Raw genomic sequence first — 57,671 nt, 5'->3', positions numbered from 1 at the left:
AGCCAAATCAACTAAGACCCAAAAAAGATGAGTCTGGGCAGATAATTGAAGGGAAATTCATTAAATATGAGCATCCCCCAAAAGTTGAATTAAGTATCTTCTTCCTAGATGTCCCTGACGATATTGCCGAACGCATTTACTCCAAACACAAGGTGAACCCCAGTGATAGCGATCGCCAATCAGGATTTTGGTACTGTGTCTGGAAACATAATATCCCGTGTGCGATCGCAGAAGGTGCGAAAAAAGCAGCCAGCCTGTTGAGCCAAGGTCACGCTGCCATTGGGCTACCTGGGATTTCGGCGGGATACCGAACTCCCAAAGATGAGTTTGGCAAGAAAATTGGCAAGTCTTACCTGCATGAGGAGCTAGCGGTTTTTGCTACACCTAATAGAGAAATCAAATTCTGCTTTGACTATGAAACCAAGCCGGAAACAAAGCTCAATATCGAGCGAGATATTTCCGTGACTGGGAGATTGTTGCAAAAATCAGGAGCCAAAGTCAAAGTTGTCAGCTTGCCAGGGCCTTCTAAAGGTGTCGATGATTTTATAGTCGCAAGTGGGCCACTCGCTTACGAGAAATTGAGTCATCAAGCTATGAATTTAAGAGACTGGCAACGCCAGAATCAATACAAGAGTGCTGTTACGATATCACCACCTCAAAAGTTAACACCAGAACAACGTTCTTTACAGCAAAACCAATCTATAGGACAAACCGATGACATCAACCGACAACAACCCAAAACCGACACAGGAATTAGTAGTGTTAACCGAGAAAATAGAGAAATTGTTGAGCAGTCACGAGAAACTGAGTCAGGAATTGAGCGCAAAAATCCTACATTTGGAACAGAGCCAAGCCGAAGAAATGAGGAATTTCTTACAGCAATTAGCCGAGACATTGAACTCCAAGAAGTCGAACAGCTTGGAGACGACATTACAAGAATTAACCTCTTCTTTGGAGGCGGTCAGGGTACAAATCAGCGAACAGAGAGTATCTCAGGAGACACTGACAGAAAAAATTCAGCAATTCTTGACCAGACAACAAGTTATAGAAGTAGTGAGCGAATTGTAAACGCAATTACTAATTTTGTTGAGCAATCGTCTCTTGAGGTTGCACTAGCTGAAACATTGCAACCTCTAATCCAGGAATTTTCACATTATCAGCAGGATTTAACCAATGGAAAAATCACATTAGACAAACTTTCATCAGCCCTAGCTGAACAGGAAAAACACCAACTCTCACAACTTGCTGTAAATGCGATTACTGATTATGTTGAGCAGTCATCTGTTGAGTCTCTTGAGGTTAATTTACCAATACTAATCAAGGAACTCTCTCAATATCAGCTTTCTTTAACCAATGGAGCAACTACATTAGACAAACTGACAACAGCATTAATTCAATCAGAACAACGTCAAATATCACAACTCACCATAAATGCGATAGTTGATTATGTTGACCAATCATCTGTTGAGTCTGCACTGGCTGAAACATTACCAACTGTAATCAAGGAACTATCTTTTTATCCTGCTAATAGTGAATTTACTAAGATTGTCACCAATGTAGTCGCCATAATTGATAAATTGTCGGAGTGCCTTAAACAAAAAACTGCTGGTGCTGTCGAAGAAAAGGAACAAGTTACAACAAATATAAAGTCACTTCTAAGGCAGATGCTCCAGCATCTAGATAAACAACAAATGTCAGATTTATTTATCGAAGTAGGGAAATATGCTCAAGGTGAAAAAGTCAAAGGTGATCAAGTCAACAAGTTATTTTACCCTGTTGGTCAAACTGACTTATCTTTAACTTTTGAACAGAAAATGAATATGGTTCGCCAATTAATTAGAGAGGACAAAGCCCGGATTATGATCTTGCTGGAAATCCCCCAATCCCATGAGAGCAAACAAAGTAGATTTAGACGATAAACACTTCTGAGAGAAAGGGGAAAGGATGTATTCAAAACCTTTTCTCTTTCCCCACAATCCTATTCCCCCTCATCATCCCTTACCCATTCAACTTTTATCAATGCGCCATATAAAGACGCAACTTTCTATCTCTTTATACCTCTAGATTCCGAGTTTTGTTGAGCATTATTTTCAATTTGATGATGCATATCAACAACAGATTGAACTTTATCAAGTGCCTGTAACTGTTGCTCTGAGACGTTAGGCGATAAAACTCCATCTGTGAGAACAGCCTCGCCGTTTTTAGCACGAACGATTATATTCTCACCAAGACGTTCAAAATCAAAATTTGTACTTTTAAAACTCTTGGAACCATCAGGGTTATCTTTGCCCAAGATATTCAGCATTGCTTTAACACTCTGTCCAATTGCTTGACCTTTAACATCATCAACAGCAGCCCGTAGTTCAGTTCGAGTATTGTCAATAGCTGACTTAACACCCATAAGGCTTTGCTCAACAGTGTTTTTAACACCATCTACTTGTGTACGTAATTCTCCTGTTAAGTTACCAACTTGTTGATTGAGTTCATTCCTTACACTCTCAGTCTGATATTTAACTTCATCCTTGAAGCTAGTAATTTGTTCATTAATTTGAGATTTGAGTAAAGCAATTTCGTTTCTGAGCTTGGTAACTTCAGGTGTTAGCGCATCTTTAACCCACTCAAAAACATTCTTGGCAGTTTGTTTTACCTGGTTCTCAACCGTACCCACCCAGTCTTGAAGTACCGTATTTTGAATTTGTGGTAAAGAACGTTCATTCACCTGGGACAATGCTTTTTGGGTATTTTCAATCAACTGCTGTTGTTTCTCCAAAGATTTACCCATTTCGGCAACTTGGTCAATTAACTTTGACAGCGATTCGGGCGTTTGTTGCGTCTCTTTGATACTGTCAACAAGCTTTTGCTGTGCTTGAAGTTTACTTTGTAAAACTTTCACTTGTTTTTGCAAAGCTTCTATACTGTAGATTCGCTCATTACTTACAACTTTATTTGGCTGGGACGGGGGAGCTAAACCTAATTTGTCAGTCAGTACCTCTCCATTTTTAATATGGAATACTTTTTCATTACCAATTTTAATAGAAATTGCCCCTTGAGAATTTTTCGGGTCAGACAGAGCTTTTTTTAAGTTCTCTACTATCGTTGGTGTCAATAAGTTTTTAGAGGGTGATTCTCCCAATGTTCCTTGATAAACTTTGCTAGAGCTAGAGTAAATATGAACATCCTTGCTGGGATCTAATCCTTTTTCTTTAGCTTTCGCATGGATGAGTTTGAGGAGAGATTCTAAAATTTCTAGATAATCTCGCTTGATTTCTTTAGCTTCGCCATCATCAATCATTATTTTCGCCTTTGAGAATTGACTGAATTAACACATCAGGATTAATCGCTACTTCTGGTAAAACTATCCCACCGAGTTTATTAAGAACTTGTCTACCTTCAACTTCAATGTAAGCAAATTCTCCATCAATCATCACTGTTATCGATGATGTATTTTTTTCAACAGGAGATGGGATATAATCTTTCATCACACCATTTAATACAAAAATATTGGCATCATCTGCATCGCCGCTATAGACTTCAATACACTCAGTCAGATAGTTAGCATCAAAAGGCAAGTTATCCCAACTCTCAGCAGTGTTTAAAATCTCGCTTGGATATTTATCTGCTAGGGCTGCTATATCAGGAGGGAGTTTAGCAATTTGTTTTCTATCATAATCAGAGAACGGGTAAAACTTACTTGGTGACATGAATTTTATCCTTCGGATTTTCAGCTTTAATTTGATTCCAGATAATATTTACTTAAATCAGACTTGCATATTCTGATAACTGCTCTTGATTTTCTATTAAAGGTAACAATTTTATCGCGGAGGCTCGGCGAATTTTCATTTCTTCATCTGCGGGAGTTAAGAGAGTAGACTCTTTAGATAAGAACTTTTGAAACTCGTACCAAGCTTTCACACTGTCAGCTTCCGATTGAATTTCATGTTGAGGAATCTTAATTGATTGCAAGATTGGCAAACTTATTTGACTACGAGAACGAAAACCGGGACTAATAATTACTGCTTTCCCCTCTGGTAAAGTGTTAAATTGATTGACATCAAATAATTTTCGGGTACTGTTTTGGTCAGCATTAGAAATGCTTGCACCCCCCTTGCCTCCTGATGAGCGAGAACGTTGCTTGTATTTAATTTCCTCTTCACCTAAAAACTTACTAAATCGTTCGGCGGCGACATCATCTTGGGGGTTAAAGAATGCTTTAGTAGCACAACCACCAAAGATGGCATTAGTTGTGTTTTCACCATAAGATTCAATCAGCATTGAGAGATTTTGTAAACCTAAGATAGAAATTAGTCCATCCTCGCGGTTCTGATTCAGCCAATCAACCAGTGCTGGTAAATATAATGTGGGTAATTCATCAATCCCCAACACCAAAGGACAAGTACGTTTTTTAGCCACATTCCGGCTAACTAATAGATGTAGAATCGAGACTAGCAATGGGGCAATTACATCACGCTTTTCTTTGTTCATCCCGAATACCACCATCTGCCGCCCCTTCAAATCCAAAGGAATATTGGTTTTTCCACAGAACGCTGCTAATGCCGAGGGAACCATGAATCGGCTGAACAATCCGCTAGCTGTACCCACAATACTAGCTGCTGTTTCTGGCGACCCTGCAACAGATACAAACTGTGCGAAAGCCTCTCTAACCATGAAGTTTAGTTCGACGGCTTGCTCAATGCGCTTAACTAGCTTTGGCAATCCCAAGATTGCTTGGCACATCATAATATCTGGGTACTCTGTGCCCTTTGCCAGCATAAAGACGGCTTGGACTAGCTGATCTCCAGCATTGGTAAAGAAGCTGTTACCAGAATCCTTTTGTCCGAGTTGAAAGTTTCGATTTAGCGTGATTGCTAACTGCCGCGCCATTTCGGAGTCTTCGTTGCTGTTAAGAAAATCTATCGGGTTAGCGATCGCTGACTCTGCCGCGCCTGGGGCTAGAATAGTAACTTGATAGTCACGCTTTGCGGCATAACCCGCAAGTATGGGGGCTTGCCCTTTGGCATCGGCCGTTGCTGATTCTTGCTGTGCATACTTGAAATCATATAGAGCTATCGGGAGTCCTTGATCGATGGCAGATCGAATTAGCGGGTTAATCATTGAGAACGATTTGCCGCTCCCTGGCCCACCACAAACTAAAATCCCTCGTTGCGCTTCCGGGAAGTAAAGGGTTGCTGAATCTTCAGGGATACTCGTTTTCCTGATTCCACCAATAACCTCGCTCGTTGTATTCTTGGGAGTGCCAACATATAAAGATACGCGGTTATGCTTTCGCTTCTGAATTTGGTTACACGCCAATTTACGAGCTGCCGTTTTCTCCACCGCACCGCCCCACCGTGCGGTCGCTAACTTGGTTTTACCTCCCTTACTATCGATAATTTTGGCTAATACGATCACAGCACCACAAGCAAGTACCCCTAGTCCGGCGGGGGAAAACAGAGCCGATTCAAGACCTGGGGGAATAAGGGGAATGAATTGATTTGGATTGACTGATGAAGTAGTTTCGGTCATCGCCCAGTCCCCACGATAACCAAATCATTCTCGCTCACGGGCAACCAGGGTACCGGCCCAATGAAGTAAGGGGTACAAGTTTTCTGCTGGAATGGCGGTCGCGCACAGATCCTAAAGAATAAGCCAAAGTCGGCAGTCCCCTTGGATTCATTAACTCCAGTTAGCGCCACTTTGAACCCACTACCATACACTAGACGACCTGTGGGTTCTTTGCCCCCATTAACTGCTGCCAGGATTCCGTAGCCACCCTTGACTTGTTGGGATGAGCCTGATGCCCAACGCTTACCATACAAGCCGCCCTGACTGCCAGCAAAATCCCCCATCTCTAAGTATGAGCATTCAATGCCTGGAGGACAGGCGACCTCTTCAGTGCGGTCGCCTCTGACAACGCTGCCAGAAACAAAGTAATCATTCCCAGCCCTTGTGTCGCCCTTCTCTGCTCTCCCAAGTACAACCGATGCAATCCCCACAACGCCTATATCAGAGCTAATAGGCTGAGGCATTTTATCAAAGGGCACTTGACTTAATTTAGGAATTTGATTGACATAGGCTTGCTGCCATGATTTAAATTTCCCTAATTGAGTTTTGTCCAACCCAGGAATTGAATCAAGCGAATATTTGCTTAGGTCAATCTTATCCAGTGTCAGGTTTGCGACTTGAGGATTTGAGGCTATGGCTTGAGAAATAGTGCTGCTACCCAGTCCAGCACCATTCTTAGAAAATAGATCAGCTAATGGGGGAACTTCTGATAGGCTCAAATTGCCTAATTCAGGCATTGCTTTAACTAATGTTTTTGGCGTTTGCCATTGCATTAATCCAAAGTCTTTGAGGGTGGGTTTGGTGGTTGTGGCTGTAGTGGGCAAAGCCACCGTGCCAATGGACTTTAAGCTCAAGTTCGACATCTTAAAAGCATCATCCGCGTCGCCCAACATCACAACAGAATCTACTTTTTGCCCTGCTGTCCACGAGCGCGAGGGGTCGTACCCAAAAACGGAAATCAGATTTTTAGGTATCTTTAAAAATCCTGGCTGTTGAACGGGTGGCAAAGTATCCCATGTGATTTTCGACCAGTCGGGGGCAGCCGTCTTGTACAAGCCTTGCGAATAATCGATTGTCGGGGTAGTTGTCGGTGTCTGTGCGATTGAGGCGGAAAGCGGAACTACCGAAGCGTTGGCGAAGCCCATCGAAGATATCGCAGTCAGGAAAAAAGTTTTAAATTTCATCAAAGTTGCCCCCATTCAAGTAATTGGTGAAAAGTGGTTTTATCGACCTGAGAAAGCGAAATCGCCTCCTCTCTAGTCTTTCCCCGCCGTAATAATTTAATTGCATCTTGTACCTTATTCCAGGTGGTAGATCCGGGTTTAACTTGACCTTTCCGCCCAGCCTCCGCCAATCCAAAAGCGAGGGCATTAGCATCGTTCCTTTGAATCGCGCCGTTTAGCGTAGTTCCAGGATTGGGGCGTAAAACGGCAACAGACTGAGGCGGGGGGACTACTATGTTTTGTGGTGGTGGCGAGGGCTGCTTGACTACTGGCAGCGCTGATTGCGGTTTTTGAACTGTGAGAGGAATTGGTGATACCTGCCTTCTTATTGGCAAGGGTCGATCCGAATCAGATTTAACTACCAAGCTTGTATAGGCTGGGTTGCCAGTAGCAGGGACTATCTTAAATTGATATTGTTTTTCATTGGTAAGCACTGTAATTTGAGTGCTTCCATTGCTGCTAGAGGTAACAGGAAAATTAATCGGGTCAATCTGGCGAAGAAAGATTACAGTCGCTTTCCCTCCCGCGCATTCAGAATCGCCGCCTGATGACGGACATAAGCCGCCATTTGAGGTAAAAGCGAAGCGACTTGGATCGCCTATCCAAACTTGCTTGATAGTTTCCCCAGTCGGAATCAAATTAATAGTTAATCCATAACCCTTCCACACCTTTAATTCAATAGCGCTTTCTTTTGCATCATTCTCATAAACCGTTCGGATGGGCATTGCCGACACGCTTGAGGCAGTAGCTATTAAGAGGGTTGTAACAATAGCGAATTTATTTAACATTTTTCCATTTTCACCGGGAACTATTAACAGGGAAGATAAGTTATTGTTGGAGCTTTTTTCTAAGAGCAATAATCATTCGGCTTTCCTCTCGAAGCAAAAAATAATCGGTTCTATATCTGTTTCGTGAGATAATTCCACTCGTTTAGATAAAATAATATGTGTTTCTAATTCATCTTCATTTTTCTGTTCCCAGTTAAGAGTTCCCTCATAACGATATTGTTTGATTAACGAATACTTGCACTGGCTTACCAACGTCGATCACAAATACTTCTTCTCTACCGCTTAACTGTTGAGAACGGGCGACATTTGAACTTTTGATATTGTCGAGAATGCTATTAAATGCACCCTCTCCAAAAGCGGCGGATAAATCTTTCTGCTCGTTGGTAGTGGAGCTAACAGAGAAGCCATTAGAGCTACTGCTGACTTGAGTTACAGGGCGATTCTGTACTTCGGCAGCCTTCGCAACTCCCGCAACAATCGCTCCGATGAAATTGTTACCCAGGTTGCTACCTCTGCGGGACTCTGCTTTTAAGAAACCACCATCCTTGGCCATTATCAAAACAGCATTTGGTGGTAGCGGTTTCTCTTGGGTATCATTATTGGAGTTGACCAATACTGAAACGCCGCGTAGTTTGGCGAAACCCGAACCATTCGACTCTGCTAGTTGAACAACCAGATAAGCGCCCACGGGTAGTACGTCCCTACCATCTGAGGCTTTTAAGGGTTTTGTTAGTTTCACTAAGTAATTCTGGTTGCCAGCGTCACCAGTACCCCAAGCGATCGGCGTTTCTAGCCTACCCTCTGCGGTGCTGCCAACAAGTACGCGAAGAGCGTTGTAATTAATGGTAGTGTTCTGGGCGACTTGTGTAGCTCCTCCCGTACCTCCTTCAATTCCATTAGTCTTGATGGGTTTCTCGCTTTCTGATTCATCGACTGAACTCTTGAAACTGCCAACGTTTGCAGCGAGAAGCCATTGCTGAGTGGGGTCTTTGGTGGGGACATTGGTTGCAGCCGTTGGGAACGCCAAAGGAGATTGTCTGCTCGGCTGGGCAATTTTGGGCTGGGGCTGGGGTCGAGGCTGGGGTTGCGATACTCTAGCCTGGGGGAAAGTGAAGGGCGCTGTCGGCTGACTGGCGACTGGGTAAGAACGTTGTCGGCGCTGCACTGGTTGTATCGGAGGGGTAACGGGTGCGATTGAGGCTGGGGCTAAGGTTGCGCTAGGGGTAGGCGTTGGGCTAGGCAAGCGATCGCGAATCTGCTTTAACTCGTTATTTTGGCTAGTCAGGGCAAGCGCTGTTTTATCCTTGCCCGTCTCATTTTCCGGCTCTGCTAGGGGCGTTTGCTCTTCTGTAGGCGGTTGCACAATGCCCTTGGAAAACTTCAGCACATTCATTGAGTTACCGATTAAAGCCCCAATTATCACTACAAAGAGAAGCACTATCAGGGCAATAACACCCATTTTCAAGAGTGGAGATTGCGAGACTGTTCGAGCAGTAACAATTTCCTCTGGGGCGGGATTCTCGGAGGGGTGAATTGAATCATTAGCGTGAGAAGCTTTAGCCCCGTTCATGGCGGCAAAATCTTGCTCTTCTATCTCAATAGTTGCCTCTGGCAAAGCTGATTGGGTGTTCTTTTTCATAAATCTAAATCTTGGATTTTGTAAATTTCCAGCCCCGCTTTACGAACCCTTGAGGCGGTTTCTTGAACATCGGACGCAAATCTAGGCAGGGCAGCCGTATCAATCGCCCTGACAAATACAGTTTTGTTAAAAGCGATGGGCTTACCAACTAAATTGCTGCCTTGGAAAACAACAATCTCTGCAACAATATCTACTTTCCATTGCCCATCCTTAATCCGAGTCGGCTGACTGATTAGGCTGACTTTTAGGATTGATTGCGTAGACCCATTAAAGACATCGGGCGGCGTAAGATTACCTATCTCCTCAAGGAATGGTGCGCGAAAATCTTCTGATAATGCAAAGCCCCAAGCCCATGCACTAGTAGTAATCTTGGCTTTTGATGTCGATACACCAGCGTCTAACTTTAATTGTTTGGTGGGGTCTATCTTGTAATCATCGCTTGACTTTGGTAGAGCATTCCAACTTAAAAGTCCGGTCATTGTCTGCCCGACAAAATACGTAATAGCTTGCGGCGATCGCTCCAAGTTGCCTATAGGAAGAACTCTGATAGATTCGCCGTCATGTAACTCCACAAGGGTGGAAGCTTTCGTTTTAGAAATTGTTGCTATCCGAGCAAAATTGACAATTTCTATGAATAATAAGAGCGTTAATAAAATAGCATTGGCTATTAAGAAAATTGGGGTAAAGTTTAACTCTTTTCTCTCTAATAATTTCATCTTCTTAAACCCACAGAGAATTTAACCCCACTGGTAAACGCTGAGAATACAGCCATTCCGCCACCAGTGCCAATGGCTACCGCGAGTAATGGCGAGAAAATGGCTTGTAGTAGTTGCAATAATAAAGGATTGCTAGAAGGCTTGGAAACTATGGCGCTGGCAATAATACCGACTGTTACCGAGTAGGAAATGAGAACCAATGTTAGCCCTAACCAGCCAGACAGCCAAGCGTAAATAGGCTTGCTTTGAAAAGGCAGCAAAGATAAAACTAGGAAGATTGGGGCGACGAAGGCAATCATCAAGAATGACAGTTGGATGATATACTGGAAAGCGGCTGATAGTCCACTGAGAATTACGTAAACAAAGCCCTGAACTGCGCTATTGATTAGTTCGCCAGTCAGGTCTAAGGGGTTCCAGCTTCCTTCGCCAAAGCCTGCGCCAGTCTTTTCTCTAGCTTGCTGTGCCGATTTTCGTGTATTCTCTATAGCCTTATTGATGCAAGCTTGCTTCTTGCTTAATTCTTCGCCCTCTTTCTTCTCCTGATTATATTTGTCGCACTTAGCTAAGGCTATCTGTGCGGCTAAAACAAAGCTTTGGTCAGCGTTGACATTTCGGATAGCATCTCTCAAATTCACCCCATTTCTAGTAATACTTAGAATGCTTCTATTTAATCCTGTGGATACGTTTTTCAAGGCGATTGTCGTATTAGCAAGAAGGAACCCATTATTACTAAGCATGACAATTACTAGCAAGGGTAAAACCATCTCAGAGACAAAATCATACCCAAATCCTTCTTCGGCATATTTCCGATACCACCCAAAGGAAGCGAAGCCAATCATTACAACAGCTGCAAGAGTAGAAACAGCAACAACAGCCGTATAAATTGGGTTTGTTCCTGATGCCAGTTCAGCCCAATCATTCTCAAAGGATTTATAGATTAGGTCTGCGCCGTTCACAGCACCTTCAACTATTTCTCCGGCGTTTGTAGTCCCTGTATTTTCACCCGCTTGCTGTCCCGTAGTTTGAGCAAAAAGAATAGTTAAGAGCGCTATCATTATTGATTCTTCCAGAATGAATCGTTAGCTGCGGCATATTGGATAATCTGACGGGTAGCAGCACTGGACTCCTGATCTTTCGATGCCGCTTGCTCATCCATGCGGCTAGAAATGTCAGCAAGGTTAATGTTTGTAACTGCCAAAAAACGGGATTGTTTTTGAGCTTCTGAGTGAATGGATTTTGCGATCACAACGCTTTGTAAGTTTTGAGTTGCCATCTTTTTAAGAATGTCTTGGGTGATGACATCATCTTGAGCGGCAGCAGCATTTTCGCTTGATTTGGAGGTAGCATCATTAGTGGTTTCCGCCTCCTGTGATTGAACTTTTTGCCCCTCAGTTCCAAGGACTGACTCTGATTGTCCGCGTGTATATTGTTGATTCCAATCCTTGATGGCATTATTAGCTTGAATGCGTGGGTCTAAGGTTAGTAAATCACCTTGTTGTTTCTCAATGACTTTCTCAATGTTCTTACCAGCTTTTAGGGGATCTGGAATGCCTAAATCACCAACACTAGACTCAATTGCTTGATTTAATTCCGCTTCTAACTTGCCCCAACTTTGAGAAAACTCTTTCTGATAATTACTAATGTAAGTTTGTAAACTACTATAGATTTGTTGAAATTGAGTCAGAAAAGATTGGTTTTGATTTGTTTGGGCGTTAGCTGGTAGGCTAGAAAAGGATATCAAAACCACTGTGCTTGAGATTACGATCAACCACTTGGAATCTTTCATACAAGTTATCCATGTCTACTACGAAAGGTTCTTTGGTACATTCAGATTCGACAATCGCTTGTTTTTTTGATTTATCGAAGGACACGACTGAAACCAATAATGTTTTTGGTAATGTTTCCTTATTTAACAAGCTCGTAAAAAAGGGATCGTCAAAGGGCTTTGCATTAGGTGGAAGAGTAGAAGACTGCGATCTCAAAATCATCACGTAATCCCCAGGGTCAGCCGATTCCGAATTGATTCCAGGTTGTTTTACCCCAGGAAGCAACTTATTTTGAAACTTCACTGCTTGTAAACTAGGGCTGAAGTTAACAGCATCTTCGCCCAATTCTATAGAAACACCGCAGTCATTCTTTGCATTGCTCATACGTTTTTCGTATTGAGCTTGATTGTATTGCCATATTTGAAAGCTGACTATGGATGCAACACCAGCGAATATTCCCAGCAATAACTTATTTTGAATGGCTAATAATAGTACCTTCATAACGGCTTCCCTTGCTTAACGCAATCGACATAATATTTAGAAAATTCTGCCACCCAGGTGAACTTGTCGCTGTGAATTTTCTTGAATTTATCTCGCGTGGCTTGTTCTTCTCTGCTATTAGCGACCAACGCCAGCAGGGGATACGAGGGATAATAGCGACAGCGCACATATTTGTTGTTGTAGTCCAACAGCCACAAAGTGTATAGCTGCTGAATGTTGGGGACAAAGCTTTCGTTTTTATCGATAATTTCTCTAGGTATGCCCAGCAACTCAGAGAAACTATTAGCCGCGCCTGGGACAATACGCCCAATCAATCGCAATGGCATATTCTGTAATATTTGTTCTCCCGCCTCCGATTTGGCGATAGAGATAACGTCCTGTGCCGCCAGAAACACCCGACAGCCTTGCTTTCGAGCCGTGGCGCATTTACGACCCGCAAGCCGCGATAATGCAGAAAATCCCAGTAATACGCTAGCCTCATCCATAAAGAACACGCTATTGGGCGAGGATAGTGACTGCCGGGACGCGGCGATATATGCACTCATCCCGAACACTTCTGCATCTTTTCCTGATTGCAGATTAGTCAGAGCAAAGGTAATCAACTGGCTATCTGCCTGGAAGGTTGAAGGCTTGCAGATAGCGCTACCGATACTACTAGCTTGCCAGTACTGTAACCGCAAGCGGATGTAATTTAACGCTTTTTCTACATTGTCGTCCTGATAGCCTAAATAAATGTACGCAAGCGAAAAGAATTTCTCCATATCTGCCAATGTCGGGGTATTCGCCCACTCTGGGGTGTTTATCCCTGCTTTTCGCGCTAATTCAAATCGCTCCTTGATGTCGGCATCTTCGTAAAAGGCTTTTGTACCCAAAGGGATTACAGATTCTATAGTTTGTGATAGCAACCCATCAAACTTTTGCGTTCCTAAAACTAATTGAAGCACGATTAAATTAATATCATTTCGATGGGCTTTTGTCCTTTCCTCCCACTGCGACTCAGGAATCTTTGATAGGTCTAGCGGTTGTACAATATTGTTTGATTCCTTTGAGATATCGAAGTAAAATCCATTAAAGTAGGGCGTGAAGTCTCCAAAGGTTCCTGAACCATCATCATTTGGCAAGTCAATCATTAATACTGACATTCCCAACGCCAAGCATTGATAAATAATGGAGGCGATGATTACCGATTTCCCACTCCCGGTAGTGCCGATTACCATCATGTTTTTCGGCTTTGACAAATCGATATAGACTGATGATTGACCCTCATCAGCTACTAATTCAAAGCCTTGTTTGTCACCGTTAGCTGTCTGGACTACTGGAGTTAAACCAATCACTTCACTAGCAAAGAAAGTAGCTCGGCGGTTAAAAGGAAATGTTAACTGGGGTCTTTGTCTCAACAGCAAAGTGTCGAGCCAGATTGACCATGTATACTGCATTTCTCTAATCAACTCCGCAGGTTGATTGATATAGCCGGAAATTAACCGACAAGCGTCATCAATTTCTTCTGGAGAGTTGCGATAGACTAAAATAGTAACTGCTACATTTTCCGGGACATCACCCGTGTAAAGCTGCTTCTGAGCATCGACTGACCGCTCCGTATTAATTTGCGCTCCTACGTCAATAGTCTTTTTGCTGGCGATCGCCTCGGCATTTATTGACCGCCTCGTAATCAATTGTTGGGTAAGCCTAATCATTTTTTGATCGGCTGGGCTAATCTCTGTTATTATCTCAACATCATAAATAACCTCGCGTGAGAATACGTCCCATAAAAAGCGTATTTGCTGATAGGTTGAAGCAAACACCTCTGGTTTTTGGGCAAGCGTCATTACGCCGATATACTTCTTTTTGTCAGTACTCTGGTGGGGCAAACATACCCAGCGTCTGTCCGCGTAGGGTATGCCGTTATTCAAAAGTACGGATGTCGCGTGCAATTGGTCGTTATACCACGATGAGTTGGGCGCGGCTTCGTTAATCTCCTCCCTTAATTCGCCTGTATCATAAACCAAGGTATGGGGCACTTTTACAGCCTTCGCACCCATTCTAGAAATTAGGTCGCCCCACAATTGCTTGTCTGATTTGGGCGAGGGAAATAAACCCATTTCCGATAGTATTTGTTGATGCCGCAAAGAGACAATTATCGCTTTTTCAAGAACTTGAATTAAGTTTTGAACAGTGAGTTCGGTCGCTCCTGTTGGGGTGAATTTGCGCTGTAAAAAGTTCGCCAGCTTAACTATCGCTCTATCTACCGCGTCACCTCCTTCGGTACCTCCTGGGCGGACAGTGAAAGTTGTGTAAATACTGAGCTTGATATCCTTGCGCTGATGGTTACGTGTCAGTTCCTGCATTCGGGCAACTTGCCCCCAATCAAGAAACTCACTCTCAAGAGATATAGGGCTAGCTAGCCTCTGGCGATAGTCTTCAATTACTTTGTCTTCGTCGCAAAACGAAGACCAACGAAAGGTGAATTTCTCACCCTCGGAGAACTCTTTACAGCCGTTCTCAAAAGCCTTGACCATCGCCTCTAGTCTCTCTGATGAATTAAACAGTGGGTGAAAGCCAGTGCATTCATATCCGAATACTAATTGCAGCGTGTTGTTAGTGTCGCTTACTTGTTTTTTGCTCAACAAGTAAGCTCCAATTTGATAGTTCCCCTTTTTGAGTTTTACTAAAGTTGCTAAGTCTAAAAAGTCTTCAAAGGGTACTATTTTTTGATTACGAATGCTGCTTTTTACCATAGTTTAGGCATCCCCTTTGAACCCGCCCTTTTTTTGTTTTGGGGCGAAGAATATCTGACATAGCCACGAGTGAAAACTGGAACGCTTGGGAACACTCTTGACCAGAACAAGTAAGGACGTTTGCCAGATAAAACTATCACCGTAGCACTCAACCAAACACCAGCCAGCAGTCCCCAAACTATTCCTGCTCCAAACATAATCGCTATGATGAAGCCCACGCCAAACATAAATAAGGCGACTGCAAACTGAAAGCCAGTAAAAATACCGATTGTTGCATTTTGACCAAGTGACTGATTCACCCGTTTCATGGGCGATTTATTGTACTCGCTCATCACTAACAAGCGGCTGTAACGCCGTTAAATAAGATACTTTGAGCAATCCAAAGCACCAGGATTATGAAAAACACGCCTACGGGTTGTTGAACCATCTGCGTTACTTCCTGTCCTTCACCAATGCCGTTGGCAACCTTAAGCCCAGAAGCCACAAAGTATGCAAACAAAAGCACTGTGATGGTTGCATTGATCACTGCCGGAAGTGCTTTAATGGCAGTACTAGCTGCCGCCGCACCACCGCCACCAATACCTCCAGCGCCGCCGAACATACAAGTCATTGCCACCTGAGCCGAATCGAACAAGCCCCACCCATAAGAGGGCATTGACTGCATGACAATGATTGTCGCCGTACCGGCAGCGTTTATGTGATGCTGATACTTGCGCCCAATCACCGCAAGCGCCTTAGCTAGAACTTGAGTTTGTGTTCTTCCTACAGAATTATTAGATGCCAAGTGAATTTCTCCTTATAAACATAAAAATTACTTTTTCGAGCCTCTTTGATGAAACTCATTCTCTATATCAGCTAAAGTATGCTCTCTAGCTAGTGAGCGAATTTCTTGAAGGGGAGCAATATGATACAAGTAGAGCTTGCTCATGCCATTTAGACCACCTGTTTTTTTGTTGGTGAATTTCTTGAACTCTGGCAAGTACTTTCGAGCGATGTTCAAATATGCTTGTAGTTGTCTTGCAGAAACTTTTGGCTTTAACATCGCCGCAACTTCTGGTCTTGTTAGTTCTTCATTTTGCCAAGTTTTCCCCCCTATCCCCATGATTCTGAGAACTTCTTGCAACTTCTGACTATACATAAAATACCCCGCCTTTTTCGTGGCGGGGGAGTGTCATTTTAAAAAATATTAGCGGTCACAAAAAACTGGTTAAAGATAAGAATTGAGCGCTTTTCCTTCCCGTTCCCACTTTTCATCTAAAAGACGACAAGCTACGCGAACAACATTCTGAGGATTCCGTTTATGTTCTCCTGGCATATTCCAGTTCCGGGTAGTGTATTCACTTTCGTACCCCAAAACCAGGGCAAGCTCTCGATAACTTAATTTCCACTTCTTCTTAAACTCTATTGGGTGCATAGTATTTATTTGATACTTGCATAAAGAACTTATTTAATATTTATAACATAATTAGTTAGTCAATTCTTTATAATTTCCTTGGGAGAGATAAATCAAATTTTATATTTGCTTATCTTAATATTCTTCTAGAAAATATTAGCTATCATCGGGTTTATTCAATTTATCTATAATAGAGATATTCTCTTTTAATCAATTAATTTTATGTCCAACACAGATGCTAATTTTCAGCAGCTATTCCAGCCCACAAGTCAAGTTAATAAAGATAACGAAAATCCCACGCTATTAGTCAATCGCCTAACTCCCACTGATGACCAAATCAAAAACTGGCTACACTCACCACAAATCAAACAGTGGCTTACAAAACTACTAATGGGCATACCGAATAATCTCAAGATAGAAGCGATAAATACCATCATCAAAAATCTTATACAAAATCCAGACAAAGACTCTCGAGTACAATTCGGTAGTTCAACTATTGGAGTCGATGTTTTACGGTGGCAGCTTTGGGCATCCTATAAATTACCTTACGCCAGTGGAATCAAAACTCCTGATTGCCCCTACACTTTGAAGAAACATTTGGATACTCCCGATTAACTTCCCAGATCACATAATCCCGAAGTTTCATTAAATTCCCATACAATACCCGATCTATTCTTACCAAAACTACCATGCTTAACTGCCAACTGAGAATTGCTTCCACTATCTCACAAACACCAATGACAAATAAATAGATAAAAGTACGATTTTAATCCGTACTTCCGTCTCTTGATTTTTAATCAATCATCGTTATATTTTGTCGGGTTAAGTTTTTGCAATGCAACAGGCGATCGCACTCTTGGTGAGCAGGTACGCCATTGCTTGACTGCCATTAACTTAGTAGATGACTAAATATTGTATTGAAGCCAAATTTGATGACCTTAACAGAAACATTTCTTTACATCCCTTTTAGGCTCTAGCCCATGAACAGCTTTCATCGCACAAGGAGATTCTTTAGAGTTCGTAAGCCAATTGGATTTTCGATTTGGGACAATGAGTTAGCTTTAGAGCTACCCTTATAGAAGAACAGAATCTCTCAATTACTCTTTGACTCATGACGAGGCTCTTTCAAGTCGAAAAATTTCCGATTCTGATGTTGCCGGAAATCGAGGCGTATTTAGAAAGTGGACTATTTCGTGGAATCGGCAAGAAAACTGCTCAAACTTTGGTCAATTGCTTTGGAAGTGAGACTTTATCGATATTAGATAACAACCCCGAAAAGCTTTACACTGTTCCCGGACTAACTCAATATCGTATTGATGGTATTACCAAAGCTTGGTCAGAGAGTAAAAAGAATCCGAACTTGGGAGTAATTACCCAACTTTTGGCTGTGGGAACTTCATTGAAGTTAGCTTTGAAAATTTGTGACTATTACGGACACAAAACTGCAAATGTACTTCAGAACAACCCTTACAGATTAATTGATGATATTGATGGCATCGGTTTTAAGACTGCTGATCAGCTAGCAATATCTCTTGGTATCCCACTATACAGCGATACTCGCTATATCTCAGCTTTAATCCATGTTTTAAAATCCGGCTTGCGTGAAGGGAATTGTTTTTTACCCTTTGAGCAATTAGTAAGTATTGCCACTGACCTGCTTTGTTCACCACAGCATACGCCCGATGTTCAATTTTTAAATACAATCATTCAACAGTTACTTGCAAAGGGGACTTTAGTTTTGGGTGATGTTGGTAATAGCGTTTATCTCAAAGCTGCTTATCGGGCTGAACTTTCTGTGACTTTGAAAATTCTTGCTCTCCTTGAGCAACCGACTCACCCCACTGAACATTTAGAACACTGGTTAGCCCAATTCCAAACTACTGACTATCGCCAACTTTCACGTTTAAGTGATGAACAAATCAGCGCCTTGATGATGGCAGCCAAACATCCAATTAGCATTATTACTGGTGGCCCTGGTCGAGGGAAAACTTATGTACTGAAAACCTTGGTTGAATGGTTCATGCATACTGATAAAGCGATTGCACTTGCCGCTCCAACAGGGAAAGCTGCTAACCGGATGAAAGATGCTACAGGCATTGAAGCAACTACCATTCACCGTTTATTACAATGGCATGGAAACAATGCGGTTTTTCTTTATAACGAGGATAATCCTCTAAATCTTGATTGTCTAATCGTTGATGAATTTTCAATGGTTGATATATTTCTGTTCAATTCGCTACTCAAAGCCTTGCCCAAAAAAACCAGAATTGTACTGGTAGGGGACTTTGATCAATTGCCCAGTATTGGCGCAGGAATGGTCTTGCGAGATTTAATTGTTTCTGAACTCGTGCCAACTACAAGATTACGGACGATTTATCGCCAACGGCATGAAAGCCCAATTATTTATGCCGCTAATGATGTCAATTCTGGCATAGTCCCTACACTGCACAATTTTAATCAAGTTTCTGATTGGATGGATGTCGGTGACTGTGCAATGATTCTAAAAGATTCGCCCCAAGCGACCTCCCAAGCCATCGTTGAGTTGGTTAAAGCTATTAGCCAGTCAGGTGTTGATTTAAATCAACAACTAATAATCTTAGCGCCCCAAAAACAAGGAGACTGTGGAGTTCACAATCTCAATCTGCTTCTTGCCCCTATCTTTAATCCAAAACTTGAAAATCAACTACAAGTTATCTCTGGGTCGGTTGTCTACCGTGCGGGCGATCGCGTAATCCAACTGAAAAACCGTTATGAAACTGTCCCGCCTGTAATGAATGGCGAGATCGGTCAGGTTATTGCTGTGGAGCCGGAAAAATTTTTGGTTACAATCTCTTGGGAGGGCGGTGCAGTTGTTAATTATTATCCTGGAGACTTCGAGCAAATTATGCACTCGTTTTGTATCACTTGCCACAAGAGTCAAGGTAGCCAATTTCCTTATGTGATTTTCCCATTGGTCAGGGCTAATTACCGGATGTTAACCCGTCAGCTGCTCTACACGACTATGACTCGCGCAATGGGTACATTCATCGCAGTTGGACAGCATGAAGCATTGAAAACTGCTGTCGCTACTGATAAACCCGCCCAGCGTTTTACTGGACTAACTAATCTCCTCATTTCACCTGTTGAGCAACTTAGTGAAATCTGGCAGAGTTTGAGCAACACCAGAAAAACCACTTGTGCGACAACATCTGCGTCTACTGTTACTGTCGCTTCTAGGCTACAACAACGCCAACTAACTGCAACACCTGGACAGATGACTACTATTGGTAGTCTCGCACTACAAATGTATGAATCCAAGTATGGTTATCGTCCCTCAAAACAGCCCGAACTTGTCGGCAAGTTTCGCTTTAATACTTATCACTATGAGACTACCGCAATTGAGTTGATTGATTCAGCAATTGACGCAGTTCTGCGCCTTTAATAAAACCCATGCTCAACATGGGAACAACGGTCGCATCCAACCAGACTACTCTCAAATAGTTATCAGTTAAAAGTTTTGATAATTGGGTTTAAGTTCCCCACTATACGCCGCCAGGACTGATAACTGTTGACTGTTCACTGATTTAATATCTATGGCTATTCCGGCAGCAGAGTTAAAGATCGGGCAATCGGTGAAGTATCTGATCGGCACTCGAAGCGGTATGAGTGCGGCAATAACCGATATCAGCAAATCATCTCTTAGTCTCAAAAATACTCATATTGTTACTTTGACCTTTGATGATGATTCACTACCAAATCACTTAAAAACACAACAACTAACTGTTTATGACGAATTGCTTGAAGGTTGTGAAATAATCACATTTTAAAAAATTCAAATTGGCAACAGCAACAGCAGAGCGCACATCCGCCGCTACAAGTTGAAATTAATCAAAATACTAACTTACTGGCTGATATAATCCCGTCCGATCGTTAAATTCCCACCCCAACCCTGCTCTATCCTTCCCCTTACACCATGCTACAAAAAGCGGTGGGGGAAGATTAATTCGCTCCTTGCGTACACTTTCTTCACTTACACCAAGTCTCTTGGCTAAACCTTCTTCAGTTAACGGTTGCATTCTAGGAGTATGCACTTTGAATGATGAATTATTGTAGTACGGTTTCTGTCCCCGCTTTTGTTGATTGTTGAGATAGTCTTGAATTTTAATGATCGCCTCAGCCAACTGTGTCATTCGGGCATACATCTTCTCCACTTTTTGTTCTAAATTGGCAAGATTATCAATTGCTGTGGTTTGGTTGCTATTAGATTCATTTGAAAACTCTGACTCGAGCTTATCAAGTCTTTCGCAAATAGCTCTTATCGTTTCATTAGTTGGATTATTGTGACTTTTATTACTCGCAATTAAGTACTTCTCTACACTTGCCTTAATCTTTGAGTCTAGGCGTTCGTCTAAATCGTTACCACCTATTGCATCAACCTTATCTTGGGAATCGCCTAAGTAGAGATCGATAAATTCGAGCAGCGTGGCTGTTGCTGTTGTGCCTTTTGAGTTGCAACAGGCGATAAACTGCCCCCACTTCCTTTCGTCACAGTTGAAAGATGCTAATTTTTTTTTACGCCCTGTATTGCTCATGTTCACGTATCATCTAGGTAAACTTGGACTCTCCACGCTTATTAAATCGTGTAATTCATCATGATGGATTACCTTGATGCTATCATCGCCAAATGTGTCAGCGCATTCCTCAAGCAATGTTTTTATGAAGAAATACTACCCGCTTGTTGTGTGGCGTGGATCTCGATATGAGCGGGTAAGTGCGTTACCACCCAAATCGGGAAAATTGGCTTGCATGAAGATGAAGCGATCGCCTCGCTCCTGTGTTACTTGGCACGCTTATCAAGCGTGCCAAGTAGCAAAGCGTGCCAATGTTAGAAGTTAAAAAAACTTGCTGAAGGTTATCTCCTTCGGGGAGTATAGGAAATATCTAATTTTTCTACAGCCCTACGTTTAGGCTCCTCTCCTCGGCGGTCATACTTGGAAGTTGTCGCTGGCGTTGCATGTCCGGCTAATTTTTGGACAGTGACAATATCAGTGCCACAGTCTAGCAGGTCTGAGCAGAATGTCCGGCGAAAGTCATGGGGAGAAAATGACTCAACCCCAGCAACAGTCGCCCGTTTTCGCACAATCAGCAGTACCGCTTGAGAAGTCATACGTCGCAGCTGTACTTCTCCGCCTTTGCGAATCGGACACAAAAGCGCTCCAGCTTTGCGACCCCGAAGCAACAGCCAATCTTCTACCACAGCAGTTGCAGCAGTTGATAAATACACCGTCCGGTCTTTGCCCCCTTTACCGCCACGCACTTCCAGAGAATTTGTGTTGACACTAAAATCTTTCAAATCCAGGTTGACCACCTCAGAGCGCCGCACACCTGCACCACGCAGTATAGCAATTAGTGCTGCATCCCTAATACCCTGCGATGTAGGGTCTTCAATACAAACTCTCATCAGTGCTGCTATTTCCTCAGAAGAAAGCGCCCTACCTCTGAGTCTTGTTTTGACCTTAACGCTAGGAAAATCCACAGCCTTGGCGTAATCAGTTGCATCCATCAATTCCAATCTATACGCTTCTTTTAGCACTCGTCGCAATGCACACAGCATTTTATTAGTTGTCGCTGGGGCATATCGCTGCACTAAGGCAGTGCGTATGGCCGCAGTGTGCTGGTAGCGCAGCGCTGCCCAGTCGAGAGTATAAGCGTCACACTCCCCATTGGTGAGTAAAGAAGCGATTTTGTTTAATGCCTCTTCCATTGTCCGCTTAGAACCTAACGACAGCACAGACAGGTACACCGCAGCCGGGTGAATTGTCAAAGATGGGGGATTGGTCAGAACTAATGATGTAACTGACTGGCGGGGCATTTGCTTATCAGAACTGCTCTTCTCATAAGTAATTTTCCCACCAATGGCGACACCGCGATCGCCGACTGTAGGTGAATAATAAAGTTCAACAATTTCTGTTAGGTGCTTTACCCCGCTTCAAGCATCCGTCCATAAATCGCTTGCCTGTACGCCGCGCCCACGCTACGTTAGTTATTACTAGAGCGATCGCCACCGGCTCATGGCGGTTACGCCATCGCTCTTAAGGCGGGGCGTAGCTGATTGCGCCCACACTCTCTTAGCATCACTCTCCTAGCGCTAACCCTGGTTTCCCACCTGATTTCTGATCAGGTAAGTCCTTTTGTCAATAGGTTTTGAGACGCGCTAACCCTGGAGAAGTAAGAAGATGAAATATCAGTTTTCAACTAATTCTTTTTCCCTTATTACCATTGACTTGAGAAAACTATCTGAGAGTAAGTAACGACTTCAAGCTGAAACGAGAGTATTTTGGAACAAGTTAATATTAAAAATCCAGATAAGCCTTTCCGTTTATGGATGTAAGCGTTTAATACCTGCCAAAATAAAGGTGATTGCTTCTTCGGTGTGTTCCTCAATTATTTCTGGACTAAAACGATTAATCTCTGGAGTTAGATGCTTCCAGTTTTCATGAACTGTGAAGTAAAACAGGCAAATACTCAAGATATGGGTCAGCGCCAGAAACGGTTTGAGGGAGCGAAAATATCCTTCTGCAATGCCTTGTTCTAAAATTTTGAGCAGATGCTCATGGAGGCTCAAAACGTTACATTCCTTGAAATATACTCCTTGATTTTGACTTGCTTCCTGAAACCACAGCATTTGACGCTGAGGATTTTGAGCTTCATTGGTAATTGCGATGCGGATAATCTGCTTTAGGGCTTCTTCGGGGGATAAACCGTCAAAGTTGAATTGCTCAAGAATGGTTTGAACTTCATCGACTGAGCGTTGTAAGGCTGCTTTATACAAGCTTTCCTTGCTCTCAAAATAGTAATGAAGTGTTGCAGTTGTCACCTTGGCGCGATTAGCGATCGCACTCAGACGCGCACCGTTTAAGCCATGCCGTGAAAATTCGTACTCTGCCGCATCCAAAATTTGTTGCTGTGTTATCTGGGCATCTCGAACTGGGCGAACTGATTTGGTAAGTCGTTTACTGTGTCGAACCACTGCATCAAAATTTAGGGTTTGTGTTTATATGGTATCAGGCGAGCGCCTCAATATTGAAGACATTGAATCTGTGAATTGAGGGCAGGGCAGGAAATTGATAAGCTTACTGATTAATTAGTAAGTTAACTTTCTCAACTATGAAGCAACTGCAAGGCGCACCGTGGCTGTTGGCACATCGTTCCATGCTTAAGCCAAATAAACCAATGAAATTTTCTTTGCTAGGTAATGATTGCGTCCTTTGGCAAAATAATTATGGTGTAACTAATGCTTTACCCAACGCTTGCCCTCACATGGGTGCAATGCTATCAGAGGGATGGTGCATAACAAAACCTAATGGCAGTAGTGTAATCACCTGTCCTTTTCATGGATTGGAATTTGATGCTTCAGGTTGTACAGTCCTGCCTGGAGATAACAAGCCAACTAAATCATTAATGCAGCCACTAAATTTAGTTGTTCTCTAATTTCTTCTTCTCGTTCTCTCAGCTTTTTCCCATTCCACTCTGTGATATTTGTAAATTCTAAAAGTTTTGTTACCTGTAAATGAAAACTTTTAACTGACTTGTTTAAATCAAGAGTTGCACTTATATTTTTTGCCATAAAAGGTAGACGTTAAAACCCTAGAAAGATTACTTAACCGGAATCCTACCTTGTTTTTGACCCTCATAAATTTTTGCACACATCAATCACCACACTTAAAATTTATTGGCAGTCTATGTATTAATACGTCCATCTATGTAACAAATATTTTTAAGTACTGAAGAAAGTTGTTAGCGATCGCTGGTTTTTGATCCTACTTCACCAAATCGCGTTGCTCCCGAAAGAACTTTTCATGGGGAGAGAGGAGCTAGTGTAGGTATTGGACAAAGTTACAGTACGTTAGCCTGGATACCAGAGGCAGATGGGAGTTGGGCATTGCCGTTAAGACATGAACGGATCACCAGCTTTGAAACGCCAACGAGTAGGGCGGCATTTCAACTAAAAACTGTGACTCGTGAGTTAGGAAAAAGACCGCTTGCTGCTTATGACCGAGGTTCTTGTCTTCGCCAAATTTGTCCAAGCAACGGAGAAGATTGACGCAGACCTGTTGTTGCGTTTAGCTTCTAACCGATGCGTATGGGGTACACCTGGTGCTTACAAAGGACGAGGTGCACCGTGTAAACATGGTCATAAGTTTAAGCTCAATGACCCGGAAACTTGGACAGAGGTAACTGAAACTCTCTTATGTTGAAGACCCGAAAGTTGGTCGAGTTAAAGTAATGTGCTGGAGTGGGCATCAGCCACCTTCGCGTAAGCGTTATCCTACTGTCAAAAAACACGCATCTAAAAAACCTAAAACCGAAGAATCACTTAACAAAGCTGACTCAACTGCTGCTTAGTTTCGGCTGATTTTCTCATGATTCAACTTGACTCAGTTTCTCCAGGAAGTTGGGTAACTTTGTCTTGCTGTTCTCTTAATTACTGGTTGAATCTAAATTAGTCCAAACTCCAGTAGTAAATAAGATGCGTTTGCCCTGGGAATTGAAAGCAGTTACCGATTAAAAAATCTCTGCCGGATTAGAACTAATAATAAAAATCCTGTTTTGAGGTTACTATTTGTTGGTATATCTTTTCTTCTGGTAAATATTTGGGTGAACTTTCTGTGGCTCAAAGTTTGCAAAAAAAGACCAGGACATCGATTAATTTATCGTAAACTTTTTGAGCTAAGAGCTAAAACAGATGTTGGCGTTTTTACGCCAGGTTGTTGAACGTAAATACGAAGTTGTTAAAGGTATTTATATTCCATCGAGTTAATGTCATCATTTTAGCATCCAGATTTTTATAAGTATTCCTGATATATAATCTGTCTGCTGGTGAGATGAATTAAGAGAAAAAAGTATTACACAATACAAAATTGTTGATAATTTCCCTTTTAGAAAAAACTTTTTGGTTTACTGACAATAAAATATTCTCATGCCCTCAGTAATTTTTTGCAACACAACCGCAATTTTTGGCGTCAAGGAATTTAATCTGCTGATAAAGCATAGTAAGTTGTGTTAAATTAGCACCAGCTTCCTGTGCTTTAAGTAGTGGGTTGCCAAAGATTGCCTCTACCTCTAGTGGGCGGTGTTCATCGTAGTCAATCTTCATGCTGGTGCGGTACGGCTTCATTTTGTCTGTGTGCTCAAGCAGGTAGTGGATAAAGTCATCGGAGATAGTGCAAGCGCAACTTCTTGCACCCTTTACCACTTCACTCATTAACTGCTTGATTAAAGAGCGAGTGTGAAGATCCGCCATTAGCTCATCCGTCGTGGCATTGAGGACAACAGGGAGTCCACTGTAGGGGATATTCCAAACCAGTTTTTCCCAACGCGCCTGGAGTAAGTTGTCTACCATACGGATGGGAATATCGGCGCGTTCAAAGTCAGTGGCAATCTGACACATCTGTTCAGTAACACCACAGGGTCGATAGTTAGGGGCATATTCGCCGAGTTTAATTTCTTTATAGTCTAGGTGGCGGATATGTCCCGGTCCGACCTTATTAGAGCACAGAAAGCACAGCCCCCCTATGATCTGTTGTTGCGGTCCAACAATCCTGATAACTTCTTCTTCAATACCCAGTCCATTCTGTAGCAACAGAACAACGCCGCCCTCCTTCACTACAGCTGGCAACAAATGTGGCAGCAAGTGGTTTTGCGTCGTCTTCAGTGTTATGGCCACGACATCGCAAAGAGGCATCTCACTCACATCATTGTAGGCGTTAACATGGGGGAGAGTAAAGTCGCCGTCTATTGACTCAACAACTAGACCATGTTTGCTAACATATTCATAATCACTATGCAGCAGGAAGTGAACATCCAGCCCGCCTCGTTGTAGGCAAGCACCATAGTAGCCGCCCAGGGCACCGGTTCCAAGAATAGCGTAACTGCGGTTGGGCATCGAAAATTCCCTAAAATTACGTAGTTTGACAATTTAAGATGGCGTTGTTGCGTGAATAGGGAGAAATGGTAAATTTTACTTATCCCCTTTCTACTCCCAGCTTGACCATGAAAACCAAAGCGAAGTATAAGGTTCGCAACTGGAACGCTTATGATGCAGCGCTTAAGCAGCGAGGCAGTATTAGCTTCTGGGTGAGTGAGGAGGTGGTGGAGCAGTGGCGCAATGAAAAAAAAACCGGACGAAAAGGAGCTTCCAACTATTACAGCGACGTGGCAATCGCAACAATGGGGACGATTCAATCGGTGTTTCATTTACCTGGGCGGCAAGCAGAAGGTTTTTTGGAATCGCTGTTCACGCTCATGGGGGTTGAGCTAGAAGTACCAGATCACTCCACGCTGTCCCGTCGTTTGAGCTTTCTTGTCAGTGGAACTGCCAGTAGTTCCAAAGAATAAGGCTATTCATGTCGTGGTGGATTCGACGGGAGTAAAAGTATATGGTGAAGGCGAGTGGAAAGTTCGCACACATGGAGTTGGTAAACGGCGTACATGGCGCAAGTTGCATTTAGGAGTTGATGAGGGAAGCGGGGAGATTTTGGCTGCTGTAGTCACTACTAATGATGTCGCTGATTGCGAGGTACTACCTGACTTGTTGGAGCAGATTGAGCATCCGATAGCGCAACTATCTGGTGATGGTGGCTATGACACATTCGACTGTTACGATGCGACGCAGGAGCGGGGTGCCACAGCGAGTATTCCTCCGCGCAGTAACGCCAAGATTCAACAACATGGTAACCGTAAAGCACCTCCTCATCCAAGAGATGAGAATCTGCGCTCAATACATCAAGTTGGACGCAAGCAATGGAAGCAACAAAGCGGATATCATCGGCTTCGCTGTCTGAAACAGCTATGTTTCGCCTCAAAATTATTTTCGGAGGCAAGTTAAGACGACGATTTTTTGACAATCAAGCCGTTGAATTATTCTTGCAATGTGCTGCCCTTAATCGCATGATCCAGTTGGGCAAACCCGATAGCTACAAAATTGAAAACTAAATCACAATTTCACTAAGCAAAGGTGTGTCTTTTTTTGTTTCATGCAACAAAGCCATTTAAGATGCGGAATGTGGGTTCCATGCTCAAAACACTTGCTGTCCAAGCATAGTTCAACGATGATATCAGGGGAGGGGGATTCGACGGCGAATGCCCTTTTACCCAATTATAAAAAAGGGACAATATCCCTTTGACCCATATTGTTAGGTCAACTGAGGCTTTTTGGTCGTTTTGCCACATCTCAGTTGAGCAAGTCTGGCTCCTGGTGAACAATCATGTCGTATAACGATTGGAAGCTGAACCAGCCTACGTAATGGGAACCAACCTGAGTGTAAGTCAGACTAGCGGTATCGTGGTCTATGAGCACTAACCTCCCCACTGCCTCAGCCATCACCTGTACTTGACAGGCCCGCTCCATCGAGATCAACCACCATGCTGCCTCATCAACCGAGTGACCAACGCTCAGCAAGCCATGATTGCGTAGGATGACTGCCTTCTTATCTCCTAGTGTAGCAGCAATGCGCTGACCATCCTCAGAGCCTAGCACCACACCAGTGTAGTCAGAGAACAGAGCGTGGTCTTCATAGAACGCACATACATCCTGGGTGATAGGATCGAGAATGCGTCCAAGTGTTGACCAGGTTTTGCCGTAGAGCGAATGGGAATGAGCTGCTGCAACTACATCCGGTCGGGCTTTATGAATTTGGGAGTGGATAGCGAAAGCAGCGACATTCACTGGTTTGTCACCCTTCACAATCTCACCCTTGTGATTGACCAGCAGAAGGTCTGAGACGCAGATGCGACCAAAATGCATCCCGAAAGGATTAATCCAAAATTGGTCAGGAAATTCGGGGTCACGAGCAGTGATGTGACCAGCAACACCTTCATCGAAGCCGTAGCGGGCGAATAAGCGGAACGCCGCAGCTAAGTGTTGTTTGCGATGGAGGCGCTCATCTTCTACACTTTTAAATGTAGGCGGTTGAGAAAGGTCTACTTGAGACATAGCTTTAGCTACACAGGGTATTGGTATCATTGTGAAAACTGAATTCTGATTAGGGCATTCAGTTTTTATACTTCCTGTTTAAGGAACACTATTTTCAGCATTTGATATCATCAAAACAGCGTCTTAACTGTCGTGCTAATTCCTGGACATAAGGTTCAGTAAACATCGAGAAATGATTGCCCGGAACTTCAATTAACTTGATGGGTTGCTCAGAATATTTACCCCAACCTAACAAAGGGTCATCACTTGTGAACTCTGAGTTTTGAAAATCGTGAGTAATTTCATCGGTAGCTCGAAACAGAGTAATTTCGCCGGGATAAACCTGCGGGACATAATCTCGCATAGCTTGAATATGAGCTTTAAAAAGTTTGTAAATACGAAGAAACTGCTGAAGTTCAGCATCGTTAACAATGTTAGCTTTCCTCATCAAGAGCTTGAATTGCTCATCGGGTGGGAACTGCTGGAGTTCATTATAGGAAAGTGGCACATCTATGCCAAAAAAGTTTTTTAGAAATCCAGCTATGCGAATTACTAATTGAGCATCATCTTTTATTATGTGGGTAGCAGTTTTTGGAAATACAGCATCAAACACAGCAAGCAAACATACGTTTTGATCCTGCCTTCGCAGTTGTTGTGCCATCTCAAAGGCAATCATCCCGCCGTAACACCAACCTCCCAAAAGATACGGACCTTCTGGTTGCGTTACGCGAATTTCTTCAATATAATAAGCAGCTGTCTCCTCAACTGAAACAATGTCCGTTTCGTGTTGATTAGGGCTTTGTTCCAGCGCGTAAAATGGTTGTTCTAGATCGAGTTTGCTTGCCATCTTTGGGTAAGCAATAATGCTTCCCCCTGCTGGATGTACGCAGAAGAAAGGAATCCTTGAACCGGAAGACCGAATGGCTACCACAGGCGAACGCGAACCCGAACTAATTTGCTGGCTAAGAATTTTAGCAAGTTGTTTGATTGTCGAACCTTCAAAAAGAGTAGATAGGGGAAGGTTCTGCCCAAACCGCTCGTGAATTTGAGCCATTAAGCGTGCAGCTAAAAGAGAGTGCCCCCCTAATTCAAAGAAGTTGTCTGTAACTCCAATCGGGCTGATGTTCAGGAGATTTTCCCAAATCTGTACTAAAGCCAATTCCCAATGGTTTTGAGGAGCGGCAAAGGATTCGGTGGAGTGGGATCGAATAACATCGTCAGCCGGAAGCAATCGCTTGTCTAGTTTCCCACTCGGCGTTAGCGGTATCGCATCCAACATCACAAAGGCAGAAGGTACCATATATTCCGGCAGATTCTCTTGTAGTTTGCTGCGGAGTCGTGGCACTAAATTGCGGGCAAATTTTCCCTGTAGGGGATTATTTGCATAAACATTCCAAAGTTTTACGCGGGCATTTTCACCAGGGAATTTAACAACTGCCGTTTTATCTCGCTTGAACAGCACATTGTAACTTCCCGAACGGTCAGAACCAATCCAACTAATCTCAACAGTATAGCCTAAATCCTGGCTCAAATCCCAAAAATCTTCCGGGTCTACCTCAGAACTTTTAACGCTTTCCTCCAAAGCTGATCTAAATTCACCCACTATCTGGGAGTTGTTATAACTTGTCAGCCATTCTACCATTTTGATATCTGTTGAAATCCGAGCATTTGGCACGCCAGTCAAGCCTAAAAATTCTGGCTGAGTTTGTTCTATTAACTGACGAACTGAAGACAGCGTTAACATTTGCTCCCGCCAATCCATCCAAGAAATTTTAACTGGGGAATTATCAGTGGCTCCAATATGAAGCGTCACATCATAGCGATATTTGGTGACTTCATTATTAGAGTGGCGACCTCGTTTTGGCTGAATTTGAACATGACTAATTTTCGGTATATGCTGTTTTAAGGCAATAAAGAAGGCTGGGTCAATTACCAGTTCTTTTTCTTGGGTAAGGCGTTTTTGTACTCGTTGTTGTAGCTGAACTTTGGTTAACTCATCGGAAGCTTTGTACAGTTCGACCGAAGCGTGAAGAGGCTCCAAGAGTAAGAAGTTACGCACATCTCCCACGAAAACAAATCCGCCTGGTTCTACCGCATTTACAGATCCTTCTAAGACATGTAAGAGATAGTTGATACTTGGAAAGTATTGAATGACAGAATTGAGAATTACTGTGTTAAGACTATCTGCATCGATTCCCTCAAAGTCGTTGGCATTTTTTTGAAAAAGAGTTACCTGCTCCCGGGCTTGCTTTAGTATAAGCAGCTGCTTCCCGAGATAGTCCAGAGCGGTTTGTGAGAAATCTGTACCCACATATTTTGTACATAGAGGAGCAAGGCGGAACAGGAGCAAACCCACGCCACAACCTATTTCTAAAACACGGGTCGGGTTTTTCTCAAGAATACGCTCAATTGTATAGTTTACCCAATCCTGCATTTCTTTTGGAGGAATAGGGTTACCAGTATAGCTACTATTCCAGCTAACAATATTGAAGGTTGGGTCTTGTGGGACAGAAGGTTGAGTATAAGTTTCATCCCAGACTTTTTCCCATTCAGACAATTGCTCTGTATACAATTCTGTTTGTGGTTGATTTTCTTTAGAGATGACAAGATTTTGTGTCTCTGTCACCACATAAGCTATGAGACGTTTTTCGCTTTGAGGATCATCAATAGCGATGACAACGCATTCTCTGACATCTGAATATTGTGCGATTACTGCCTCAATTTCTCTTAGTTCAACTCTGAAGCCTCGGATTTTTATCTGGTCATCATGACGACCCAAATACTCAAGATTACCATCATTTAGATAACGCACTAAATCACCAGTTTTGTAAATCTTACTTCCTGGCACAAAGGGGTTATCAATAAACCGTTTGTGGGTTAATTCAGAATGATTAAGATAACTCCTAGCTAATCCATCACCACTAATATATAATTCACCAAAGACTCCTACAGGAACTGCCTGCAAATAGGGATCCAATACATAAACCTGTGTATTGTCAATTGGACGACCGATGGGAACGCTACTTGGTTTTTCTGGCAATAAACTTGTGTCGTAGCAAGTGACGTTGGCAGAGACTTCAGATGAACCATAAAGGTTGATTAGTTTTGCCGTTGGCATCAATTCTTGGAAAGCTCGTGCTAAGTCTAGAGAAAGGACTTCTCCACTGGTTATCCAGAGTTTGAGCTTCGACAAATTTTTAGTTAGATTGCCGTAGCTATTTACAAGTACCTGAAGCAATGAAGGGACAAGTATCAGCCGTGTAACTTTGCGATCGCTAAGAGTTTCTATGAAGAGTTGGGTGTCTTTAACAATTGTATCGGGAATAATAACGCTTGGAATTCCCTGAAGTAAGGGAGCAAAAAGCTCCCATACTGAGTCTACAAAACTAATACCACTTTTTTGGCAACAAATCTCCTCAGTTTCAAAAGGATAGGTTTTCCACAACCACTGTAAGCCATTGACTGTGCCTTTATGAGTACCGAGAACGCCCTTGGGAGTTCCAGTTGAACCAGAAGTGTAGATAACATAAGCCAGATGATTAGCTGTAAAAGTGCTGATAGGGTTTTCTTGAGATTCTTGGGCAACTGCGTCTTTGTGGACATTCAAGCAAATAGTTGTAGCTGAAGATTTGGGCAGCTTTTCTAATATCCCCTGTTGGGTTAGTAACACTGAAGCCTGAGAATCAGAGAGCATGAAATCTAGGCGAACACTTGGATAATTGGGGTCAAGGGGAATGTAAGCACCGCCTGCTTTGAGAATAGCCAAAATCCCAATAACCATTTCCACTGATTGCTCTAGACAAATAGCGACAAAGGTTTCTGTTGTAACTCCCAACTTTTGTAAATAATGGGCAAGCTGATTAGCCTTCTGGTTGAGCTGCTTATAGGTCAACTGGTCTGACTGACCAATTAATGCTAAAGCATTAGGTGAGTGCTCAACTTGCTGCTCAAATAATTTATGGAGACACGCATTTTGAGGATAATCCGACCCAGTATCATTCCATCCTATTAACAGTTGCTCTCGCTCTCTTACAGTAAGTATTTGAAATTCAGAGATTTGCAGATTTGGATTAGCAACAATGCTTTCTAGTAGAGTTTGAAAATTTTTGATTAAGCGAGTAATTGTTGCCGAATCAAACAGATCGGTGTTGTACTCCAAAAACCCTGTTAATTCCTGCTCTGATTCGGCAATCGATAAGAACATGTCGAACATTGCCGTGCCGCTATCAACCTCCAAGGTACGCAAGGTTAAACCAGAAACCTTTTGAAGGGGCATTGGAGCATTTTGTAGAACAAACATTACCTGAAACAGAAGATTACGGCTTAGGTTTCGCTCAGGTTGCAATTCTTCTACCAGCTTCTCAAAAGGCAAATCCTGATGTGCATAAGCATCGAGAGTTACCTCACGCACCCGACTCAGAAGTTGACGAAAGCTCGGGTTGCCGCTCAGGTCATTACGCATCACTAGAGTATTGACAAAAAAGCCAAGCATCCCTTCCAACTCGGCTCGGTTACGGTTAGCAATTGAAGAACCTACTAGGATGTCTTCTTGCTCTGTATAGCGGTAAAGTAATGTATTAAAGCCCGCTAGCAAAGTCATAAATAAAGTGGCTTCTTCTTGCTGGCTTAATTTATTAAGTGCCTTTGTTAAAGTTTTGGAGAAAGTAAAGTATTCCTTTGAGCCAGTAAAAGTGGCAATGCCGGGTCGCAGACGATCCGTGGGTAACCGCAGCACAGGTAGGTCACCACTTAGTTGTTGCTTCCAATAATTTAGTTGGGTTTTGAGCAATTCACCTTGCAAGCGATCGTGTTGCCAAACAGCAAAGTCTGCGTACTGAATGGGGAGTTCAGGCAGGGGTGAAGGCTGATCTGTAGAGAATGTAGCATACAGTGTTGCTAACTCCCGCATGAACACGCCACTAGACCATCCATCAGAGACAATATGGTGCATGGTCAAAAGAAAAACGTGCTCTTCTTTGCTTAGACGCAGCAAAGTTGCTCGTACTAGTGGTCCTTGAGCTAAATCGAAGGGCTTTTTAGCTTCCTCAGTTGCTAGTTGCTGAACTTCAGGTTCCCAATGTTTACCTGATAGATGCTCAAGGTTGATTATAGGTAGATCCCAGGTTAATTCGGGTGCAATGACCTGCCTCGGCTGTCCATTTACTGTCACAAAAGTGGTGCGCCAAGCTTCGTGACGTCTCAAAATTTCGTTAAGACTTTGCTTGAAAGCAGTTACATTGAGCCTCTCCTTTAAATGAAGAGCACCAAGAATATTGTAGAAGGGACTTCCATGGTAATACTGGTCAATAAACCACAGTTGCTGCTGGGAAAAAGATAAGGGAACATGGTCTGAGAATGGACGCTTGGAAATAGCCTGCTCTGTAAATTGACCAGCCTTCCATTTTTCCAGAAGGGCTTTTTTGGTAAGTGATAAATGAGAGTATCGTTTGTCCATGTCTAATAGTTTTTTGAGAATTGCTAATTGTGAAATTGTCCTTTATCCGTAAGCTAGTCATTAATGACTATTGACCATCAACCATTGATTTAAATAACTTCAACTTCTCCTTTGGATAATTATTCTATTTTTTTGAGAAGAAGTTCCTCAATCATTTCTGCTAGCTTTGCTACATCAGTTTCAATACCGCTACGTTTTTTGTTTATCTAATAACTATTTCTGTCGCTATCTTTATCTGATCGTTTAACACAGCATCGATATCATCTTCAGTGGTAAGGGGATTAGCAATGACAGACCGCAGCGCCACTAAGGGGATATCTTGTCCATAGCGTGTGGTATTAGTTGTTGTCCGTGAGACAAAAGTGCGACCAGCATGACGCTGATCTTTTTGTAGTTGATGATTGAATCTGTTGAGAAATTCGTTCTCTATTTTAGTCAATTTCCCTTTAGTAGCATTTTCTTTCAAAGAATCAGGGATATAGCGATAGATGAGAATGTTGAGATCCGGTTCTGCCAACAATTCAAATTCAGGCATAGCCGAAATGCAATTTGCTAGATATTGAGTTTTTCGGATTCCTTCATTAATCAAAAACTCATACCCTTTAACACCAATAAGATTTAGCCCGGCATCCAATAACAACACTGTACTTGGACAAGAACCTTCCAAAGCGCGTTTACCTAGATCAACTGACTTTTTACGCACGGCATAGGGTGCCTGTTTTTCTATCACTTCTGCCTTTTTAGGATCGCGCAGAAAAAGCATACCAATACCCATTGGTAGATACATTTGTTTATGTCCATCAATGGTTACTGAATCTGCTTTTTCGAGACCAGCAAGTTTATGCCGATGTTTTTGAGAAAAGATAACTGGTCCACCCCAAGCGGCATCTACGTGAAAATGAACATTAGCTTCTTGGCTAATGTGGGCGATATCTGAAAGTGAATCTACACCGCCAGAGTCTGTAGTACCAGCAACTCCAATGATCGCGATAATATGTTGGTTTTGAGCGCGACACTTTCTTATGGTTTGACGTAGTGCTTGTAAGTCAATCTGGTTCTTGTGGTTCGCTGGTACTTTAATTAAGCCATGTGCACCAATCCCCAATAAGTCTGCAGCTTTTTCAAACGAGTAATGTATTAAGCTAGAGCCAATCACAACTGCTCCGTTGTAACCATAACAATTTAATGCTGCTGCTAAACCTTCATTTGTAACGCCAGTAAAACCATCTTTTGGTCCTAAAGAAGCATTGCGAGCACACCAGAGAGCTGTAATATTGGCGATTGTTCCACCAGAAACTATAATACCTAGTGTACTTTGGGGATTTTGAATATGCTGTGAGTAAAATTCCTCAGGAAAATCATATATTAAGCGATGTATCTTTGCTAAGACTTGACGTTGATAAGGAGTTAAAGCTTTTGCTGTTTCTGTTTTAACTAAATTTTGATTCATCGCCGTCATTAATTTTGCTATTGGTCTCACAAAGTAGGGAAGTGCGGCATTCATGTGACCAATAAATCGCGGTGAAGATGTATGAATCGAATGAGTTACAACTTGCTCATATAACTTATTTACATAAGTTTTATTATTAACAGTTTTTGACGGAAATTTACTATTAGTGAAATTTTCTATCAACTCACTAATTTCTATGTCACTACTGCTGTTAATGGTTCGGAGAAAATTTTTAACTATAGCATTAATATGTTCATCCATTTCTCGTTCGGCTTTAACCGAATCAGTTGAGTTTTCAAACAGTTTCATCACATTTTCTTGAATGCTATTTTGCTCCGCAGAGTTTAGACAATCCAAATAAAGGGAATTAAACATTGGTTTCTTACTTTTCTTTCTAGTGATTGTTTAAGGAAGTGTTTGAAAAACGGATTAAACACTTAAAAGTGAGTAGATTAATGTCGCTGCGATTGAGGCGGCTGGAGCAAAGGTGATATCTTTACCACCTTATTCACCCGATTTGTACCAATTTAGGCTGTCTTGGTCTAAAATCAAACAATTTTTGCAATTACAAACTACCACACATAAGTAAGTCGGTGAGAAAAAATCAAACCATGTAACGAAAAGTAAAATCTTGATATTTGGCTCGTAGTAGCGCAGAGAGCGCATGTATCGCAACTATAAACCAGTGATAATTATTTGCGCCGACTTACTTATGAAGAATTGTAGCCTGCGATCGCGACATCACTTGAATTTGGGATGGTGCGCCTTATCACCGGGCGCAAGCTGTAAAAGAAGCATTGGAAGTGTTACAAATGAACCTGGAACCCTTACCTGGTTATAGCCCTGATTTTATGCCTGTCGAACACCTCTGGCAGTGGTTACGTGAAGATGTTACTTATCATACACATTATCATTCTTCTACAGAACTGATTGAACTCGTTCATTTATTTGAACAAGATATTAATTCCAACCCCTTTGAAATTAGCGTAGGCGTAGCCCGCCGCAAGCATCGCTTCTGGGTGAAAAATCACCTTGACCCTGACGAGGAAAAAATACGGGTTTCAACGTAGACGAGGTTTGAACAGATCCAACTCAATAGCATTTTTCTGCCCTTAAATAGTTTTTGCAACACTATGCTTGTCCGTCACAATCATTTTCAATCCACGAGGAGGTGAGATGATCACACCACGGCGTTCAGACTTGATGGGGTGTTGATCAACCACTTCCAGTTGCAAGCGCGATAAAACAGTTGCTAATACCAACTTCATTTGAAATGGCGCGAATGCAAAACCAATACAGCGACGATTGCTACCCCCAAAGGGTAAATACTCGTAGGGAGAAAACTGGCGTTCCAGAAAGCGCTCTGGCTTAAAGCGGTCCGGCTCTGGATATATGTCTTGCTGACGGTGCGTCAAATAAATGCACGGAGCAAGTCCTGTATCTGCATCAAACTCATAACCCATTAGCTTGAAAGGTGATTTGAGAATTCGAGGAGCTACAATTATCACAACGGGGGAAATCCGCAGCGTTTCCTGGCAAACTGCATTAAGATAAGGAAGTTTAGCGATCGCACTGGGGTCTGGGGAAGGACCTAAGGTATCTAATTCGTGTAAGAGTTTATCCCGTACTTCTGGGGTACGGTAAATCCAATACAATGCCCAGGTCATTGCTCCAGCAGTTGTTTCGTTACCAGCTAGCAGCAAGGTCAGCAATTCATCATGTAATTCTACATCTGTTATGTGCTGACCTGCTTCATCAATAGCAGACATCAGCAAAGACAAGATATCGGTAAGAGTCGGATCAAATTGCTCCCGACGTTGGCTAATCTCACTGTAGATAATTTTGTCAATTTGCTCTTTTTGACGCAGGAAGCGTCCCCACGGGCTCCAATTACCTAAATCTTTTTGCAATCCAGGTAGAAACAACAAACTAGTATTTAAGGGGTTTCCAGAACTTAGTTCTAGGACTGCTGTCCACAGACTTGCCAACTTTTGAAAACGGGGTCCTTCCTTCAAACCAAACACAGTACGCAGCATGACTTGTAAGGAAATGTCCTGCATAAATGAACGAACCTCAAAAGGTTGTCCAATTTTCCATTGCTGAATAACTTCTTCAGTAATATTACAAATTACCTGACCATAAACGCGCATCCGTTCTCCATGAAATGGAGGCATTAATAGCTGGCGATGGCGACGGTGGCGACTACCGTTTAACAATAGCAGTGACTCATTTCCTACTTGGGGTCGTAAAACTGCTAAGTCTTTACCTACCTCAAATAAGTTGGGATCAGCATTCAAAACTTCCTGAATTGCTTGAGGGTTACTAAAGAGTACGACTGGTGTATTATTGAACCGTATGGTGAAAATATCGCCATACTTCTGGTGACAAGCATCTAAAAATTCAAGAGGGCGAACAAGCCACTGTAACCACTGTAATACTCCTGGCATTTGAGGACCATTAGGGAGTTTGCTCAGAGTTTTTCCGTTTTTGTTAAAGTTTTCCGTCATAAGATTAAGCTGGCATCTCAGCGTAGACAGTTAGGCGGTAGCGACACATCAAGACCTCAAACAATCACCAAAATCTGATAAGACTCTATCAGGTATGCAAATGGTTTTAATTATGCCCTATAGCCAACTTGCTTGCAGTTATCAAATCTTCTACATCGTAGTCAAAATACTTTTTAATTTCTGGTTTGTTAGAATCCTTAATCCAAGACAAAAAACGCGAATACTCGGAGTGAAAAAACTCAGATGCTCCATCTATATGTTTTTGTGATATATCTCCTAAATTTAAAAGATTCTTTGGTAAAAAATCAATTGAGTTTATCAAAGACATAATGTGGTTTGCAGCCTCATCTGGAGATAGTAACCCGGCTTCAAATTTTTCGATAGTTGCAGTAGCTTCTTCAAAAAACTCGTCAGCTAATCCTTCAAAACCAGGAGTTAAACCATCTATTCTTTCTTGGCAATTATCTTCTGATAACTCTTTAGCCTTACCTGCGGCAATTTTTAATCTTTTTCTAAGTCCTGCTTTCGCTTGCCGCACAAAACTTCCAATTATCCAAATTCGTCTCCAAGCATCCCAAAGGTTAAAGTTAGCAAAAGAAATGTATGAACAGTTAACTAATTTATCATTATAATCAAAAAGCTTTTGTTGCAAACTCTCAAGTTCAGTAAAATTCTCTGTTGAATAATCATTCTCTAAAATAGCCTTTATAATTTTAGAAGCTAAGGGACTGATAATCGTACAACTGTTTACTAATCCAAAGGAATAAAGAGGGTCGATAAATCCTGCTGCATGAGGGAGTAGATAAAAACGTTCTCCTACACATGAACGTGATGAATATTGCAGGCGATCTGTTGATACCCAATTACGAACAGGTTTAGCATTTTCAAACTGCATACTGATTCCAGGAAATCGTGAAAGGAAATTTTGAAATTCTTGTTCAGGAGATATATCAGTTTTGGGAAAACGCCGAGAATCTAAGTTTAGTCCTACACTACAAATTGGATTATTTGATTTTTCATGATTATTAAATGGAATAACCCACATCCACCCGCCGTCAAATATGTGATGAAGAGTACCTTGATACCAAAGCAGTTTATCTTGACTTTCTCCGCTTGAATGAATACAATCATCATATTTTTTAACACCAGTCATGTGAGTAAAAATACTTCTTGAATGAGTTTTTAACCTGGTTGGATTTTCTCGTAAATTAAATTTTTGACTAATCGGAGAATTATGACCACTGGCATCAACTAAATAATTAGCAGTAAACTGCTCGTTATCCTCTAGTTTAACTAGAACACCTTTTTTGTCTATTGTTATATCTAAAATTTTAGTATTTTCTAAAAGTTTCACTCCATAATTAACAGCAACTTTCGCCATGTATTGGTCTATATCTTGACGATATAAATGACTGCTTGCGGGAACACCAACTTTATTGGTATTTTGTAAAGTCTGTTCTTTTCCTTCCTGATGATATATAAAGTTAAACGAGCGCTTTAATCCACAAGCAGATGGTGAAATATTGTTGCAGATATTATCGAAAGAACTCAAGTGTGCGATTTCAGGAACAAGATATTGATAACTGAGAATACTCATCATTAAATCTGTGTCAGGCGTCATTGCTTCTCCGATCGCAAATCTTGGATGAGATCCCTTGTCGATCATCAAGACTCTAACATTATGTTTTGCTAAAATTGTTGCCAAAATCGAGCCTGCAAGTCCAGAACCCAAAATTAATACATCAAATTGATTAATTCTATTGTAACTCATGACACACATTCTCTCTTAGTTACTAAAGATTTGCATTCTTTTGATATAGCTTTGAATTGCCCTTTCATTCAGCTTCTACCAAGATTTCTTTTTAGGGCATCTTTTTAGCTTGTATGGACGCTTTACGCATCTCTTTTCTAAAGCCTGATTTTTTGTCAGCGATTTTCATTCAATCACATTGGAAGTCCCTAACAAAACCTATAGTTGGGGTTAAAACGAACATTTATTTCATCCTAAAAGAATTGTTCAGATTTGTCAGTTATTAAAAAGTTAGTAGAAAATATAACTTTTATTTGGGTCTTTGAGGACTTCCAATTAAAAAAATCTCCAATCACAGCACTTAAGATGGTGCGTTACGGCGCATGAAGTGAGTACACAATGAAAATTCTACATATCTATGCGCTTAACACACCCTACAGTTGGGTAATTTATTTTTTGGTACTCCCTAACGCTCTTCCATCACTCTCAGAAAACAATAATCGAAGCAGAAAACTGAAACTATAACTAAATCAAGGTTTGAGGCTTTATTTTCTAATATAAATTCAAAAATGTAGCCAAAGCCTGGAAAGTGAAGTCTCGTGAGCCTTACAGCGATTGCTTTCTTCAAGAGTGATGGAAGAGGGCTAATCTGCCACAAAGCTGTAGCGCTGTCCCAATACTGCTTGGTTAAGGATATTTGAGGTGTTAGAAACCCAGTAACTTCTGCGAAATCGGGTTTCTAATTTTCACTTATCCGAGTAGTATTGAGCGCTGTCCCATCGCTCAGTTCAATAGCTACTAAATTAAGTTACTAACTTTATTGAAACTTTTAGTCATTGACAAAGTATAAATTATAATATTGAATGAATTATTAATAACTCAAACTTGGATATTAAACTAATTTTATCTATCTAAGCCGCAAAACCCTTATCCATTTTTGCAAAACTATAGTTAAGTTAAACACTGAGGTGTATCGTGCAAAAGATTCCACTTATTATTTTTGACGAAACCCTCCGAGACGGAGAACAACAAGCTGGGCTTTTCTTCAATTACGAAACGAAACAATCTCTAGCACGTCTCATTGCTCAAAGTGGGGTGCATCGAATAGATATTATGCCTGCTATCAGTGAAACTGAGGAACGGCTAGTGCAGTCACTGGTTAAAGAAGGTTTTGGTAGCATAATCACCCCAGCCACGATGATAGGTAAACAATTCATCGACCAAGCCAAAGCTTGCGGAGTAGAAAGAATTATCCTCTTTAATGCAGTTTCCGACCGATTGTTATTTCTAAGAGATCCAGATATCCGGCGGTCTGTATTACTTCATGGTAAAACAGTAGATGATAATATCCCACAAGTTATTCTTAACCATGTACGTCAAAGTATGGTTAATCGGGTTTTGGAAAGTTTGCGTTATGCCACAAGCGAAGAGATCGGTTTAAAAGTAGAATTCGCGGCTGAAGATGCCAGTCGAGCTGATTTTGACTTCTTAGTACAGTGTATCTGCGAATTCAATCCTTACATTGAACACTTCATGCTCTGTGATACCGTAGGTATCCTCAGCCCAGACAAAACTTATGGGTGGATTAACAACCTTTTGAAAGCCACAAATTATCCACCATTGGCAGTACATTTTCACAACGACTTAGGTATGGCTCTCGAAAATACACTACAAGCATTAGTAGCTGGAGCATCGATGGTATCAGGCACTTTTGGAGGAATTGGGGAACGTGCAGGAAATGTGGCACTAGATCAGGTTTTAAATGGCCTAAGGCTACGCTTTGGCGTAGAGGTAGAAGGGATTGACTATGATGTCGTTGCGCGAGTTACAGACTATCTGACTCAGGTAGGGGCTCGCGCTGCTTTACCTTACTCTAATGCAGCCCTACGTCACGAAACGGGTATCCATATCAATTCTTTTTTACAAGATCCTAAGAGCTACTCTATTTTTTCTTATGAAGAACTAGAGATATGGTTTGGTAAATGTAGTGGTGCTAGCAATTTTCAGTACCTTTTTGAGAAGCGCCTGCAAAAAACTCTCTCAAGAGACCACTACAATCAAATGCGCTTGGCTATCAAATCCCTTTCTACTAAAGAAGAACGCTGTTTTACTACTGAAGAAGTGGTTGAGCTATTTGAGCAAGGAGCTTTAAATGTCTAAACATTATCGTCTGGTGGTTCTTAAAGGCGAAGGGATTGGACCAGAAGTGGTAGAAGCTTCTTTGAAGGTTCTCCAACAGGTTGCCAAACTCGAAGGTTTTTCTGTAGACGTGGACTATGGCTTGATTGGAAAAGCAGCATTAGATATTCTAGGAAATTATTTGCCAAAAGAAACCATCCAACTGTGTGAAGGTGCTGATGGTATTCTTTTTGGAGCAGTGTCAAGTGGTGGGCTTTTAGAGCTACGTAAACACTTCGACTTTTTTATCAACCTTCGCCCTGTCCGGATATTTAAAAATCTGTTGGATAAATCTAGCCTTCAGTCTGACCGGATACAAGACCTAGATATACTGTTTATCCGGGAGCTGGTAAGTGGAATTTACTTTGGTCCTTCCAGGCGAGATGAAGATGAAAATGGCTCTTATGGCTATCACACTATGCGCTACCACGATTGGGAGATTCGCCGGATAGCTAGAGTAAGTTTACAAAAGGCTAAAGAGCGCCGGGGCTTACTCACCGTGGCTCATAAAGAAAATGCTTTACCCCATTTGCCTTGGAGCCGTTTAGTACAAGAGGAGTCAGTAGATTTTCCAGGAGTTGTGGTAGAGCCAATGTTGGTAGACAATTTAGCCATGCAGTTGGTGCGTAACCCCAAGCGTTTTGATGTCATTCTTGCTGGGAATCTGTTTGGGGACATCCTCACCGATATTGGAGGAGCATTAGTAGGTTCAATAGGATTATTAGCATCTGCTAGTTTAAACGCAGAGGGTTTCGGATTATACGAAGCTATTCATGGCACAGCACCGGATATTGCAGGTCGGGGCATTGCTAATCCTCTGGGAACCATTGGGGCAGTAGTATTAATGCTTCAGCAGTGGGGCGAAAACGATGCTGCCCAGACCCTGATTCAAGCTCAGGAAAGGATTTTGAACCAAGGCTATCGCACACCAGACCTAGCTCCTAAGAACCAAGAAATCTCGATAGGTACGGAAGCATTAGCTGACCTTTTAGTCCATGAAATTTCTCAATTAGCCGTTTTAAGTAAGTAAAACTAATGAGTACAGAACCTAAAGTGTTGATTCTTGGAGATGATATCAACACTGATGATATTACACCTGCAAATCGTTGCACCAATGCGGAACCAGATCATTTAAAGCACTATGCTTTTGAGCATCTCATTGGTGAAGGGAATCTTTTGGGTTATGAAGTAATCGAAGCGGGACGCAATTTCGGTTGTGGTTCTAGCCGGGAACATGCCCCCATCGCCATTAAGGCAGCCGGAATTAAAAAAGTCCGCGCCCGTTCTTTTGCTGAAATTTTTTACCGCAACAGTATTAATATCGGTCTGAGTTTAGAAATAATCGAACAACCTCACACTGACTCGATAGTAGAAGCAATTGTGAATAGTGGCGGTCTGACCTCCTTCAATCAAAAGCGTCAAAATTGCCATGTCTCTGTTTCCAGAAGTTTAACTTCTGCTAGACCGATGACCATGTCTGAAAAACTTCTGGCGCGTGCTTCAGGCAATTCTTACGTCCAAGCCGGTGAGACAGTTTTTGCCAAAGTCGATTTAGCGATGTCTCATGATGCGGTAGTCGGACCAGTTGCCAGAGTTTTTTACAAGCATTTTGGGGAAGAGGCAAGGCTGTGGGAATCGAACCGAGTCGTTTTGGTAGCAGATCACTTTATCCAAACTGATGATGTGCGGGTAGACCCCAAAACTAAAATGCTGTACCAAGAAATGGTGCAGTTTGCAAAGAAACAAGGTTGTCATTTATTAGATGTTGTTTCGCCAGGTGAAGCCGCTGGTATTTGTCATGTTCTCCTACCGGAAAAGGGCTTTATACATCCAGGTATACTTGTAGCAGGGACAGACTCCCACACCTGTACTTACGGTGCTTTCGGATGTTTTTCTACTGGAGTTGGAACTACGGATATGGCAAATATTTTTGCCATGGGGGATATGTGGATTCGGGTTCCTCAAACTTTACTTCTTGTATTAGAAGGAACTTTACCGAATTACCTAAGTGCTAAGGACATTATGCTCTTTATCCTTGGAAAAATCGGCTGTGATGGTGCCACAAGTAAGGTTATAGAATTCCGAGGCAGCATTATCGACCAGTTGCCAATGGAAGAGCGTATGACATTGGCTAATATGGCGATCGAGTGTGGAGCTATGTGTGGTTTGATTGCCCCAGATGAAATCACCCGTGAGTACATCAAGAATCGTAATCAGGCTTCATTTGAAGAATTTACTAGTGACCCTAATGCCTATTACGAAAAGATTTATCAGTTTGACTTGAGTGGTTTAGAGCCGCAAGTGGCTTGTCCTCCCAAACCAGACCAAGTAGTTGGGATTAATGAATTGGGGGAAGTACCTATTACCCGAGCTTTTATTGGCTCTTGCACGGGAGGAAAGCTCTTTGATCTTGCTCAGGCTGCTGAGGTGTTAAAAGATCGTCATGTTGCTTCTGGGGTAGATCTCTTCGTGGTTCCAGCTTCCCAAGAAGTGCGCCAAAACGCTGAGCAGTTGGGCTACTTAAAGATTTTTGAAGAGGCTGGCGTGCAACTACTAAAATCTGGCTGTGGAGCTTGTATTAATGCCGGACTAGGGGGGTTAGGAAAAGAAGAAATAGGAATTTATGCTACCAACCGCAACTTCAAAGGGCGTAGCGGAGATCCGAGTGCCAAAAACTATCTTGCTTCCCCTCGAGTAGTGGCTATCTCAGCAATTAGAGGACACATAACTAACCAACTAGAAGTCTAAACAGTCTCAAGCAATTTTTTTATAAAAGACGCAATCATGAAAGCCTCAAATTTGATCCACGATTGGAATGAAGAACCAAAATTTAACCCAAAAACTATTCAACTGTGCGATGAGACGCTTCGGGACGGTCTCCAAGGAGGTGTTCCTCGTCTACCTTCTGAAGAGGAGAAGCTTGACCTGTTAGCTATGGCTGATTCCTTAGGTATTTATACGGCAGCAGTAGGTTTTCCAGCCCAAGAGATAGCTTATCAGGAAGCTCTTGCTTTATGTCAAGGAGCGCAGAAGCGAGGACTGAACATCCGCTTGGCGTTACTGGGTCGTATGGTAGAAGCAGACATTCAGGCTATTGCCCGAATTCAACAGGCAAGTGGTCGTTCTGTAGCTGCTTGGTTATTTCTGGCTTGCTCTCCCATGCGCCGCTACCTCGACGCACATGATTTAGATGAACTGGAACGCCTGACGCGCTATGGCATCGGTTTGGCTGCCAAACTTGGCTTGCCTGTTAGTTTTGGCACTGAAGATACTACCAGAACCGAACCAGAAGTTTTGGAACGCCTTTTCCGGGCTGCGATTGAGGAAGGGGCTGAAACAGTTGCCTTATGTGACACAGTTGGTCATTTAACGCCTATAGGTACTGAGCGATTGGTAAAGCATTTCCGAAGGTTTCTGGATGAACATGGTTTTGATGTAAAACTAGAGTTCCACGGTCATAATGATCGTGGATTAGGGGTATCGAATAACCTCGCAGCCGTGAGTGCGGGTGTAGACCGCGTTCATTGCACAGCACTGGGTATTGGCGAGCGATCGGGTAACATCCCATTGGAACTAACGTTAGTAAACTTAAAGATTCAGGGTCTTTGGTCTGGAGACATTTCTGGTTTAAATGCCTACTGTACCGAAGTAAGCAAAGTTTGCCAACTGACACTTCCAACTAATTACCCAGTCTTCGGAGCCAACGCCTTTCTTACTCAAGCGGGCGTCCATGCATCGGCTATCCTTAAGGCAGAAATCTTAGGAGAACCAGAAATTGCTGCGTTGGTTTATTCCGGGGTTGACCCTCGCTTAGTCGGCTTGGACTACAGCATACAAGTCGGTCCCTATAGTGGTCACTCTAACGTGCGTTTTCTATTATTCCGCAAAGGATTAAAAGTGGAAGACCAAGTGGTGAACAAGATTTTGGCAAAGGCTCGTACGGAAAATCGAGTGCTTGCTGACGAGGAAGTTTATGCCTTAGCCCAATCTTGAATCTTTATGGGTTACGAACTTGCATTGAATTGGGACTCCAGCAAAGTAAAAATGAACTAGTGGTTCATGTCATTAGTTTTGACAGGTTATTAAATTGCAGAAAACCTGTAGAGACGAGCCATGGCGCGTCTCTACAACCCACCAGAATTAATGACACAGACCACTAGTACTCTGTCAAGTCAACTTTGCGGGGACAATCAACGTTCAGAGGATGTTTTAAAGGTGGGGGGCTATTGTAAGAAAGCTCACAAGCCTTAAGCTGAAATTGAAGACATCAGCACCTTATGAGCAATGACTAAAACATATCCTAACAATCTGACATGGGAGCAGTGGGAATTAATTGCAGACCTATTTCCAAAAGCAAAACCTGGTGGTCGTCCTCGTAACGTATCAATTTATGCAGTATTAAATGCAATTATGTACGTACTTTGCCAGGGATGTACATGGCGAGCATTACCCGGAGATTTTCCAGCCTGGCAAACAGTTTATGGCTATTTTCGTAGATGGCAAAAAGATGATATATGGCTTATAATACACGACAAACTTTACCAATGGGTTAAGGTTTCAGCAGATCGTGAGCCGAGTCCATCAGAAGCTGCTGTTGATAGCCAATCAGTGGAAACAGCAACCATATGGCAAAAAAATATATTGTGGATTATAAACGAAGCGGAGTTATCACACTTACAATCGCTAACTAAAACGGGTAAGCATAAGGCACGAACTATTACCCGTGCGAACATTCTTCTAATGGCGAGTGAGAGTTATCCAGATAACGCGATCGATTCGACCCTAAGAGTTAATGTTTCGACCGTCGAGCGCACCCGTGAAAAATTTGTGGTTGGGGGACTTGAGTATGCACTTGAAGACCGTCCCCATCCCCCAAAGCCTCGTAAACTTGATGGCAAGCAAGAAGCTTTTTTGGTAGCCACCGCTTGTTCGACTGCACCCGAAGGACGAACTCGTTGGACAATGCAGCTTTTAGCAGAGCAGTTGGTAAATCTTGGTATCGTTGATTCGATTTCTGACGAAACAGTACGTCAAACTTTAAAAAAAACGAAGTAAAACCGTGGTTAAAAGAACAGTGGTGCATACCTAAAGTTGATGCCGAGTATGTTTTGCGAATGGAAGATGTATTGGATTTATACAACGAGCCGTGTGCGTTCCCAAGCGTCCAGTAATTTGTTTTGATGAGACTCCATATTAACTCATAGAAAAAGTTAGACAACCATTGCCTCCAGAACCTGATCAACCAGAGCGTTACGACTACGAGTACAAGAGAAATGGAAGTGTTAATTTATTTGCGTATTTCCAACCATTGGCGGGTTGGCGACACATCGAAGTAACAAAACAACGCACGCTCGTTTGATTTTGCAAAACAGATGAAGGACTTAGTAGATATTTATTGCCAGGAGGCAGACGTTATTCGTCTGGTAATTGATAACCTAAACATACACAATCCAGCCGCATTATATGAAGTTTTTGATCCGCAAGAAGCTCGTAGAATTGTTCAAAAACTAGAGTTTCACTACACCCCTAAACACGCGAGGAACGTTAAATCAGGTTGAAATTGAATTTTCTATTTTATCTCGCCAATGTTTAGATAGACGAATTAGTGATCGCGCAGCGTGTCCCGAAGGGACTCTCGCTCACAGTTGGAGTTAGAAATTTCCGCTTGGGTTCTACTTATAGATTAAAGCTACTAACATGAATGAACAAAACTTTTCTACCTTAATCGCTCTTTTACAATACAGATCTCTAAACAAACCTAATCAGAAAGCTTTCACTTTTTTGCGAGACGGAGAAGAAGAAGAAACTAGCTTGACTTATCAAGAGTTGGACAGGCAGAGTCGGACCATCGCTGCCCTGCTTCAGTCTTTGGGCATGAGTGGTGAGCGTGCCTTACTAGTCTACCCACCCGGTTTGGATTTCATTGCTGCTTTCTTTGGTTGTGTATATGCAGGCGTGACTGCTGTCCCTGCTTCTCTACCTCGACCCGACCAGTCTCTGGAGCGTCTTCAAGCTATTGCAGGGGATGCACTGGCAACAATGGTGCTAACTAACAGAAGCTATTTAGCCAACGTAGAGCCACAGCTTATCAATACTCCAGACTTGCAGGCTTTAAACTGGCTAGCGACAGACAATGTTCTCAATAACTTGACAGAAAAATGGCAAGAACCCGTAATTGATAAAGAAACGCTAGCTTTTCTTCAGTACACTTCTGGTTCTACAGCTAAACCAAAAGGTGTAATGGTAAGCCACGGAAATTTACTGTATAATTTAGAATACATTGACTATGATTTTCAACACACACCGAGCAGTGTGGCGGTGACGTGGCTACCTCATTTTCATGATATGGGCCTCATTGATGGGCTCTTAAAACCCGTATATCAGGGAATCCTATGTTACATAATGTCGCCTGAATCTGTTATTCAAAAACCTGTTCGGTGGCTTCAGGCGATTTCACGATATAGGGCAACTCATAGCGGAGGTCCTAATTTCATTTATGAGCTTTGCATACACAAGATTACTCCAGAGCAGCGCACAACTCTTGATTTAAGCAGTTGGAATGTGGCTTACAACGGCGCGGAGTCGATTTCTAGAAAAACTCTAGAACAATTTGCAGAAGTCTTTATGCCTTATGGTTTCCAATGGAGTGCCTTTTGTCCAGCTTATGGGCTTGCAGAAGCAACGCTTAAAATTTCAAGTGTACGAAAAACATCTGTTCCTAGTTTTTATACAATTGAGGCGGCTGCGCTTAAAGAGAATCGTATTATCAAGGCTTCGGAACATGAGCAAAATGCACATACACTTGTAGGGTGTGGTCGTCCTGAGTTTGATACAAAGGTTATTATTGTCTGTCCCAAATTGTTGACCCAGTGTTCGCCTAGTGAAGTCGGGGAAATTTGGGTATCAGGTTGCACAGTGTCTCAGGGATATTGGAATCGTCAGGAGGAGACAGAACGAACTTTCGGTGCCTACCTGGCGAATACTGGTGAGGGTCCCTTTCTACGTACAGGGGATCTGGGTTTTCTCAAGGACGGCGAGTTGTTTATCACTGGTCGCCTTAAGGATTTGATCATCATCGGTGGTCGCAACCATTATCCCCAAGACATTGAAATACTGGTAGAAAAGAGTCATCCAGCCCTCAGGTCGGGTTACGGTGCAGCATTTTCAGTTGAAGTAGATGGGCAAGAGAGACTGGTGGTTGTTCAGGAGGTAGAAAGTAGTTACCTGCAGAATTTAAATGTTAATGATGTGGTTCGAGCCATTTGTCAGGTGGTGTCGGAACAGCAAGGATTGCAGGTTTATGTTGTGGTACTAGTCGAGTCCGAGAGCATCCCAAAAACTGCCAGTGGCAAAATACAGCGCCATGCTTGCCAAGTCAGCTTCTTGGCAGGTAATCTCGCTGTAGTGGGTGAGTGGAGGAACAAAATCGTATCTGAACAGAGCCTCCTAAGGTCCTCTCCAAATAGGAACAGTTCTAGTGTGTCAACCCACATAGACAGAGAATTGCCAACAACAAAAACTATTAAAGATTGGCTAGTTTCATGGCTGACTAGGCAGCTAAGTTTAGCTGAAACCGTCATCGACATTCATCAACCTTTCTCCTACTATGGACTAGGTTCTGTAGAGGCTATGATTCTGGTCGGGGATTTAGAGAGCTGGCTTGGTCATTCCCTAACTCCCACCTTGGTCTGGAATTATCCTTCTATTGCAGCTTTGGCTCAGTATCTAGCTGTCGATAATACGTATAAAGATGAGAGGAGTGCAACTTACTTTTCCCCATCTCAGCGATTCGGGGAGGAAGCGATCGCCATTATTGGTATAGGCTGTCGTTTTCCTGGTGCCAACAACCCAGAAGAATTCTGGCAAATCCTTTCCAATGGAGTGAATGCCATCACTGAGGTTCCTATAGAGCGATGGGATAATAAAACTTTCTATGATCTGAATCCAGCCATACCTGGAAAATTGATTACCCGCTGGGGTGGCTTCCTAGAGCAGGTAGACCTATTTGATCCTCACTTCTTCAATATTTCCCCGCGTGAGGCAGAGACAATAGATCCTCAGCAACGGCTACTGCTAGAAGTAGCATGGGAATCTCTGGAAAATGCTGGACAGGCACCTGACAAACTGGCTGGCAGTCAAACGGGAGTGTTTGTGGGAATAAGTACTAGTGATTATTCCCAGTTTCTGCTGGAAGATCCTGTGCTAATTAATGCTTACACTGCTACTGGCAGCGCCCATAGCATTGCGGCAAATCGGTTGTCCTACCATCTCGATCTACGTGGACCTAGTATGGGAGTTGATACTGCTTGCTCTTCATCGCTCACTGCAGTGCATCTAGCCTGTCAAAGCTTACGTCATGGTGAGTGTAATCTGGCGATAGCAGGAGGAGTAAACTTAATGCTGTCGCCAAATTTGACTATCTCCCTTTCTCAAGCACAGATGATGGCGGCTGATGGTCGTTGCAAAACCTTCGATGCTGGGGCTGATGGTTATGTACGAGGGGAAGGCTGTGGAATTGTAGTTCTCAAGCGCCTCTCTAATGCTCTCAGAGACGGAGATAAAATACTAGCACTAGTGCAAGGGTCGGCGGTCAATCAAGATGGTCGCAGCAATGGGATTACAGCACCAAATGGACTTGCTCAGCAGGCAGTTATTTGCCAAGCTATGGAGAATGCTGGGGTTGCACCAAGTCAAATTAGCTATATTGAAGCCCACGGAACAGGAACATCTCTAGGCGATCCTATTGAGGTTCAGGCTTTGACAACTTTACTCGGGCAAGGACGTTCACAAGACCAGATTTGCGGAATTGGCTCGGTCAAAACTAATATTGGTCATTTGGAGGCGGCAGCTGGAATTGCTGGATTGATTAAGGTTGTACTATCTCTGCAGCACAGTGAAATCCCGCCTCATCTGCACTTGAAAAAGCTTAATCCTCATATTTCTTTTGAAAATAAACCATTTTTTATCCCAACTAAACGTCACCCCTGGTCTAAAGGTACAGAACAACGCTTTGCAGGAGTGAGTTCGTTTGGATTCGGTGGTACTAACGCTCATGTTGTAATCGCAGAGGCTCCTGTACCCATTACTCCATCTGGTAGTGATGCTGAGCGCCCTCTATATCTATTGACATTATCTGCAAAAAGTAATATTGCTTTACAACTTCTAGCCCGTCGCTATGAAGAATTCTTAACAGCCCATCCCGAAGCGTCACTTGCAGATGTTTGTTTCACTGCTAATATTGGGCGAGCACATTTATCTCATCGTCTTGCGCTCACGATTAATTCTCGTGAACAATTGTGTGAACAACTGACAACCTTTGTTAATGGACAGCAAACGCCCGACCTATCCAATCCTCAGCAAGTTTTTACATCCTTTCAACAGCTTAAGGAACCAACTATCGTATTTATGTTTCCAGGGCAGGGAGCGCAGTATGTGAATATGGCTTTGGAACTTTATCAGGTTGAACCGACGTTTCGTCGGGCTGTTGATATCTGCTCAGAATTTCTCAAGCCTCATCTAGGACTTGATCTACGCAATGTGTTGTACCCAAGCAAAGAACAAGTAGAAGATGCAACACAGCAACTTAACCAAACGCTAATTACCCAACCAGCAATTTTTACGATCGAGTATGCTCTAGCTAAGTTATGGATGGGGTGGGGAGTGCATCCTCAGGCGATGATCGGTCATAGCATTGGTGAATATGTAGCAGCTTGTCTGGCTGGCGTCTTTTCTCTGGAAGATGCATTGGCACTGGTAGCTGCACGAGGAAGATTAATTCAGCAACTTCCTAGTGGAAGCATGCTTGCAGTTCCACTTTCAGAAGAGAAAGTGCAATCTCTTATGGGTAATAACCTCTCCTTAGCTGCGGTTAACGGACCATCTTTGTGCGTAGTTTCAGGTTGTAAAGAGGCTGTAAACCAATTACAAAACCGACTCACTGAACAAGGTATAGACAGTCGTTGTCTACATACGTCCCATGCTTTTCATTCAGAAATGATAACTCCCATTTTAGAACAATTTACTGAACGAGTAAGAAAAATAAACTTGAAGCCATTTAACATCCCTTACGTGTCAAATGTCACTGGTACATGGATAACAGATGCAGAGGTAACAGAGCCGAGTTACTGGGCCAGGCATTTACGTCAAACAGTGCGCTTTGCGGAAGGCTTACAAGAGTTGTTGAAAGAACCCTCCCAAATTCTGCTCGAGGTGGGACCAGGTCGGACTTTGAGTAAATTAGCCAATCACCATCCAAATAAAGAGCCTGAGCAAATCGTATTAGCTTCGGTACGCCATCCGCAAGAAAGTCTATCGGATACAGCATTGTTGTTAAAGACATTTAGTCAGATATGGTTGTCTGGGGTACAGGTAGATTGGCCAGGATTTTATCGCTGTGAGCCACCACGTCGTCGTCTTTCCTTGCCCACCTATCCCTTTGAGCGCCGTCGTTACTGGATTAATGCAAAATCGCCATCATTATTTCCAGATAATAACCTGGCAAGATTAGACAAAAGACTAGACATTACTGACTGGTTCTATATCCCGTCATGGAAACCTTCTTTGCTACCCAATCCCACTTCCTCGTCTCAAGCAGAGTCTGGAGACGAGCGATGGCTCGTATTTGTTGATATGTGCGGTATGGGTTCCGAGTTAGTTAACAGACTAAAACAGAAAGGCAAGAATATCACTATAGTGACGGTGGCAGAGCAGTTTAGCAAACTGAGTGAGGATATTTATACTATTAATCCTCAAAATTACGATGATTATGATGCATTGATTAAAGAAATGATTGCACTTGGTAAAATTCCCCAAAATATTGCTCATTTATGGAGTGTGAACACTTCGAGCAAGCACCAAACGGGCGAGTATCTAGAATTCAAAAGTTTGCTATTTTTAACGCAAATTCTTAGCAGGCAAAAAATTACTACTCAACTTCAAATTTGGGTTGTATCGAACCAGATCCAACCAATCAACGGTAAAGAGACACTAGACTCTGAGAAAGCAATGGTATTAGGGCTATGTAAAAGCATTCCACAAGAATATCAAAACATCACTTGTCGGAGTATTGATGTAGTTCTTCCTCAAACAGGCACTTGGCAAGAAGAAAAAATTATAGACCAAATCTTAGGTGAATTTACAGCATTGTCATCTGACTTAGTTGTTGCCTACCGCGATCATTATCGCTGGGTGCAAACATTTGAGCCAGTGCGTTTGGATTCCGCAGTTGTGGAAAAAACATCGCTAAGGAAACAGGGCGTTTACCTAATTACTGGCGGACTAGAAAGTATTGGGGTTGTGCTAGCGGAGTATCTGGCACAAACCGTGCAAGCAAAACTGATATTCCTCGAGAGTTCTATTTTGCCTGAAAAGCAAGAATACTCACAATGGTTAGAAACTCACGATAGCCAAAATGAGGTTAGTTGCAAGATCCGAAAACTGCAAGCGTTGGAAGAGTTAGGGGCAGAAGTTTTGGTAGTGGTTACAGATGTTACGAATTATGAACAAATGTACCAAAGCCTTGCACTTGAGAAAATCGGTCAAATTCATGGAGTTATTCACTCAACTGAAAAGATGAGCAAAACAAATTTTTGCTCAATTCAAGAAATGGGTGAAGCGGAGTTAGAACAAATGCTTGACTCTAAATGTCGCGAGATTGTTGTTTTAGAAAAAGTCTTGCAAGGCAGGCAGTTAGATTTTTGTGTCATCCTCTCTTCATTATCTTCGGTTTTAGGAGGATTTGGATTAGCGGCTTATTCGGCAGCAAACGTTTTCATGGATGCCTTAACTTACCGACACAACCAGACTCACTCCTTGCCTTGGCTAACCGTGAATTGGGACAAATTGCAACTGGATGCAACCAGCAAACAAGAGGCAAATTGGCAAGCATATAACAAGGAATTAGCCATCACTAAAACAGAAGCCTTAGAAGTGTTTAAACGGATTTTATCTTTAAGTGAGGTGACTCAGGTTGTTGTTTCAACAGTGGATCTAAAAGCAAGAAGCTATCGTAGCTTTAATCTCGACCCTCTACCGGATACAAAATCTTCCAGTCAAGAAAACTCGTACTCACTCTATTCAAGACCGAATCTTAGCAAACCCCTTATTGCTCCGATTAACAAGCTGGAAAAACAAATCGCTGAGATGTGGCAAGAAGTTTTAGGGGTCGAGCAAGTTGGTATTTATGACAACTTCTTTGAGCTGGGGGGAAACTCCCTTATAGCCACCCAATTAGTTTCCCGGTGGCGAGCAATTTTCCCAATTGAGTTACCATTGCGTAAACTTTTACTTCAGGCATCGACTGTAGCAAAGCAAGCAGAAATAATTGAAGAACTTCTCCTAGAAAAAATTGAAGAATTATCTGAAGAGGAAGTTGAAGTTATTTTGTCTAATGGATGAGTATCAATCCGAATTCACAAGCGTAAGTGTAGGAGCAATACGGTTCGGTTAAGCTCTAATACCAATTCTCTGTGAAGCTGCACATTATTTTTACCCCTCCTAATTTCCCCATGAATTAGGGGAGGTGCCGCAGACGGTGGGGTTCTTTCTATGCATCTTCATATGGAAACGGTATAACAACATTAATTGGCTTTGGCGATTACACGACGCAGTCCATCACAGTCCTGAACGTTTATACTGGCTTAATGTAGAACTTTCTCATCCTCTTAATAACAGGACTTACGCAACTGGCACAATGCGATCGCCAGATGATAGTACATGAGTATTAATTAAATCTGATTTTGAAAGCCTTGTCTTCGTAATAGAAGTCGCTGTCTTGGAAGCAAAGCATGAAATATTCATGAGAAAATAGGTAGAAGTTGTATTAGATAAATTTGCTAACGGTAATGAGATTTACTAAGCTTAGTTACTGCCAATACTTATTAAGTAGCCAAATTAATTATACAATTACCAATTTGGCAGAGCATTTAGAGAGTATTAGTCATGATGCCATTAACTATTATTTGAAAAGAGAGAAATTAACACCTCGTTTACTATGGGATAACGTGAAAGAGCTAGTTGAACCTGATGACAATGGTTACATAATATTTGATGATAGCGTTTTAGATAAAAGGTATTCGGAAGAAATAGAATTGGGATGCTCCCCCAAATTTGGACAACTGCTGGACGATATTCTGATCCTGGTATGGAATACTATGAGCAAAAATACCAGGATTTGCTCCTCAAACATCTCCAGAAGAAAGCGCAAGCTTTTGGTCTTCAAATGGTCCCCAAATCTCAAGATAAGGAGGAAGCTTCATTTGATCAAACCCTTTCTACATAAGCTTTACGTCAAGTGTTTCTTGAAAGTTGATCCAATAGGTTGGTGATATTTTCACTTGTATATCCTATCTCGGTTGGCAATTGAGTTTGTAGTGATAGGAGAATTTGCGTTAATTGAGATTTAATTATATCTGGGTCTTCAAATCTATCAAGTAACTTCTTGATGATTGGGTTCAGTATTAATTTAATTTGAGCTTCTTGAATGTGGTCTACTGCCTGAGTTTTCCTCAATGCATATTTTTTAAGTATAAAAATGTTTTGCGATTCAATTTCAGTACAAACTTTTTGAATTAAAGTAGTAGTCACATACTCTACTAGAATAGGTTGCAATGTGAGGAAAGTTATATTTCGACCAAGTATTAACTGTGTAGTACTTCCAAGAAAACATCTCCGATCTAAAGTTTCTAGAGCTTCAAGTAACTGAGAAGATGATACAAATGGTAGTAGCTCGCATTCTATATCTGCTAGTGTCACAGTTCCACGATTAAGTGATATCCAATATATTAATTCTTCCTCCAAACTGGATAAGCGATTAAACTGACGTTCTAGTATATTTTTAACCTCACCGAATACTACTGTTTTTCGAGATAAAAAACTGGAAACCTTACCATTAAATAGGTCATGAATCGTGGTGGCAACAACTTTTAGAGTTAGAGGATTACCGCTATATAATTGAATAAGATGCTCCCACTCCTTTTGGGAGCCAGAAAAATTTCCTTTGGTATTAAAGATTTTTAGTACGTCTGATATTGTTAAACCAGTCACTTGCAAAGTCCTAACTGGTAGAATTTCGCCTTCTAAAATTGCAACTTCCTTGGGCTTCTCTCGAGAAGTTAATACCAAACAACTATTGTGATATACCTCTCCTACTTGCCAAAAAAAATCGCCATAAACTTCATAACTGTCTCGGTAACAACCTCCATGACTGCTGTATAAGACCTCTGATTTATCAGCAGTGGATAAAATAGTATCAACGTTATCAATTATGAGTAGGCAACGGTGTTTTTGTAAATATTGTAGCACTATTGATTGTTTTTGATTGATAGTCTCACATAGACTTGAATTTTGTTGTTTCTCGAAACAACAAATTAAATCAGTAAGAAATGAGTCAAGAGATGGAGCATTGCGTAATGATCGCCAAATAACATATTCAAACTGTGCCTGAATTTGCTCTGCTAATTTCACAGATAAAGCCGTTTTGCCAATGCCATCGATTCCCAAAATTGTAACTAATCGGCAGTAGTCTTGATTAATCCATTTTGACAATACGTCTAGTTCTAATGTACGTCCATTAAAATTAGATACATCAATAGCTTCACCCCAAGATTGATAAAGCGAATTACCTTGAAAATTTGAGTCATTAAAATATTTTTTTTTACATGATGTAGGGTTTACATATTGTCTTAAGGAAATGTAAGGTAATTGTTCCAAACTATCATTAGCTAAATTTATCTGCCGTTGTATTATGGCTTCTCGAAAATTATTTTTATTAATTTTGTCTTTCAATACAGATGAAAGTAACTTCCATAACTGAAAGCCAATATACTTGATATATCCATCATCATAGTCTAACCCTTCAGCAATTTCGGAGTAACTTTTTTGCTCCCAGCATAGGCAAAAAACTGATTTTTGTAAATTATTTAAAGTTTCTTGACCAAGAATTGATTCCACGATAGCTAAAGCTTCTTCAGGCATCACTTTCATTACTAGACATCTCCAAAAAAGTACTACTCTACTGAGGGAGCGACACAAAAGCTAGGAGCCAAACAGTTCTCTCTCGCTATATAACAGCTAGTGTTGTTAGCTAAAATGCTGATTAAAAGGTACTTTTCCGATGTCCGGATGTTTGACTGAAATGTCCATGTGGCAGGAGTTCTAAAAAACTTTGTGATCTACTGATAATAGGTGTAACCTGACTCGCTCCATGCACAAAACCCTGATTCATCTAGTACTTTAAGTCTATTTCTCCAGCAGCAGCTAATTCCAACATATCTGGGTTTGCTTGTTTTTTTTCCCATACTACGGGTCTTGTTTTCCTTTATGCCTCTTCTTTACCCGTTTCCAAATGACCCTTTTTTTTCGCTCTTCCATAACTTTCGTAAGATAATAATCAAAGGCAAAATCTGAAGCCCAGACACTGTTAGGCATTTGAACTTTCATTTCTGGCACAAAGCCCGCAATATTGATTCTTGCGTAAGCCCTTTCACAACAACAATTGCAGAATATTATTTCGTTAGAGTGATGAAAGAGCGATAGCTTCTATTGTCTGCTCAAGTTTCTATCTATTATGAAATGCATCTCCCTAGTTCCTTTTTGTTAATTAGTAAGGTTTCCAGATTATTATTAAAGTGATATAGAAATTAGGTCCGATTTCGGAACACAAGTTTAGTTAAAATCCTATTACAACAGGCTTTTCAGCCTCAGCATTTTTTTAAAATTAAATTGTAGTCCTATATGACCAAGACTGCTCGGTTTTGTTTCTGCTTATTCACTTCCAACAGTACAGTTAATTGTTTCTTATTACAATCATTCCACAATTATATTTTTTAATGGATTGTATAAGGAAGAAGACATAGTATTTTTGGAAGAATGGTAACTGCCTAGCTAGTAGGGGTAAAGACAAGATACGCGCAAAATTTATCACGATGTAAAGTTTTATAACAAATTTATTTAGAAGCCTAAATTTAACCTAGCGTGGCAAAACTTACTAGAGAAGAGCGGAAACACAGCAATTCCAAATTCAAATTTTGACAACGGGTAGAGTCTAGCTTGAGGAT

At 42.0% G+C, this 57,671-nt stretch carries 40 protein-coding genes and 3 pseudogenes (1 of these 43 running past the window's edge); 18 read left to right on the top strand and 25 right to left on the bottom strand.

Going from position 1 to position 57,671, the window contains the following annotated elements; all coding sequences use genetic code 11:
• Positions 1-1,919 carry the end of a MobF family relaxase gene (gene mobF / locus RM368_RS12760; protein ID WP_322694387.1) on the top strand. The gene continues 3,160 nt to the left of window position 1, outside the view, so 1,919 of the gene's 5,079 nt are visible here — the last part of the coding sequence; the start codon falls outside the window, past its left edge; the stop codon is at positions 1,917-1,919.
• Between the two features lie 125 nt (positions 1,920-2,044).
• On the opposite strand, the gene RM368_RS12755 is transcribed toward mobF, so the two are convergent.
• The 15 genes from RM368_RS12755 to RM368_RS12685 form a co-directional block, all read right to left on the bottom strand.
• Positions 2,045-3,292: a hypothetical protein gene (locus tag RM368_RS12755; protein ID WP_322694386.1), complete on the bottom strand. Its 1,248-nt coding sequence runs from the start codon at positions 3,290-3,292 to the stop codon at positions 2,045-2,047.
• A complete protein-coding gene (locus RM368_RS12750) occupies positions 3,285-3,701 on the bottom strand; it encodes a hypothetical protein (protein WP_322694385.1) in 417 nt (138 codons plus the stop codon). The genes RM368_RS12755 and RM368_RS12750 overlap by 8 nt, the downstream gene beginning before the upstream one ends.
• Before the next feature lie 52 nt (positions 3,702-3,753).
• Positions 3,754-5,523, bottom strand: a complete 1,770-nt coding sequence (locus RM368_RS12745) for a type IV secretory system conjugative DNA transfer family protein (RefSeq protein WP_322694384.1) — start codon at positions 5,521-5,523, stop codon at positions 3,754-3,756.
• A complete protein-coding gene (locus RM368_RS12740) occupies positions 5,520-6,746 on the bottom strand; it encodes a hypothetical protein (protein ID WP_322694383.1) in 1,227 nt (408 codons plus the stop codon). The genes RM368_RS12745 and RM368_RS12740 overlap by 4 nt, the downstream gene beginning before the upstream one ends.
• Positions 6,746-7,573, bottom strand: a complete 828-nt coding sequence (locus RM368_RS12735; RefSeq protein WP_322694382.1) for a hypothetical protein — start codon at positions 7,571-7,573, stop codon at positions 6,746-6,748. Before RM368_RS12735 ends, RM368_RS12740 begins: the two co-directional genes overlap by 1 nt.
• 205 nt (positions 7,574-7,778) lie before the next feature.
• Positions 7,779-9,212 carry a hypothetical protein gene (locus tag RM368_RS12730; protein WP_322694381.1) on the bottom strand — a complete coding sequence of 478 codons (1,434 nt, stop codon included), beginning with the start codon at positions 9,210-9,212 and terminating at the stop codon, positions 7,779-7,781.
• Positions 9,209-9,928: a hypothetical protein gene (locus tag RM368_RS12725; protein WP_322694380.1), complete on the bottom strand. Its 720-nt coding sequence runs from the start codon at positions 9,926-9,928 to the stop codon at positions 9,209-9,211. The genes RM368_RS12730 and RM368_RS12725 overlap by 4 nt, the downstream gene beginning before the upstream one ends.
• Complete coding sequence (locus RM368_RS12720; RefSeq protein WP_322694379.1) at positions 9,925-10,983, bottom strand: hypothetical protein; 1,059 nt, start codon at positions 10,981-10,983, stop codon at positions 9,925-9,927. The genes RM368_RS12725 and RM368_RS12720 overlap by 4 nt, the downstream gene beginning before the upstream one ends.
• A complete protein-coding gene (locus RM368_RS12715) occupies positions 10,983-11,714 on the bottom strand; it encodes a hypothetical protein (protein WP_322694378.1) in 732 nt (243 codons plus the stop codon). The genes RM368_RS12720 and RM368_RS12715 overlap by 1 nt, the downstream gene beginning before the upstream one ends.
• On the bottom strand, positions 11,653-12,195 hold the full coding sequence (locus tag RM368_RS12710) for a hypothetical protein (RefSeq protein ID WP_322694377.1): 543 nt from the start codon (positions 12,193-12,195) through the stop codon (positions 11,653-11,655). Before RM368_RS12710 ends, RM368_RS12715 begins: the two co-directional genes overlap by 62 nt.
• Positions 12,192-14,930 (bottom strand): helicase HerA domain-containing protein, encoded by a 2,739-nt coding sequence (locus RM368_RS12705; RefSeq protein ID WP_322694376.1) that lies wholly within the window; start codon positions 14,928-14,930, stop codon positions 12,192-12,194. The genes RM368_RS12710 and RM368_RS12705 overlap by 4 nt, the downstream gene beginning before the upstream one ends.
• Positions 14,924-15,262, bottom strand: a complete 339-nt coding sequence (locus RM368_RS12700) for a hypothetical protein (RefSeq protein WP_163934752.1) — start codon at positions 15,260-15,262, stop codon at positions 14,924-14,926. The genes RM368_RS12705 and RM368_RS12700 overlap by 7 nt, the downstream gene beginning before the upstream one ends.
• 2 nt (positions 15,263-15,264) lie before the next feature.
• Positions 15,265-15,714, bottom strand: a complete 450-nt coding sequence (locus RM368_RS12695) for a hypothetical protein (protein WP_322694375.1) — start codon at positions 15,712-15,714, stop codon at positions 15,265-15,267.
• Positions 15,715-15,741: 27 nt separating this feature from the next.
• Positions 15,742-16,068, bottom strand: a complete 327-nt coding sequence (locus RM368_RS12690) for a hypothetical protein (protein WP_322694374.1) — start codon at positions 16,066-16,068, stop codon at positions 15,742-15,744.
• 69 nt (positions 16,069-16,137) lie between these two features.
• On the bottom strand, positions 16,138-16,344 hold the full coding sequence (locus RM368_RS12685; RefSeq protein WP_012412959.1) for a hypothetical protein: 207 nt from the start codon (positions 16,342-16,344) through the stop codon (positions 16,138-16,140).
• A gap of 201 nt (positions 16,345-16,545) precedes the next feature.
• Here RM368_RS12685 and RM368_RS12680 point away from each other — a divergent pair, with 201 nt between their 5' ends.
• The 3 genes from RM368_RS12680 to RM368_RS12670 all read left to right on the top strand — a co-directional run bounded on the left by RM368_RS12680 (position 16,546) and on the right by RM368_RS12670 (position 20,129).
• Positions 16,546-16,938 (top strand): hypothetical protein, encoded by a 393-nt coding sequence (locus RM368_RS12680; RefSeq protein WP_322694373.1) that lies wholly within the window; start codon positions 16,546-16,548, stop codon positions 16,936-16,938.
• Between the two features lie 496 nt (positions 16,939-17,434).
• Entirely contained in the window at positions 17,435-19,744 is a 2,310-nt protein-coding gene (locus RM368_RS12675; protein ID WP_322694372.1) for an ATP-dependent RecD-like DNA helicase, read from the top strand.
• 151 nt (positions 19,745-19,895) lie between these two features.
• The gene (locus RM368_RS12670; RefSeq protein WP_229475244.1) at positions 19,896-20,129 is read left to right on the top strand and encodes a hypothetical protein; all 234 of its coding nucleotides are present in this window, start codon (positions 19,896-19,898) and stop codon (positions 20,127-20,129) included.
• 69 nt (positions 20,130-20,198) lie between these two features.
• On the opposite strand, the gene RM368_RS12665 is transcribed toward RM368_RS12670, so the two are convergent.
• Positions 20,199-20,894 (bottom strand): hypothetical protein, encoded by a 696-nt coding sequence (locus tag RM368_RS12665; protein ID WP_322694371.1) that lies wholly within the window; start codon positions 20,892-20,894, stop codon positions 20,199-20,201.
• A gap of 124 nt (positions 20,895-21,018) precedes the next feature.
• Here RM368_RS12665 and RM368_RS12660 point away from each other — a divergent pair, with 124 nt between their 5' ends.
• Positions 21,019-21,198, top strand: coding sequence for a hypothetical protein (locus tag RM368_RS12660; protein WP_322694370.1), 180 nt, complete (start codon positions 21,019-21,021; stop codon positions 21,196-21,198).
• Between the two features lie 16 nt (positions 21,199-21,214).
• Here RM368_RS12660 and RM368_RS12655 read toward each other — a convergent pair whose 3' ends face one another.
• Entirely contained in the window at positions 21,215-22,174 is a 960-nt protein-coding gene (locus RM368_RS12655) for a tyrosine-type recombinase/integrase (protein WP_322694369.1), read from the bottom strand.
• 71 nt (positions 22,175-22,245) lie between these two features.
• Here RM368_RS12655 and RM368_RS12650 point away from each other — a divergent pair, with 71 nt between their 5' ends.
• The gene (locus tag RM368_RS12650; protein ID WP_322694368.1) at positions 22,246-22,398 is read left to right on the top strand and encodes a hypothetical protein; all 153 of its coding nucleotides are present in this window, start codon (positions 22,246-22,248) and stop codon (positions 22,396-22,398) included.
• Between the two features lie 283 nt (positions 22,399-22,681).
• On the opposite strand, the gene RM368_RS12645 is transcribed toward RM368_RS12650, so the two are convergent.
• Positions 22,682-23,332, bottom strand: a complete 651-nt coding sequence (locus RM368_RS12645) for a TetR/AcrR family transcriptional regulator (RefSeq protein WP_322694367.1) — start codon at positions 23,330-23,332, stop codon at positions 22,682-22,684.
• 137 nt (positions 23,333-23,469) lie between these two features.
• Here RM368_RS12645 and RM368_RS12640 point away from each other — a divergent pair, with 137 nt between their 5' ends.
• Both RM368_RS12640 and RM368_RS12635 read left to right on the top strand, forming a co-directional pair.
• A complete protein-coding gene (locus tag RM368_RS12640) occupies positions 23,470-23,793 on the top strand; it encodes a Rieske 2Fe-2S domain-containing protein (protein WP_322694366.1) in 324 nt (107 codons plus the stop codon).
• Positions 23,794-24,353: 560 nt separating this feature from the next.
• Entirely contained in the window at positions 24,354-24,560 is a 207-nt protein-coding gene (locus tag RM368_RS12635) for a hypothetical protein (RefSeq protein WP_322694365.1), read from the top strand.
• A gap of 728 nt (positions 24,561-25,288) precedes the next feature.
• Here the strand turns inward: RM368_RS12635 and RM368_RS12630 are convergent.
• The gene (locus RM368_RS12630) at positions 25,289-26,248 is read right to left on the bottom strand and encodes a putative 2-dehydropantoate 2-reductase (RefSeq protein ID WP_322694364.1); all 960 of its coding nucleotides are present in this window, start codon (positions 26,246-26,248) and stop codon (positions 25,289-25,291) included.
• Positions 26,249-26,355: 107 nt separating this feature from the next.
• Between RM368_RS12630 and RM368_RS12625 the strand changes: the two are divergent.
• Positions 26,356-27,297 (top strand): annotated as a pseudogene (locus tag RM368_RS12625) (IS5 family transposase).
• A 238-nt stretch (positions 27,298-27,535) separates the two neighbouring features.
• Here RM368_RS12625 and RM368_RS12620 read toward each other — a convergent pair.
• The 3 genes from RM368_RS12620 to RM368_RS12610 form a co-directional block, all read right to left on the bottom strand.
• Complete coding sequence (locus tag RM368_RS12620) at positions 27,536-28,327, bottom strand: class II aldolase/adducin family protein (protein ID WP_322694363.1); 792 nt, start codon at positions 28,325-28,327, stop codon at positions 27,536-27,538.
• A gap of 64 nt (positions 28,328-28,391) precedes the next feature.
• Positions 28,392-33,731: a non-ribosomal peptide synthetase gene (locus RM368_RS12615; RefSeq protein WP_322694362.1), complete on the bottom strand. Its 5,340-nt coding sequence runs from the start codon at positions 33,729-33,731 to the stop codon at positions 28,392-28,394.
• 202 nt (positions 33,732-33,933) lie between these two features.
• Positions 33,934-35,556: an aminotransferase class V-fold PLP-dependent enzyme gene (locus RM368_RS12610; RefSeq protein ID WP_322694361.1), complete on the bottom strand. Its 1,623-nt coding sequence runs from the start codon at positions 35,554-35,556 to the stop codon at positions 33,934-33,936.
• 374 nt (positions 35,557-35,930) lie between these two features.
• Here RM368_RS12610 and RM368_RS12605 point away from each other — a divergent pair, with 374 nt between their 5' ends.
• Positions 35,931-36,251: a transposase gene (locus RM368_RS12605; protein ID WP_322694422.1), complete on the top strand. Its 321-nt coding sequence runs from the start codon at positions 35,931-35,933 to the stop codon at positions 36,249-36,251.
• 42 nt (positions 36,252-36,293) lie between these two features.
• Here the strand turns inward: RM368_RS12605 and RM368_RS12600 are convergent, their stop codons facing one another.
• Positions 36,294-37,688, bottom strand: coding sequence for a cytochrome P450 (locus RM368_RS12600; protein WP_322694360.1), 1,395 nt, complete (start codon positions 37,686-37,688; stop codon positions 36,294-36,296).
• A 106-nt stretch (positions 37,689-37,794) separates the two neighbouring features.
• The gene (locus RM368_RS12595; RefSeq protein WP_322694359.1) at positions 37,795-39,459 is read right to left on the bottom strand and encodes an NAD(P)/FAD-dependent oxidoreductase; all 1,665 of its coding nucleotides are present in this window, start codon (positions 39,457-39,459) and stop codon (positions 37,795-37,797) included.
• A gap of 954 nt (positions 39,460-40,413) precedes the next feature.
• Between RM368_RS12595 and RM368_RS12590 the strand changes: the two genes are divergently transcribed.
• From RM368_RS12590 to RM368_RS12555, 8 genes and pseudogenes are all read left to right on the top strand, one after another.
• Positions 40,414-41,598 (top strand): 2-isopropylmalate synthase, encoded by a 1,185-nt coding sequence (locus RM368_RS12590; RefSeq protein ID WP_322694358.1) that lies wholly within the window; start codon positions 40,414-40,416, stop codon positions 41,596-41,598.
• Positions 41,591-42,646: a 3-isopropylmalate dehydrogenase gene (gene leuB / locus RM368_RS12585; RefSeq protein WP_322694357.1), complete on the top strand. Its 1,056-nt coding sequence runs from the start codon at positions 41,591-41,593 to the stop codon at positions 42,644-42,646. Before RM368_RS12590 ends, leuB begins: the two co-directional genes overlap by 8 nt.
• A 5-nt stretch (positions 42,647-42,651) precedes the next feature.
• Complete coding sequence (locus tag RM368_RS12580; protein WP_322694356.1) at positions 42,652-44,364, top strand: aconitase/3-isopropylmalate dehydratase large subunit family protein; 1,713 nt, start codon at positions 42,652-42,654, stop codon at positions 44,362-44,364.
• Between the two features lie 36 nt (positions 44,365-44,400).
• A complete protein-coding gene (locus RM368_RS12575; RefSeq protein WP_322694355.1) occupies positions 44,401-45,609 on the top strand; it encodes a LeuA family protein in 1,209 nt (402 codons plus the stop codon).
• Between the two features lie 291 nt (positions 45,610-45,900).
• A pseudogene (locus tag RM368_RS12570) lies at positions 45,901-46,242 on the top strand (transposase); the annotation flags it as partial.
• Positions 46,243-46,356: 114 nt separating this feature from the next.
• Positions 46,357-46,671 carry a helix-turn-helix domain-containing protein gene (locus tag RM368_RS12565; RefSeq protein ID WP_322694421.1) on the top strand — a complete coding sequence of 105 codons (315 nt, stop codon included), beginning with the start codon at positions 46,357-46,359 and terminating at the stop codon, positions 46,669-46,671.
• 302 nt (positions 46,672-46,973) lie between these two features.
• A pseudogene (locus tag RM368_RS12560) lies at positions 46,974-47,174 on the top strand (transposase); the annotation flags it as partial.
• 139 nt (positions 47,175-47,313) lie between these two features.
• Positions 47,314-54,012 carry a polyketide synthase gene (locus tag RM368_RS12555; protein ID WP_322694354.1) on the top strand — a complete coding sequence of 2,233 codons (6,699 nt, stop codon included), beginning with the start codon at positions 47,314-47,316 and terminating at the stop codon, positions 54,010-54,012.
• An 891-nt stretch (positions 54,013-54,903) separates the two neighbouring features.
• Here the strand turns inward: RM368_RS12555 and RM368_RS12550 are convergent.
• A complete protein-coding gene (locus RM368_RS12550; protein ID WP_322694353.1) occupies positions 54,904-56,598 on the bottom strand; it encodes an NB-ARC domain-containing protein in 1,695 nt (564 codons plus the stop codon).
• Positions 56,599-57,671: the final 1,073 nt, after the last annotated feature.

It is taken from the genome of Nostoc sp. DedSLP03, from assembly GCF_034530815.1.
Lineage (GTDB): Bacteria > Cyanobacteriota > Cyanobacteriia > Cyanobacteriales > Nostocaceae > Nostoc.
The sequence above is the reverse complement of the archived record's forward strand: the minus strand, read 5'-3'. Positions and strand labels throughout refer to the sequence as shown.

Coding starts and splice junctions, on each gene's coding strand:
- RM368_RS12755 (WP_322694386.1), bottom strand. CDS start 3,292: ATGATTGATGATGGCGAAGCTAAAGAAATCAAGCGAGATTATCTAGAA.
- RM368_RS12750 (WP_322694385.1), bottom strand. CDS start 3,701: ATGTCACCAAGTAAGTTTTACCCGTTCTCTGATTATGATAGAAAACAA.
- RM368_RS12745 (WP_322694384.1), bottom strand. CDS start 5,523: ATGACCGAAACTACTTCATCAGTCAATCCAAATCAATTCATTCCCCTT.
- RM368_RS12740 (WP_322694383.1), bottom strand. CDS start 6,746: ATGAAATTTAAAACTTTTTTCCTGACTGCGATATCTTCGATGGGCTTC.
- RM368_RS12735 (WP_322694382.1), bottom strand. CDS start 7,573: ATGTTAAATAAATTCGCTATTGTTACAACCCTCTTAATAGCTACTGCC.
- RM368_RS12730 (WP_322694381.1), bottom strand. CDS start 9,212: ATGAAAAAGAACACCCAATCAGCTTTGCCAGAGGCAACTATTGAGATA.
- RM368_RS12725 (WP_322694380.1), bottom strand. CDS start 9,928: ATGAAATTATTAGAGAGAAAAGAGTTAAACTTTACCCCAATTTTCTTA.
- RM368_RS12720 (WP_322694379.1), bottom strand. CDS start 10,983: ATGATAGCGCTCTTAACTATTCTTTTTGCTCAAACTACGGGACAGCAA.
- RM368_RS12715 (WP_322694378.1), bottom strand. CDS start 11,714: ATGAAAGATTCCAAGTGGTTGATCGTAATCTCAAGCACAGTGGTTTTG.
- RM368_RS12710 (WP_322694377.1), bottom strand. CDS start 12,195: ATGAAGGTACTATTATTAGCCATTCAAAATAAGTTATTGCTGGGAATA.
- RM368_RS12705 (WP_322694376.1), bottom strand. CDS start 14,930: ATGGTAAAAAGCAGCATTCGTAATCAAAAAATAGTACCCTTTGAAGAC.
- RM368_RS12700 (WP_163934752.1), bottom strand. CDS start 15,262: ATGAGCGAGTACAATAAATCGCCCATGAAACGGGTGAATCAGTCACTT.
- RM368_RS12690 (WP_322694374.1), bottom strand. CDS start 16,068: ATGTATAGTCAGAAGTTGCAAGAAGTTCTCAGAATCATGGGGATAGGG.
- RM368_RS12685 (WP_012412959.1), bottom strand. CDS start 16,344: ATGCACCCAATAGAGTTTAAGAAGAAGTGGAAATTAAGTTATCGAGAG.
- RM368_RS12680 (WP_322694373.1), top strand. CDS start 16,546: ATGTCCAACACAGATGCTAATTTTCAGCAGCTATTCCAGCCCACAAGT.
- RM368_RS12675 (WP_322694372.1), top strand. CDS start 17,435: ATGACGAGGCTCTTTCAAGTCGAAAAATTTCCGATTCTGATGTTGCCG.
- RM368_RS12670 (WP_229475244.1), top strand. CDS start 19,896: ATGGCTATTCCGGCAGCAGAGTTAAAGATCGGGCAATCGGTGAAGTAT.
- RM368_RS12665 (WP_322694371.1), bottom strand. CDS start 20,894: ATGAGCAATACAGGGCGTAAAAAAAAATTAGCATCTTTCAACTGTGAC.
- RM368_RS12660 (WP_322694370.1), top strand. CDS start 21,019: ATGAAGAAATACTACCCGCTTGTTGTGTGGCGTGGATCTCGATATGAG.
- RM368_RS12655 (WP_322694369.1), bottom strand. CDS start 22,174: ATGCCCCGCCAGTCAGTTACATCATTAGTTCTGACCAATCCCCCATCT.
- RM368_RS12640 (WP_322694366.1), top strand. CDS start 23,470: ATGAAGCAACTGCAAGGCGCACCGTGGCTGTTGGCACATCGTTCCATG.
- RM368_RS12635 (WP_322694365.1), top strand. CDS start 24,354: ATGACCGAGGTTCTTGTCTTCGCCAAATTTGTCCAAGCAACGGAGAAG.
- RM368_RS12630 (WP_322694364.1), bottom strand. CDS start 26,248: ATGCCCAACCGCAGTTACGCTATTCTTGGAACCGGTGCCCTGGGCGGC.
- RM368_RS12620 (WP_322694363.1), bottom strand. CDS start 28,327: ATGATACCAATACCCTGTGTAGCTAAAGCTATGTCTCAAGTAGACCTT.
- RM368_RS12615 (WP_322694362.1), bottom strand. CDS start 33,731: ATGGACAAACGATACTCTCATTTATCACTTACCAAAAAAGCCCTTCTG.
- RM368_RS12610 (WP_322694361.1), bottom strand. CDS start 35,556: ATGTTTAATTCCCTTTATTTGGATTGTCTAAACTCTGCGGAGCAAAAT.
- RM368_RS12600 (WP_322694360.1), bottom strand. CDS start 37,688: ATGACGGAAAACTTTAACAAAAACGGAAAAACTCTGAGCAAACTCCCT.
- RM368_RS12595 (WP_322694359.1), bottom strand. CDS start 39,459: ATGAGTTACAATAGAATTAATCAATTTGATGTATTAATTTTGGGTTCT.
- leuB (WP_322694357.1), top strand. CDS start 41,591: ATGTCTAAACATTATCGTCTGGTGGTTCTTAAAGGCGAAGGGATTGGA.
- RM368_RS12580 (WP_322694356.1), top strand. CDS start 42,652: ATGAGTACAGAACCTAAAGTGTTGATTCTTGGAGATGATATCAACACT.
- RM368_RS12575 (WP_322694355.1), top strand. CDS start 44,401: ATGAAAGCCTCAAATTTGATCCACGATTGGAATGAAGAACCAAAATTT.
- RM368_RS12565 (WP_322694421.1), top strand. CDS start 46,357: ATGGCGAGTGAGAGTTATCCAGATAACGCGATCGATTCGACCCTAAGA.
- RM368_RS12555 (WP_322694354.1), top strand. CDS start 47,314: ATGAATGAACAAAACTTTTCTACCTTAATCGCTCTTTTACAATACAGA.
- RM368_RS12550 (WP_322694353.1), bottom strand. CDS start 56,598: ATGAAAGTGATGCCTGAAGAAGCTTTAGCTATCGTGGAATCAATTCTT.